Below are 54,221 nucleotides of genomic sequence, written 5' to 3' on the forward strand. Positions count from 1 at the left end.
CTTCAACTGCCAGAATTATTACCAGAGGCACTGGCTGCTGCTAGGGAGATTCAGGATGAGTCTTATCGCGCCTATGTCCTAAGTATTTTGGCTCTTCAACTGCCAGAATTGTTACCAGAGGCACTGGCTGCTGCTAGGGAAATTCAGGCTGAGTCTTATCGCGACGATGCCCTAAGTCGTTTGGCTGATAAACTTTCACAAATACAAAAAAATCAACTTTTTTCTTACTGGAAAGATACTCTTCACATCTTATCTGTTAACACTCGCCGTAACTTACTCGATGATATAAATGCATTAACTCCTGTGATATCTGCTTTAGGTGGTGAGCAAGCAGTAAAAGATATAGCTTATGCCATCCAAGATGTGTCACGGTGGTGGGGCTAATGAGAAAATGTTTTGGATGACTTAAATAATTATTCCGTTATATAGCGATTAAATTGATATACCCAAAACTCCTACACAAAACTTAATTAATATAGGTAAAGTAAGAAATGGTTAAGAATACGTTTCTTACTGGTGCAGTAGAAAGTCCAGCGCGTGGGGCTTCTAATCACCATCACCGATTTCCCCGGTTGCGCGGCATCACTTCAATCCGGCACCTTGTAGAGCTACGATTTTAGCAGCGATCGCTTGCTTTATTCTTGATTTGTATGTCTGAGCCTAATCCCTATTTCAGCGATCGCATCAATCCATATTACAATCCTAAAAGCCCATAACCTTGCTCAAAGATGACCTTTACCCATTCGCTTTATCCCCCGGATTGGACGGACATCGCCACATCGATTAAAAGTTCCGCAAGATGGCGGTGTCAGAAGTGCGGTTTGCAATGCATACGCCCCGGTGAAGACACATCCAAACTTACCCGCTCAGAACGGATGAAACGTACTCTCCAAACTCATCACTGGGATAGAAACCCATCAAATAATTCCAAAAGTAACCTTGCAGCGCTTTGTAGTGGCTGTCACCTTTTATACCATAGAGGTAGTAAATCTAACGTTTCGCCCGGTCAGTTGTCTTTGTGGTAAACCAGCTTCTAAAACCGATAATTATAACGATTGGTACTACCTTGTGTTTGAATAAGGGTATAGGTATTAGTTAAAGTCAGTTTGGCATAAATTTCATCGGTTTCGCTGATGATATAAGAACCTTCTCTAGTACCACGGTCTTCGTTTAACACATCAAAACCAACATTCCTTTCAAAACGAAACGGTACTGGATTACCCGACACCATGCTACGGTTGATTCGCATAGAACCCACACGGATTAAAAAATCATCATGGCTTGGTGCTTGACGTAAAATTGGGTCGGGATATAGCCCAGGCTGCTCAATTAAAATTTGGTCGGCTCCCCATAATTCGCAGACCAAAGTAAATTCTAATCCTTCACCAATTTCGTTTAATTCGTAATCGGTAAAAATGATATCTCCTTCAATTACGCAACGCGCCACGCGGGTTGTTGTGTCCGGATTTATTTGCAAACTGCGACGATTGATATAAGCCATAATTTAATGTATAGTATTAATTAATACTTAATCCTCACTACATTTCCAAGCTTGGTGATTTCGGAATAAAAAATTATTATCTCTTCACAACCCATTCCCTACCCGCAGCCTCCGCCGCATCTGCCGTGTAATAAATTTTTCTCTCCCCATATACCGAACCATTGCAGCTTATCACTCGAAACTGCCAACATTGTGATTGGGTGTAGAAAACAAGCAAAGTACAATTATTGATTCCGAGTACTGTGTGGATAACTGTTTTGGTCATCAGAAAAGATAGAGTATTACTTTTTACCCGAAATTATACAGCTACTTTTATATGCCAAAAGCCCAGTCGCAATTAGAGAGCGATCGCATTATCCCGACATCTCAGTGTTAGGTGTGCGATACTACGTTGCGCCAAGGGTGCGATTGGGAAGCCCACGCCCTTTCGGGCGATCGCCCCATCTATTACCAACTGCGAAGCGATACGCCCACATTTTTACACCTTGCGGTATCGCGCCCAACGTGAAATATTGAAACATTCATCAAACTTAGCACAGAGTTTGCTGGGGCTGGAAAATCCCACTTTAAGTGACCATTCCTCGCTTCGTGCTAAGAATGCATTCAAATCTTGCTGCACTTTATTTAGTTCTACTTCAAACTTTGATTGCTCAAAGTCTATACTAAATGCCTCATTTCCCTCATCCGACCATACCCGAACCAAACCCTTCACCTTTTCAACCCAAGGATTTGGATCGTGTCCGAGCCAAGGCGATGTACCTTTCTTCATAAATATCAGCCACTCTCGCCACCCTTCTAGTCCGCAGCAGCAACTTGGGCTAATTACTTTATCAGTAGTATTCTTAGCCTGGATACCTCCGGGTAAAACCAAACTTGGAGCTTGAATAACTCGCTGTAACACGTTGTTCGCGTCACCCTCGCTCGAAATATTGTTGTAATCGACTAGTTGAGCAAAAACTAAACCAATTTCTTGGTCTGTCATCTTGCCATGCAGTCGAATGAACGTAAATGGTTTGTAGTCTGCGATCGCCCACGGATATAATGGTTTGTTTTCATAGTATGGGGCTTCTACTACAGCTTGAAGATGGGGATTGGTATTCATATGCACACCCACTTTTTTGCTTGGGATACAACTACTTTTCTATGCCAAAAGCCCGGTCAATTGCGACTGGGCTTTTAAGTTGGGGTAAGTCCCCGTGGCTAATTATAGAAGTTATTTATAATCTGTTGTTCTAGCGATTACTACTACGTCTAATTAAGCGATTTCGGAAATAATAAATATCTAATCAAACTTCACCCCAAAATTAACGCCTAGTACGGATTCTATCCTTTCTAGGGTTTCAATCGGTAAAGCTTTAGTTTCTTCGGCTTCAATTCTGTACCAGTTCATCGTCGTCATCGGTATCTGACGGCAAATCTCTGCTAACGAACGACTATCGGCTTCCCGCGCTTGACGAATACGCGAGCCTAGCTCCGGAACATCTATTTCCAATACTTTTTTAACTTTCATTAACATTTTTACAACTGTTATACCCTCCCTTGTTCTAAATCATCACGTTACACTTGATAAATACTAAAGCGTAACGTTACACTTTATGGGTAAACATTCAGAAATAAATTTTGTAATGAAAAAGCCAGATATTCATACCGAAATCAACGAGTGTGCATCGGCGCGATCGCTGGCAGTAAATCCAAAAAATCTTGTGTATAAAAGGTTTGCACGGTTGTTGTTAATGCAACCAGCTTTTTATACCTTCATTTGGGCTGTTCAAACTGTCACTTCTGCACTCGGTTGCAGAGTTGCCAAAATTCTCTCAAAACCAGAAATATTGATGCTGCGTTGGTTGGGTTGCAGTGCAGGGGTAAAGCGTGCGTATTAACGGCAGTGCAGTTGGTTGTCACTAAAGGTCAAATATGAACAACATCAGCGCAAAAGTTTACTTTGAAATTCACTATGAAAGTACGGTTAGCGACAGGACTTGGTATCGCATCAAGCGCGTGATTCGCGAAAGCGGACTGGAGATAAACCGGGAAAATTTACAACTGATAGCTGATTTAAAAAGGAGGAATGAATATACAAAACTTTCTTTGAGGCAAGTCCTGTACTGTTACCAGCAGGCTCAAGATTTAAGTAAAAAACGAGTAACGATTAAAGGAGATGTAGTTTATCGGGAACTGCAAAAACTTTGTAATTACAAAGCGCATCGCACAACTGTGATCAGATGGTTTCAAACAGTGCCGCGTAACCAAGGAAAATACTTCGATCGCAACAGAAATTACAAAGCAGAGGAATTGGTACAAGTGTTTGCTGCTGCTTGTATATACGCTCAAAAGCAAACAGCTAATAAATTACATACATCAAGGAGTCATTAATCGTGAAACGCAGTCATGTTGAAAATATCCGCAAAGCTGTAAAGAAAGTTGGAGACTATAAACCAACAGCAGAACAAATTAGAACCGCGATTTTAAAAGTATGTCCGGATGGGGAGGTTAATCAAAATAAGCAATCAATTGTGGAAGAAGTAATTAGTTTAATTGAATCATCTTCTCAAATCCAAACTAGTAAAGAATTGGTTGAAGTCGATGATAGACATGAGTTAGAATCCTCCAACAATAGCGATATACCAGAAGAAACAACTCTTACAGTTGCTCAACAGCGCAAACTAGTAGCTTCAGTTGCCTCCCAGCTTGAGGTAACGCTATCCGAATCAGAAATCGTACAAGTATCCCAAAGCTTAAACAATCAAATAGAAACCCGCAGCGAATTTATTGCAGAAATTAGCAGTGCAATTCGCAGCTTTATTGATACCAAAGCCAATTCTCAAAAGCAAGAAATCAACAATTTTGTTGAAGACACAATTGATTATGCTGCTAGTAAATTTAATGATAACGACCGACGATTAAAAGAAGGATTGCAAGAAATTAATAACTTTTTTCGTTCCGACTCAGCAAGGATTAAACAGCTATCAAAATCAATTGCGATCGCATTCAAATAAAGTTATATCTGGTTTATACCTGCTAGTAACCGGATTATTTTTGCTACCTCTAATAATTCAATTGCTAACTAGTTTTAAACCATTAACACCTCGCCAGCAGCGACAAAGATTAATTGAATCGGGAAACATTTGTTACTTGAAATGTAAAGATTGAAAAGGGATATCGCTATGTATAAATCAATAGAAACGCATTGGACTATGGTGGGTAATCTACCCATCCCTAAACCATACCGACAACATATGTTTATGGGGGAATGGTTTGATGCCGAACCTATAGGAATTGACCCTTTAACGCTAGAAAAAATTTATTTTGGTGATGGATTTGAATTAGCTTGCACTTTAAAAGACAAGCCAGACTTAGAGTTTGATATTCCTTTTTAAAACCTTAGTCTTCATCTAATAATTAAAAGTTTGACAGGAATAGTAACGATTACTCTCTTTAAGGAGCTAAAACGATGAAAAACGCTAAGTATGTACGCGACCATGTTTCAACTTACGGTAAATCAATCAAAAAAGTTACAGACAAAAAGTTTGGCATCAACAACCGTTTAATTCTGCGTGCCGTCAATGGGGACGAAAAAGCCCTCAAAGAAATCGGCGATAAGGGAAAGCTCGGCGAACGATTAGCTTTATCAATGCCGCTGATCCGAGAAAACCTCAAAGCCTACATCGAAGGAACTACTGAGTATAACACCGCACTAGCCGACATTTATAAATCTGGTGCCAAAGGCGCGATCGCAATCGACAAAGCCGGAAGCGATATGACTTTAGAAAATACTCGTCATGAGAATTTGATGGAGGAATATAAGAGTAAATTATTTGCTCAACTAGAAGCTGAGAGTCAGCGTCATGATGATGCGCTCGATGTAATTAAACTACAAGCTTGGATTGATGCTCAAATGGCTGAAGTGAACGCCAAAGCTAACCTTGAATCAATTTCTAATAAACCATTTTTAGCTCAAATGAAAGCTGATGCAGATTATGAAAATAAGAAGATAAAACATCTACTAGAAAATGGTTCGGATAGTGACCTTAGTTTAATTCCAAGAAAGCATTTCTCAACTTCACCTGTTGTGCGTTTTTGGAATTATATCAGAGAGATTTTTAGTTAGCTAAATGCCTCCAGTAATTATCTGGGGGCTTCTATTACCATTTTGGAACGCTGTTATGTTACAAGAATTTGAAGTAGAAGAAACTGAGAACCAATCTAATTACCCAACAGTTGAAGACACCGCATTTACCCCCGACGAACAAGAGGCTATTAAAAACTATAAGGACAATCTAAGTAAAAAGTTAGATAAAAATAGGAGCGTATTGAAAGGTTTAGAAACTGCGCTATGGGGTATTAGTTCATATTCGCTATCAAGATGGCTAATTTTAACCAGCGGTACTCAAGGAATTAGTCTTGCGATCGCATCTGCCTTCCTAATCAATAATATTGTCAATCGCGATTGCTTGGATAGTTTTAGGTTCGATAGGAAAGATGGTCAAAATGATATTGAAGGTATGGGTAAATTAATCAAATTCGGATTTTCTACTTTGGTAACGGCTTTTGTAATTTGGTCGGCTGTCGGTGACTTTCTGCACCTTGTTAACAATTCCAAAGATACCTACGACCAACTTGACCGTACTGTAGAAGATTTTAATAGACTACCCTCAGAGCAGCAAAATAAGATTGCGATCGCAGGTGGCTTGATTATTATTGCTGGATTTTACGTTGTCATTGATTCTTCCAGGAGAAGATGAAAATTCCATTGAAGGGGTTAACAGTTTTGTGCGCTGCTATTAGTTTATGTAGCGCCTATTATTTACCATCATCTCAAAGACCGTTTGATTTAATAGGCGTAAAATTTTGTCCCCAAACCGCTAATATGAATGGAACTAATGCTGCTTTATCACAACGAGAACTAGATAAAAAGTATTGCTCTTACGAACACAAATTACTAAAAGAAGTATGGGAGCGCAAGCAGTTTGAAGCGTCGCAACCCCTGCCAGAATCCAGTTTTATTATTAGAAATATACCGAGTGCCAAATCAGATCGTATATGGTATTTGGTAAGTCCTGTTGCTATGGGAATTGCTTATTTAAGCTATGCCAAAAAGTGCGAAGACGCGGAAAATAGCGCTCATTTAGAACTAGAAAGATTTAAAAGTACTATCAAACTTTATGGCATTAATTGTAGAGAAGAGCGTGAATTTAAAGTTCAAGCTGTTAAAACTGGGTGGGATAAGCAGCGGGTAAAGTTTGGTTTTATCTCGGTTGAAGCAATTCAAGATAAGTTACGCCGTCAAACAGAAATACAAGATAAAACTCACGCTTCTACTTTAAAGCAGTTTACCACTGCCGATTCCGAGATGGATAAAAAAATTGCTGAGAATTTAAGAGATAAGCATAAAGCGGATAAGGAATCCCACGAAATACGCGCTCTTGTGAATCGGAACCAAAGCGCGATGGTCGGAGACCGCTCCTTAAGGAGCATCGCACAGGATACCGAGAAGAAAGCCGAATTGTTGCAAACTCTCAAAAACTATGAGGGCGGCTGGCTGCACGATATGGTCATCGGTAGGATGCCAATTGTAATTTATGGTAAACAAGGAGCGTATAAATCATATACTGCGGCTTGCTTGGCTTTACTCAAGGCTTATTTCCAAAATGCAAAATTGGTAAGTATCTGCGACCCCCACGCCCATCAAAACCAGGATGAATCCTGGCGCTATTTAATACCAATGGAACCGGAAGTATACGGCGCTCATGAAGATTGGGAAGAATATGCTCAAGGAATAAACGATGCGTTCGATAGATGGAGCGATCGCACTCTTAAAGATAGTCCAATTATTTCTATTTGGGACGAGTTGACAACGATGGGGGTAAAGCTGCCAGGGCTTGCACCCGAACTGATGCCCAAGATTATCTCGGCTCCCAGGAAAGCTAATGATAATACTATCTGTATTACTCATAGTCTCACCAATGCGGGATTGGGGGGAGTTGCGGGGATGTCGGAAGCCATCAAGGAAGGAACGCTGCGACTCAAATTAAAGGCAAATGCGTTGCAGCAGCCGTTATTTAAAGGCGTGTTGAGTGGGTGGGTGGACGGGGAGGGTTCGGAAATTGATGAACTACCCGTAACGTTACCGGAGTGGTTCAGGGATGCAGAAATTTATCAATTACTGTATTAAGGATTAAATTATGAAAATAAAAAAGTCAGATATCGTTGAAATTTTTACAATGTCCTGCGGCTTTAGTGGGGCGATCGCAGTCATCGTTGGTGCTACTGTCAGTGTATCTGGATTTTTAGGAATGGGTACGATTTATTTGGGTAAAGTCCTCAATGCTCAACGTCCTACTTTACGGCAGATGATACTGTACGGCAGCATTTCAACAGGTGCGGGGTTGTTTACGACGGGATTAGCGATGGGTGTTGCTAAAACGGTTGGGGAAAGTTTGGCAGACGAACCAGTATTTACCGACGATGAAATTGCATATTTTAAGAAAATCAAACCTTGTAAAGAGTGCAAATATTTCCACGGAGTTAACTATAACAGCGTTGATTTAATTTGTGCAATTCATCCATATGGAGTTGACACAGATACTTGCCCCGATTGGGAATCAAGATAAAAGATGCGAGCATCAAATACTACTTTCCAAAATCCACCTTTTTTATGCGGTAGTAATAAAGCATTTTATGAAATTAATCGACTTAGCAAGGTTTAGAGAATTAAGGCTATTCGAGGCATTTGCTAAAACTGGCGTAGTATTAACAGCAATTGGTGCTATCTTGCTTGGTTCATCCTTTGCCGTTGCGCGTAATTATCTAGAACAGCAAGAAGATGTCCCAGTGATTGTTAAAAAGACTATAATCTTGGGCATTGGAACGATAACAGGAAGCTCAATTTTTGCGATCGCCGCTGCAATAGAAGACGACCGCCGCTGCGAACTTAGAGTAATTGCTCCGGAGCGGAAGTTATTACCTGTTACGTGTAGAAATTGCAAATATTTTAATAATGATTACATCTTGCAATGCGCTGTAAATCCGTTAATTGCTGGCACACAAGCAGCGTTGGACTGTAAAGATTTTGATTCTTATAAATAAGGGCAATATGGTTAAACGTTGCTCAAGCTTATTTTTAAAGTGTTACCTGATAATTTAGTTTCTAATATTAATCAGTTAAGTTTGGAGGAATTAGATAAACGTGGCTGGATTATTTGGGCGGATGATTATGACAAGAATTAACTTTTAATAAAATACGGAGAATAACAAAACATGGATACACCCGAAGATTTTCAATTTTTAACTGCATCTGTAGTCCAACAGCATAACCCCTATCAAGAAGGAGAGTACTTAGTAATTAAAACGTATCCCAGAGAAAAACGTCTATGTTGCGTACATAGAAGCTTTGACTACTCTATAGCTCGTAACAAAAGAGACTTAGAGAATCTAGCTCATGATTATTCTTCTTTTGGATTAAGAGTGTTTCACCAAGGAAAGCTTTATCAAGTGATAAATAGCGGGGAGCCTGGAATAATTTCTAAACAGCAAGACTGGAAAATTCACCCTGATTATGAAGACGCGCATTACGACCAAAACGCTGAAGGTGAAATCATTGTCTGTGATTGTAGCTATCCTTATTTCTCAGCTTTGGTGTCATATTCGAGTTTATGTAATGAGCCTATTGCAGAATCTCAACCCTTAACCTGTTTGGTCGATGATGAAGGTAGAGAAATTGATAATTGTCCTAACTGTGGTGGTCGATTAATTATTGATTATGAAGATGAGGAGGATTGGGAAGAAGATTATATACCAACAGCTTGTGAAGGTTGTTCTAACTACCACGGTCAATTTTACAACCGTAATTTACTTGTTTGCGCGATTCATCCGCATGGCTTTGATAGCAAATCTTGTCCGGATTTTACAAGCTAGGTAAACTCATCAAATAAACGCGATCGCTTATATTACTTCCATCGGATAGTGTAGGCGATCGCATATTCTTAACTAGCATAATGCAATAACTGATATAATTTACATTGCCGCGCTTTGAGGTAAAACTCAATTACTACTGCGATCGCTTAGCGGTGCTATCCATTGATTGGGTAGGCGATCGCGAAAAATTATAGCTAAATTAAATACTTCATTTTCTGCTATTTTCCCCCGCTGCTCTCATAAATTAACGGGTATCACTTAAGAGCAAAGTGTAAATATTAACCTTTGACCTCTAACCTTTAACCTCTAATCTCTAACCTTTGACTGTATCGGGTTTTCTTTCAAGCCAATCGATTGTTCCTTCGTCGGGGGTGGGCGATCGCGAGAAATTAAATTTAATTAAATACCCCACCAATACTTTTTTTGAGCCAAAAGTGATATTTCAAAAGCTTCGTAGCATCCAGTAGTCGATAAAGTCTTATCTTCATTCAACGCGACCCTACCATACTTTGCTGCAAGCATGGCGTAGTTACCATCTAAACTAATCAACTTATTGAAGTGCTTTGCATAAAAAGCCTGCTTTTTTGGGCTACCACCTAATAAATGTACAAAATGCGTGTTAAACCATTCAGGATTAATAGTTGTGTTTCCATGAGATGTAGGAACTGAAAACCCTAGCCAGTAATAACTGGGAATTTCAACCTTACACTTTGGAATGATTATTACCTTTCCACAATACTGACTTATTTCTTCTGCTTGACTCAACACCTCATTTAGCTGAGAAATATCTTCTATATCCCGTGCAGTAGCAATTAAAGGTTTATTACGTCTAATCATTTCTAAATGCTTGCTGTGATTGTATTTCTTCCAATCGTTATCAATCATCCAAGCATCGTATATATTTCTCAGTTTATTGCTTTGAATCCCGCAGAGCCATCCAAGCTTTTTTGCGATCGCTCCATACTGATTTACCCCACCATCCCCACAGTAAAAGAGAAGCGGCTTTCTAACGTAATAAATCAAGGTGTCGGTAAAACCGTCTGAGATTTTTACTAAAAAACCCCAGCTTTTAAATAAACCACGCTCAATTAAATCTCTTGGAGTAAAAATTATTTCTACGTAATTTTGCTCGATAGCTAATATCAATAATCTAAAAAACAGTAATCTTTCGGTTCCTATTTGTGCATAAAAATCATTTATCATCAAGCTTTTATCTTTAATTTCATAATTTAAACTTCCCCATTTATGGAAAACTTTTCCTATCTTGCTGCTACAAATCATAAGTACTTAACTAGCGCTGCACGCACTATTTTAAGAAAAGAAATTATTGAATGGGGAGATACCCATTTAGACTATGGTTGTGGTAAGGGTGGTGATGTAGAAAAAATGCGATCGCTCGGTTTTAACTCCTGGGGATACGACCCGCATTATTTTCCTTGTGAACCCAAAGCCGCAGACGTTGTTACTCAAAATTATGTGGTAAATGTAATCGAGACTGTAGAAGGAAGATTAGAAGCTATTCAAAAATCATGGGAATTAAGTAAAAAGAAACTTTTAATTGTTGCCAACACCTCAAGCAGCAAGAATGTTGCAATTGACAAAGGAAGATACAGTGGTAGAGGAGTGTTTTACAAAACCTTTCGGAGTAGCGAATTACGTGCCTATATTGAAGTTGCTACAGGTAAGGAAGTAGTAAGAATCGATAAAGATAAATTTTTAGTAACTCGTGATAATAACAATGTAAAACTTTGGGATTATCAGGAAGTTTTGGAGTTAATTAACTTGTATAAAAACGAATATATCGCCCCGCCTACTACCTATATTCGGGGAGACTGTATGAGTTTTCACCGCATTCCTGGATTCACAGAAAAAGATTTAAGTTATGCAGGAACTAGAAGAGCTTATAGAATGAGTTGCCGCGATCGCATTCTTCCCGGTCGGTCTGGGAAGTTAGTTAAGCAAATGTGGCTGGGTAAGTATGGAAGCGAACTTTTTGAGTGGGGATGTCAAGCAATAAGATTAAGGAATGAAATTTTAAAAGCAAAGTTTCGCTGCAAACAACTTAAATTCCTAGAGGATTTTAGTCATCTAAGAAGATTTGATTTTTTATATAATCCTGACTTTGGAATTATACTAGATGATGGTGACGGTCAAAAGCCAATTTATAAGGCGAATATTGAAGCTCTAAGGCAAGGTAATACTAATTTTTGATTCTAAAAACCTAGACTTATAATTATTCTTATTTTCTCTTCTAAATGCCTTAGATAAGACCTCCAGAAAAATTACTCGTGCGGGTGGCTCGCAGCAGGAACTTCTTTTGGACTAAACTCTCCAAGAAACCGCTTCAACTAGAAGACAACGAAATATCTCTCTAATCGTCCACATTTGGATCTTGCGATCGCAGATTTCAGTTATTAGCAAAGATTTTTTACTGGTCAACTACGTGACGACTTTACTGGTCAACTGCGTTGACAACTGGATATCGAGCCGTGTAAACCGGCTGCCCAAAATAGCGCATATTGCTGTTTTTCAGCTTTCCTAGTTTATCAAAATTTTTTCCAGAGTAAAGGGAGTTTTTCTAAGACTCTAACAAATTCTAAGAAAATAGGCTTCTTCAGATATTTCTAAGTTCGTTCCTCACTAAGAAATATCATGAAGAACCGTATTTCCTAAGAATTTATAACTCGTCAAGAAAAGCTAAACCCTTGACTATGAAAAAAATTTAGAGGTGACGAAAGCGTTGAAAAAAAAATTTGGAGATTTTAAAATGATTAGAAGTGAAATGACAGTAAATTATGGTTTTGTTAAATTGGTAGTTTATGAAATATTGAAATGTGTGGAGTTAGATGGATCTGAAATTTATTGTGGAGCGGGATATATAGAAGAAATTGACGAAGTAGAAAGATATGGAGAAAGTATTGGAGATTGTTTAGATGATTTAAAAAAGATTGTAGATAGTAAGTATCCGGAGTATATAACAACAAATCCGGTAGTTTGGGATAGAATAATTTATGGATGTGGACCTGTAGATATTAGAAATTATGGAGAATTTTAAGTAAGATAAGTGGATCTAGTTTTCTAGATCCATTTATTTTCTTTTTTATATCTTTTACTGGTCGAATAAATTCGACGCTAGAATGCAAAATTGTCGTAGCGATCGCAGTATCAGATTGTTCATTCGTCGGGGGTGGGCGATCGCAGCCTTCAACCTCCATCAAAAAACTCATTGCCCCACCCCACTCCTCACTCACAGCCCTCCCACCAACCCCCGGAATGATAACAAAAAAATAAACAAACACAATAGTTAACAACAATAAGCAAGATATTTTTTTGAGATTATTATTAATATCTTAATTAAAAATTTATAGATTTTTAATTAATAGTTTTGTATAATTATTATAGTAGTAATTGGGATATTAATATGTTGAAAAGATTAGGATTTGTAGATAAAAATAAGATTTGGGATTTTGTTAGAAAATATGAAGATAAATTAGATTTTGAAAAATGGAATGGTAAATATAATGATAGTGGTAGAAAGTGTTTATGGTTGGGTGTTGGTGTAGATTTAGGATTAAGAAGTAAGGTTTATGAGGGGGAAGTTATTGATAAGAATTTAAGATTGAGAATAAATAGTTTATGGGGTAGTAACCACTGGAATAGTATTTTGATTTATAAATATGAAAAAGGAGTAGAGTTGAAATTACATAGAGATCGAGATATTTTTGAAGATAAAGTAATTATAATTAATGTTAGTAATGATGATTTATTTGGTGGTAATGTTGAATTTGTATATGATAATTGTAAAGAAATATTAAGTAATGGAGAAATTATTGAGTTTAATAATAAAAAAATTCATGGTGTGAAAAAGGTAATTAATGAAAGATGGAGTATTAGTATTAGAAAAGTTAAAGTTTAGTTGAAATTTAAATAATATTAAAAATTGGGGAGGCTTCGGCTTCCCTTTTGCTTTGTTAATGCAAAGCTAATACAGCGATCGCACACCTGTTAGAACCCAAGCGCTTGCGTTGGACTCCCGGCTTGCTGCACCTCCGAGGACTCCGGCAGCAGCAAACCTATACACGGGAAAAGGAAAAAAGACAAAACAAGAATGTAACCAATAGCAGTTGTCGTGTTTTCTTGTGGTGTTTTCGTTGTTTCTTATTGCTTTTTCTTTGTTTTTTTGTTATACTAGTTACTAGTAGTAGTTGAGTTGTTGTTATGTTGTCTTCTTTCTTTTCTGGCGTTTCTTCTGTTGGGTTTTCCGGTTCTCGGTCTTGTCCTGCGGCCGTGTCTGCGGTTCGTTCGGTTTTGTCGTTTGTTCCTTCTTCCGGTTGCCGCGTGTCTGTTGGCTGCGCTTCTGGTGTCGATTCGTCCGTTCGTTCCTTCTTCGCTTCTTCTTCTTCGTTGTTGGTTTTTTCCGCGTCTTCCCCTCGTTTCTCTGGTGGGGGGTTTGTCGCCTCTCTCGCCCGTCGGTCGGCCGCTTGCGTTCGTTCCGTCGCCCCTGGTCCTTCTGGTTTGTTGGTTGTTTGTCCTTCGGGTCGGTGTCCGTCGGGTGTTCGTCCTTCCCGGTCGTTTCGTGGTAGTGGTTCGGGTTCGTGGGGTTCTGCTGCGTTGGCTGTGGGGTTGGGTCGTCGTGTTCTGTTGTTTTCTCCAGTCGGTGTTCCGTCGTGGCCCGGTGGTTCCTGGGTTCCTGTTTCTAGTTCCCCTGGTTGGTTTTCTTGGGTTCCGTCCGTTTCTTCCGTTCAGTTGTCGTTGTTTTAGCTGCTAGTTTTTCTGGGGGTTTTCCCCCACTAAGAATTATTAATTATTGAAGATATAGCGATCGCTAACTTGTTTAAATCGAAAATTGTCCTATAGATAGTTCCTTCGTTTCCCCGGAGGGGGAGCTACTACGCTACAAAAGGGCTGTGACGGGGCTTCAAGTAACTCGTAACCCGGAAAAATAAAATGGCCCCTACAGCCTACTTTTGTACACTCCGTAGCTCCTTTGAAAAAAGAAATATGCATATTAATTAATAAAAGACAAAGAGCAGCGCTAACGCGCTGCTTTTGGTATTACCAAGCTTCTCTAAAGTCTTTATTCACATCTTCCCATTTCTCCCCATTCTCCAATCTTTTAGCTATTTTTGGAGCATCCTCTAATAAACAATGATAATCAGAAGATCCTTTAGAATAAACTGGAGATTTTCCTTCCAATAATCCCTCCTCATCCCTAAAGTAAAATTCAGCCCACACCCAAACTTCTGCACCATCATCAACAATAGAATAATCATATTTCCAAGATTCAAATTTCATTTTATTCTCCTTTTATTCATATTACTATTATACCTTATTTTTATGGTATAATGGTAATTATAGAGTAAAGAAATAATATTGAACCATGAAGGTATCCAGCGCTTTACAGTCACAAGTTTTATCAAGATATGTATTGAGAGAAATTTTATTTAAATTAGGAAGAACCAATTGGGAGTATAAATACAATGTTCACGATCTAACCTATGAATTTTGGACTACTGGAGTATGGGTTAAAGAAGCTGGAACAATTATTAGTTATAGAGCGATCGCAGAATATTGGAGGGAAGCGGCAATTAACCAAACCGAACAGTTACCAGTGACTAAAGTACAGGGAGGCTGGTTAGTTTCTTCAATTCAAAACTTTAGTAAGCAGTACTTTGTATACTTCAACAACGGCAAAGGCTGGACTTGCGACTGCATGAAGCACAGGTGTTGGAGAAACCGCATTCCTAAAGAATTACCGCAACTTTATAAGGCTTTAGGTTATAAGATTTTCTGCCACCACGTAGCAGCAGCTTATTACGAGCGGGAACGAAAGTAATGCAGCTATCTAAGAATTTTACTTTGTGGGATTTATGCAGTTGCACCAGCACTTACAGAAGATATGCAGCAACTATAAATCCCTTTCCTGAAAACCCCGAAAGCATCGAAGCGCTAGAAAACATTAGCCAATTAATATTAGATCCAATACAAGAAGCGATCGCACCAATCAGAATTACTTACGGTTTTTCCTCTAAGAATCTGATTAAGTACCTCAACAAAAAAGATCCAGTGACGGGAATCAAAAACGGTCGAATCTGCCCAAAAATAGACCAGCACGCAAGTTACGAACTTAATTGTAGTGGAAATTATATCTGTAAACACCAAGGCGCAGCAGTCGATATTATCGCAAATCTTAGCAGTAGCGCACTTGTACAGTGGATTATGGATAAGCAGTTGCCTTACGACTCGATTTACTATTACGGCGATCGCAGACCTTTACACGTTAGCTGGAGCGTTACACCACGCAAAAAAATCTGGAGATTCAGCGATCGCGGAACTCCCAAGCCTTATTAATAATTAGTCAAAAAAACTTGTTAAAACCCAAAAGTATCCTTCAGATAGTTACCTAGTTTCCCCGGCAGGGGGGCGACTCCAATCCAAAAGAGTTTCTACGGGGCCTCAAAATGATCTATAACCCGGAAAATAAAAGTGGCCCCTGAAACCTACTTTTGTTCATTCCGCTGCCCCTCTGAAAAAGAATTAAGAATTAAGAATTAATTAATTGATAAAAACAAGGATAACCCGGAATTATCCATCACTGCCTCTACTTTGAGGTTGCCTCCTCTATCAGGTATCTGTTAATAAATTATTTAAGAACTCAATCAAGAAATAAATTATTAATTGGTGTAGCGATCGCAGGTCTTACGCTTAGTTTTTATTATTAATTAAAAGAGGTTTGAAATAACAATAGTAAAGCTTACGTGTACCAGTGCGGATGGTTTCAACTTTACTATTGTAGAAATAAATTAGCTCCAACTTACAGTTACCGCACGTCTCTGGTTTGGCTTACGTCCTTTATTTCATATTACTAATATACCAAATAAATAAGGTTAAATCAATAGTTTAGAGGTAACTTTATTGAATCTTTATGTTAGTTTTAGTGGTGTTGCTGAGGAGCGATCGCACCACTTAAGCCTACAATACTCTCTCGTTGAGCCGGAAATTGATCGATTGCTCATTCGTCGGGCAGGCTGGGTACAGCCTACCGCTCCTCACTCGCGGGCAAAAGTTAATCATTGTAATCTGCCAAAGCTTTACTAATCGCCTCACGAATGAAGTTAGACTTCCATCCACGCGGCTTGTCTGCTGCGATCGCATTCAATTTCTCATCATCTTCTATTAATAAGTAAACGGATACAGTCTTATCTGAATAAATCCCCTCAAATTGGTTTTTACCTTCAGGATTTGTTACCGTTCCTTTTGGCGCTCCTCGTTTTTTATATCTTGGTTCCATAAGATTATTAATTATCCTTGTTTATATGGTATGTAAAGATTGTATAAGGTTTACATTTTTCTGTCAAAACCCCATTTACAAAAGCACTCCATTAGGGTAACATAGTTATAGTAGTAATTGAGAAATAACCATGTTGTCTATTCAAGAGTTAAGCCCAGCTTTTATATACATTCCTACTATTGAAAAGTGGGGAAGAATTACCGGGTGTTGCTTAGTTGATGGGAAGTTTCAGTTAATTTATGCGACTGAAAATAACAAAGATTTTGGAACAATGGACGTGGAAACTTGTAAAGATTTAGTTAAAAGTTTCGGTGTAGTTCCTTTCTAAATTAAAAAAAATGGGGGTGAAATTCCCCCAATTATCTCCTCATTTCTGTAAACAAATTATTTAATCATCATGAAATATCAAACAGTTGCTAACCCTCCTCGTGTTTACGTTGCCTGTCTTGCTGCCTACAATAACGGGATATTACACGGTGCATGGATCGACTGCGATCGCTCTGAATATGAAATATCAAGCGATATTGAGAAAATGCTTGATTCATCACCCGTTGAAGATGCCGAGGAATGGGCTATTCATGCTTTTGAAAACTGGAAAGGATTAAAGATTAAAGAAAACGAGGATATTGAAGAATTAGCAGATATAGCGCAGCTAGTAATTAAGTATAGCGCAGCTTACTCAGCTTACTGTTCGCACTGTGGTGAACGAATTACAGCAGATCAATTTATTGAGCGATATCAAGGGGAATTTGATTCTGAAATTAAATTCTTAGAGGATAAATGGGAAGAAACTGGAATACTCGATCAGCTGCAAGAAATTGGCTTTCAATATCAATACATCGACTGGGAAGCGATCGCTCGTGATGAGTTTGTAAATAGTTATTTAAATCTTGACTATGACGGAAAAGTTTACGTATTCAACCGTTAACGAATAAAAAACTTAATTACCGCTGCTGGTATTTCCGGCAGCTTTTTTTATGTTTAAGAATAATAAGAATAATTTAAATCCAGTTTTCACGTCAAGATTCAGGTCATGCCACTGGTTCGTTCGTCGGGGTGGGGGACCGCAAGCTTGCAACCTTCATGAAAACGCACCGAACCCCACCCACTCCTCACTCACATCCCACCCACCCACCCGGCTATAGCAAATGCAAAGCTGTAAACGGTTCGATAATCGTCAAGCATCGAGCATCACTTGAAATCTAGATCCGCGATCGCTTCCTCCAGCGCTTCTCGAACTTTAGATCCCCATCCTTTATGCTGCTTTATTTCCTCTAAGAAATTTTTTGAAACTCTCACACCAAGCTGACTTGTAGCTGGTTCGCTTTGATTAAATTTTGCACCCGCACCTGTTTTCAATCGTGTGGGTTTTCTTAGAAGAAATTTTCCGCTTTTAATGTCATCTTCAAGGATCAATCTTACTACTTCTGCATAGTTTGGAAGCGATCGCAATTTGTCGTTAAGACTTGCTGTTACTTTGATTTTTAACAACTCAGTTAGTGACTCGGTTCTACCAAAGGGATTATAAAGATCGGTTTTACTACTCCCCTTCACAATCCCCTGCTTAAAATCAAGTTTTGTAATATCTTCAATCCTTTCCTCCAAAGTCATTGACTATGTTACCCCAACAGTGTTATATTATTAAGGTAACATAATTACAAAGCATCCGACCAAGATGAACACAACAAAATTATTTGCTGCGATCGCTCACACCCGCGAAGAGTACAGTTATTCAATTTTTCACCAAACTTTATTACACGAGAATCCAGCAGAAAATTACGCTTTAAAACATTTATATTCTGTTGAAAATTGCAGACATCTTTTATATGAATGGGGATGGAAAGCTGAGGAGATTAAAGAGGGAACGAAGCATATAACTATTGATGTGCATAACACCTGTGTATATATTCGCATTCCAGGAACTGTTTTAAAACGCAACAAACCTGTAAAAATTCGTGGAATTAGCAGATACGTTAAGAAGGTTGATTTTTTAGAAACTTTAATCAGCCGCGCATGGGGCAAAGCCGACCCCTATAAACTTGAATTGGGCAACAATTGGGATGAAATTATTGCTCAAGGTAACACCGGAGAGTTTTATCAACTAGAACTTACTTCAATTGGCGTAACCTGTACCTGCTATGCATTTAGCGGACTGGTTAAGGCTTTCGATCAGGACGAGATCGCAGCTAAATTATTAATCGAAAACGAAAAATGTAGAGGTCAAATACCCGATAAACATTGCTTCGCTACCTGGAAGTATTTAAACGTTGAAACTCAGCAGCAGTACGAATATGCATTTACTCAACGTAAAAATAAATATAAGAAGGAAAAACCTCGTAGTTGGGATATTAACTTATTCCCTAAATATTAATCATTAGTCCTGGAGGATGACTTTAAAAGCCTCATTAGCCACTTATTTAAAGCATCCGACCATGAATAATTTTGACTACCAAGAAATACTTGAATTACGCAATGCCTGCGATCGCGTACTTGACCGTGCGGGAAAGCCAGACGAAGCATTACACCAAGCTTTGCTATATAAAAAAGTTTGTTTAAATGCGATTAAATTAGGAATTTTAGAAGAGTTCTTCAAAACCTACCGCAGACTTTTAGCAAAACGGAATAACAACAATTAATTATTTGAGGGGGAAGCATCCGACCAAGAACGTTTACCCCCTCACCCCGTAGGGCATAACAATCTTATCAAACTATTACTAATACAGTCATGAGTGATTTAGTTCGTAACAACCAGCCGGGAGCGATCGCACGCGCACAAGACAGCAACGGCGACTTAAGCCGATTAACTGAAGTAGAGCGAAAGATTGTATACATCGAGATGTGTAAAGCTTATGATCTCAATCCCTTGAGCTTTCCCCTGGATTATATAAAAGGGGACAAAGGAACATTAAAAATTTATCTAAATTCAGTTGGTGCATCACAGTTACGCGATCGCTTTGAAGTTTCTACGCGCATTAAATCCCGTGAATTATTAGAGGATATTTGGGTTGTAGTTGTAGAAGCTCAAAGAGGTAACAGAACCGAAGAAGCCACGGGTGCAGCAAGTATTTTTAATAAGTATGGTGAAACTTCACCAACAGCTAAGGTAAACGCCCTCAAGAAAGCAGAGACCCAAGCTAAACGACGCGCAACTCTTAGTATCTGTGGATTCGGTTGGGACGACGAGGAAAGCGGTAAAGTTCTTAAAGCTGAATTTCATGACCCACCAGAAGATGTAATAGTACGATCTGCTTGCAGCAGCGCTGAGTCCCAAGGGGACACGCTTACGCGATCGCAATTACCACCAGCAATAGATAATTCTGAAATTTGGAGGACTTGGAAAAACCCAGAAGATGCGATCGCTTGGGCAAAAAACGAGCTTCCAGGTAGTAACGAACAATGGTTGATTTCGGAAATGAGGCAGCTTGCACCAATCAACGGGAAGAAAGCGCCCGCATGGGTAAAAAAGATTAACGAGATAAAGGAATTAGGTTAAAGGTTAAAGGTTACAAACTAAAAGCTAAATAATCCCTGTAGTTTTTTACTATGGGGATTTTCCTTACTCTATATGCACTGTACGGTGCATTCATGGCACTATTTAAGTAGTTGTAATTTTCGCGATCGCCTGCCTTATCAAAGATAGACAGCGCTGCAACGATCGCAGTAGTAATTGAGCTTTCACTCATGCAGCATATTTATATTAGCATTTTCAGTTTTGACATACTCACCGTCCTGAAGGAGCGGCGATTCTTGACGCTTCACTGACCGATGCTACCGAAGTAGTCTTACTCAGTCTCTGCGTCCGTTTAGAGTCTCCCAATGCCCTGTGGCGACTATCTGTATTCTAGCAAAAAGCCGTCCTAGAAGGACGGGGCTTGTATCCCAGTTTTTTGGTCAACTATTTTTCTGTGCTTTCCTCTAAGAATAAATCTACCAATCAAAAGGTAAAAGTATGACTCCAATAATAGTATTAATTATAGTTATGCAATGTTATCAAAAAGCTAGTCTGCACCCGTACCCGCTTCCTTTTGAGCTTGCACCAATTCCTCAAAACTGCACTTATAAACTTTCATTAATTTTTCAAAACCCATAGGAGTCATTCTGGGTGCAGTTTTAAGCTGGTCCCAATTCCGAACGGTAGAAACAGCTACGCCAAGCTAATCAGCTATTTCAAGAAGCTTTTTTACCAACACGAATCCTTAAGTCTTTCATATTCATCAAAATTTAGTCCTAAATTAGTAAATTGAATGTTACGTATTTCTTTGCGGTTGGAGTCGCTTGAGATAAATAGCGTTTTTAAAAGTAATGCTTTATACGCCTGAAAAGATAGCGATGGTAAAAAGCAATGGATTTCTCTTGCTAGGTGCAATATTAGTCATACAAAAAATCATTACAAAGCGATCGCACTTCGTTACTTATGAGGAGCGATCGCATTATTGTTTGCTAGTCGCACTATAAATAATATAATAATTAATGTCAAGTGAAACTGGTAAAAAATTAATAATGTTAGACCTAAACGCGATCGCATCTGTGGAGTGGAATCAAGAATTAGGTAAAAAGCTCAAAGCTATACGTGGCAAGGTATCGCGCCGTGCTTTAGCGGCAATGTTACAAGAAAAGTACCAATACAAGGTATCCCAACAGTATATACAGCTTTTGGAGCATCCCGAAGGCAATGAAAAAGCGCCATCAACTGTTTCCTTCAAGCTTTTGCGCTATTTGACTGAAGCTTTGGGAAGCGATATCTACGAGCTATTTAACTCCCCGAAAATTTTTTCTACCGAGACTTGATTTGCGTCAAGTATAGCTAGTAGACTGAAAGACAGACAAATTAAAAAGGCGATACGCCTTTATGCGTAACGCCCTTATTAACCCGCCGGGAAAGGTCGAATTATATCAGATTTAACTTAACCATTGGTCTACCGTGTTAGGACAATAACTATGCTCATAAAAACTAAACTAAATTATGTGTTTCTTGACTTTAAAAATATTGTCGATAAAAGTATTATTCTGTTCTGTCAAGCTACTAGTTTTCCCTCCAATGCTATAACTCGCTCCTCAAGTTTTTCGAGTTTAGTAGCAACGAGGGTAACATCAGTCTCTACTAGCTGCTCTTGAGACAAGTATTCTTTTATCCACTTCAAAATAATTTCTGAAGGATTAGTATTATTAGCCTTCGCTTTGTTACTAAACTCCTCCTTGGTCTTTTTGTCTATCCTGACGGCTATTCTATCGTCTAACTTAATTTCTTCTTCTGGCATAACAAATAAACAAATGTCTACAACCATTATCTTACTTATTGTTATACCATGTTGACACTTGGTATACCACGTTGTACCATTGTGCCAACAGATGAATAATCTGCTGAAGAATTAAAAGGCGATCGCAACTTCTTGGCGGGAGAGCGATCGCCCCTGTTCTTTACCAACAAAAAGGTAAAACTATGAATCCAATAATAATTGATGCTCAAGGTTTAGCGCAACTTGAGTTAGAGCAGTATGTCGAAGAGCAAGCCCAAGAGATAGCTCCGGAGTTTGAAATCGATGCGGTACATGACAGTGACTTTGGTACTTTATACCGAGTTTGGCAAGGAATGAACCTGCTCGGTACTTACTACCGTGCCGATATTGATGGCTTGTGGGTCGCCCAGCCTTGCTGTAGTGAAAAGCGTCCGCGTTGTGAAACTCCAGAACAAGCGCAGCTTCTAATCATCGCTATAAGCGGGTTGCTTGTGGTTGATGTGGCGTAGCCGTAAATATTTTTTTCCTATCAACGAACGGACGCACGTATGAAATGCGTTTTTAGCTAATACAAGGAGATTTTTTTGTCATGAATGAAAATAATGCCCAGATTTTGATATCTAACAAAGATGACCAAAGTTACTGTACCCGCAATGCTGATGGAGTCAGTGGGATGACGGTAACAGCTTTATCTCAATTTTGCGGGACAGAGCAACAAACTATTACTCAGTTATTAAACCGTCTTAGGGATTCTGACCCCATCACGAATGAGCTTGCAGAATGCCTAAGACCTATGGCAGGTAATGACTGGAGACTCATCACGAATGACCCTTCAGGCAAGGTTTTTATTATTGACGAGGTTTGTCATGCAGTGTTGGAATACTACGTATTTGAAGCTCGCAAGTATAAAGGCAAACGAATAGCTGTTCAAAATTATCGGATGGTTGCCAGAGCGGGTTTAAGGGTTTTTATCTGGTCGCAAACTGGGTATTCACCAAACACGATATCTCAAGTGGGAATAAACCCCGAAGAATTATCTACAATCATCACCGTTGCGCTCGAACAAGCGCTAACCCCCATTAACCAACAACTAAACGAAATTCAACAACAGCTTAAATCGCTCCCCGGTACAAAACCCAAACGCCCTTGGATATTGCCTTCAAACACCCCACCATCCGAAATCCCTGAAGGATACCAGCAACTAGAGGACGGCTCTTGGTTGTCACCGGAGGCTTATCAATCAATTCTGCGCCAAGGTAGGCGATCGCTCTGGTGGGAGTTACGACAGTTGGGAGATTTTGAGTAGTTAAAGAAGTCAGAAAAGTACAATGCGACTGCTTTGACAAAACATACTTTGGATTTAACTTTTGCTTTTTTATTAAAACGAACGTATGTCTTGTTGAGCAAATTGTTGGTTAAAAAAACTATTTACAATAAACAAGCAACAAATGATTCATTTATTAGAAAAAATTCCCAAGCATCATGAAGGATGGGTTTATTTACTTTGGGCTATAGGCACTAATAGGTATAAGATAGGACGCTCATTAAACCCAGTTGCTAGGTATCAAACTATTAATAAGCAATCCCCTTATCCTATTAAAATACTAGATTACTTTTGGACTGTTGATGCAATAGCAGATGAAAAGATTTATCATGAACTAAATGCTGATTGCCGTATACACGGCGAATGGTTTGAAATTCAAGATTCTGAACTTAAATTTTTTACTGAGTTTGAAATAAAGTTAGACAGTCTAAGACTTTCAGATTTTTATAATGTTCCTAAAAATTCTGAATATAAAACTATTGCATTTACTTATTCACCTACTATTAATAAGCTATTTTTTCACCATAATACCGTTTTAGACAATTTGATTGATTCCTACATAATGAGTAAGATTTATGATTACTTAATGGATTTGTATGCTGCTATTAACAATAGAGATGATTTGATTTATATAAATTATGTAGTATGCCATGTTATACCTAAAGAAATTCAACTAGAAGATGAAAATATTTACGAATTACTCAAAGGATTACTTATAGGAGCAAAATTTAGGCTTATAGATTTGCGAACTATACACGAAGAGTATTTTTAATCTTTTTACTTTTAACCTAATGTCAATTGTAAAATCGCATATATCACAAAAGTGATGGTGATACCGAAGCCTGTGTGTTACTTCTTAATTAGACTGCGAGAAAGAAATGATGCAAACCGTTATTGTCGGCGCTCAGTGCCAAGAGAATATGCACATGAGCAATCGCCGCACCTGATGGCGATCGCACTTGGGATTTGTTTACCAGCAGCTATCGAAGAGTTGCCCATAAGAATGGGGTTAGTTTGTGCCAGAGTAGTAATTCCGAATCGTCGTCCCTTCGACCCGCCCTTTGAAGTCCTGCCGATTGAAAAACTAATGGTGCAATATGCGATTGATGCGGCGGCTGAGGTGGGGTCATGAATGATAAGCAGCTACCGTCTGTAGATGCAGAAATTGTTGCAGCCCAAGAACTGAGTCTAGATGAGGAGCGTGATCGCTATCACCTCGAACGCAAGGTAGAACGGGCATTCTATGAAGCAGGAAAAGCTTTACAGGAATTAAGAAATAGACGATTGTATCGTTCTACACATGGGACTTTTGAAGAGTATTGTCGCGATAGATTTGGGCATAGTCGGCAAAAATCTAACTATTTGATTGCTGCTGCTGGTGTATATGATAATTTGACAACCAATGGTTGTCAAAATCCACCTATTGATGATTTGACAACCAATAGTTCACAAATCTTACCCACCAACGAACGCCAAGTGCGATCGCTCACCCAACTAGAACCAGAACAGCAGCGCGAAGTTTGGCAACAGGCAGTGGAAACGGCAGGTGGTAAAGTACCGTCGGGTCGGATTGTTAAAAATATTGTACAACAGATTATGGAACGTACCAAAGTGCCGAATCCTTACCGCGTGGGAGAGGTTTGTCAATTTATTCCCAAGGATAATCCAGAATTGAGAGGTAAAGGTAACTGTTGGTGTATTGTTACTGAAGTTAAAGATTTTAGCTGTGTTGTTACTGCTTGGGATAGAAATTATACAGTTGCGGTACAACACTTGAAGTCTAGGAATTATTCGGATTTTGAGTGTGAGGAGATGAAGGGAGTTTGCGATCGCTTAATTCGGTTGTATTCACCGGATATGGAAGCAGCTGCGCTTGTAGTTTTAAAAAGTTTAGGAGAGTTGAAGCGATCGTATTTGACAGAGTTGGAGGAGAAGTTGTTGGGGGTTTTGGAAGAGTATGGTCGATAGGTTTATGAAGGGTGCGATCGCCTTTCTCTGTGTAAGTAAGAAAGCTAAGAAGCAGGAGGTAGAAAGCTTTTTATGGAGCAAATATAACGGGGGTTGTAGTCAACGATGCTATGTACTACATCTGCTAATTTTTTTGGCTACAGCTACGCTTATGCCATCCCATGCATCCCTAAATTAAGATTTTTCATTTATTCGTGCAAAATTCAAGATGGCTTTTTTGAAGAATTGAGTAACTGTTCGGTTATTTACCTACCAAGCTACCCAACCCAGTTTTATTTTTGGATGCCGTTACCAGCATCGCAGGAACAGGCTGGACTCTTCGGTTGCACTCTTGACAGATTCCCACCTGCCAACTCTCACAGTGAAGAGTACTCCCAACGGCGCAAACGACACGAAAACCAATATTGTTGTTGATGTTGTCGCGCGTATTATAGTTGTTACGATACGCGGAACGGCAGTTTTCAGGATTGTTGTTCCAGGAACCGCCCCGCAGTCGGGTTCGCCTATCCCCTCTCTACTCCCTCGACCAATCAAGGGTTGTAAATATCTGCTGGCGTAATTGCCAAGTATCTCCGTGGTCTAAGTGAGCAAACCAACTTTGTATCGATTGATTCACTTTTTCCAAGTCAACTATACCTTGAACATAGTCAGATTGCAAGCGTTTGAGTCTCCGCCTTGCTCGATGTAGGTTGTTATTTCTGACGCGAATTCTATCTGGAAATATTCTAAACCCTAAGAAACTCGCACCAATTTTGGTGGCAAATAATTGACTTTTAATTGGATGAATTTGCAGCCTCAATTGTGCTAAATATTCTTCAATAGCTAATCGCGCTTCTGCTAATAATTGCCAGTCATCTGAGAATAATGCAAAATCATCGACATAACGCACATATTTGCTAATTTTTAGCTGTTCTTTCACAAAATGGTCAAAACTATTTAAGTAGATATTAGCAAAAAATTGGCTGGTTAAGTTTCCAATCGGTAAACCTCTTCTGCGATTCACCGGAGTTAGTAAATCATCACCGGGAAAATAATCAATTACCGTTTCTTGTTCGTTACTATTATCTATAATCGCATCAATTAACCACAGCGTATCGGAGCATTTGATTTTGCGACGAATTAATTGTTTTAATATTGTATGGTCAATACAGGGAAAATATTTTTTGATATCGCACTGAAGCACGTAGCGACTATTACGGGCAAAATGAGTAAATTTCTTTAAAGCGCGATGGGTTCCAAAACCAACTCGGTTAGCGTAAGAGTCATAGATGAATGTTTTCTCAAAAATAGGCACAATGATGTTACAAAGTGCGTGATGAACTACTCTATCTCGATATGGTGCGGCTGAGATCAGACGACTTTTAGGATTTGTCAGCCGAAAAGTACGGTAATTTCCTGGTTGATAGGTTTTATTCGTTAACTCTTGCTGTAATCTAATTAATTCGGTTTCTAGATGATAGTTAAAATCTAAAACGTTGTCCCGAAATCGTTTACCTTTTTGTGCTTTTCGAGTTGCTAAAAGTAGGTTTTCAAATTCAATAATTTGCGGGTAGAGATTACCATAACGCTTCATTTGTCTCTATCTCTTTGTTTTTTTATCCAGCCACCCAATTCCGTACCAATTTCATCTATTAGTTTAATCGCATATTCGTATCTTTGTGGGGAGATAAATTCAAAGTCAAGTAACATCCGCGTCTGATAGCGTAAAATGTCTAGCTGAGTATTCAAAGGTTCTAATTGATAAAGTTTATTTTTGGCAAATTTAGCTTTAATTAATCCCTCTAATAAATCGTACAGACCATTGATGATTCTGTCTCCTAAAGTAAATTTATGAATCTTGGGCAAGCGCTCAATAATTGGCACATACCATCTAATACAATCATAAGTCTTTTGAATAACAGATAATTCTTTCATTATTTAATTATATTTTTATAAATCTTCATATTTTGGAAAAAAAAATCGAGTCGCCAACAGGCGACAAAAAAAGTAAAAAAGAAAAAGAATAAAGCACAAAAGAACTAAAGTATAAAGGGCTACTTAAAAGTCCTCCCAACGGCGCAAACGACACGAAAACCAACAGGGAAGTTGATGACGTCGCGCGAAGTAGAGTCGTTACGAAACGCGGAACGGCAGAAAGCAGGATCGACGTACCAGGAACCGCCCCGCAGTACTTGGTAATGATTATCATTATCGCCTTGATTTTCAGTTTCTGACCATGCACTACCATCTATTGGCGCACCTTCATAGTTCTCATGATAATCATCAAGACACCATTCCCAAACGTTTCCGTGTATATCGTACAAACCAAAAGCATTGGGCGGAAATTGCCCTACGGTCGTGGTTTTATTTTGGTATTTTCCTTTAGATTCATCAGCATAGGTTTCATTAGCATTATAATTTGCTAACTCACCAGTAATAGTTTCACCAAAATGAAATGGTGTAGTAGTACCAGCACGGCAAGCATATTCCCATTCAGCTTCGCTGGGGAGACGGTACTGTTTACCTGTATATTGAGAAAGGCGATCGCAAAATTCAACGGCATCGTACCAAGATACTTGCTCTATTGGTAAATGATTTCCTTTAAATTTAGAAGGTTCTAGTTTCAAGTCGCGATTAATTTTAGGTAGTGCGGCTACGGCTTTCCATTGTGCCTGCGTCACTGGATATTTACCCATTAAAAAAGATTGGACAGTTACTTGATGTTGAGGGCTTTCATTATCCATCCTATTTTTTTCATCTTTTGGAGTACCCATCATAAAGCTACCACCAGGAATAACAACCATATCCAAAGTTGTATTATTCTTTAAGTCTTCGCTTCTGTATTCGGCTTGGCAACGCTGCCATTGAATTTGTTGCCCTTGACGGTTAACAGTAACAACGTCAAATGAAATGGTAGAAGTGCGCTCTATTCCACAAGTAATATGCTTTGCAACAAGAGCATCAAAAGTTTCTTTAACATTTTTAGAAGCACTCAACCACCAAAAAGGTAAATTACCAGAATTTGGAAAATTTTTAATATTTTGACGCACACCCCAACTATAGTTTCCTATAGAGTATTGCGTCCAAAGGTTATCAATCCTACTAATACACGAGCAAGGAATTTTATTAATTGAAGAGATATTTAATTCACCTTCACTTTCTTGGTTCACAGCCTTGAACATAATCTTTGCTGTTTCCTTGCTTGCTTTTTCCCATTCACCAGCAGCGAGATAGTTGACAAGCTTCTCATATTCAGAAAGGATTTTGGCTTTTATTACTCGAATACCATTTTCTTCGTTGCTTCCTTTAATAGTCCAGCAGGTAAGCTGCTTATGTTCTCTAGCTGAAATACTTCTAACTTCATTTTCTATAGGTAATCTGTAATAATAGTTATTAATTAGAAATGTGGAATTGAGATTAAGCCAAGCACAAAACTTAAGCGCATCTTGATAAGTAACATCAATAATTGGTTTTTGAGCATCATTAGAGGAGAAATTTGTTCGTAAATTTAATTGCTCGTTAATAAATAATTGGTATTCAGCATAGGTAATATAGGTACAATCAATGGCAACGTTGTCATTAATGTCATATAAATTATTCAATCTACGAGATAACTTTACTTGTGCTGCCATTTTGGCTATATCAGGTTCGCTAGATTTTAAACCTGATTCCAACATATTTTCTAATTTTGTCTGAGTTTCTAGTTCTATAGACTTCCCTTCTTTCCAACAATCATAAGCTAGACTTAGTGATGCAATGTTGCGATTTTGAAGTGCAAACTCAATCAGTTGTGTTGTATCGCTTAAGGCAGCATAAAGACGAATAGTTTCTGCCCAGGTACTGTTTTGAAAATTATCAATTAAAATACGTTCTTGGTTTGAAGCATTTACTTGAACTGCGGCTAAATACTCTTGAAAGCTCAAATGAGCAAATTCATAACTTCCTGTTTCTTTTTCTACAATTAATCCCACATCATTTTTGATTACTTCTAACCATTCTTCCACAGTCAGTTTATTGCTGGGTGCTTTTTCTAATATTTCTTGAATTAACGATTTACTTTCTTGTGCAGTAAATTTTTGAGTTCCTCGTTTCATTAAATCAAGGGCTAATACCTGCAACAACGATTGATTTTGTTCTCCGGTTAATGATAGGTCAATTTTCTTAGCAGAGACTCGCCTACCTAAGAGTACATCGCAGATTTCTTTGTAAAGTCCTATTCTTTTACCTGGTAGAGAATTACTCGAATGATGGACGGTAGCAATCATTGTCACTAACAAGGGGTTGCTTGCCATTCTGCGGATTGCTGGATTCTGAAGTAGTGCTTCAATCAAATCTTCTGCTTGTTCTTGGGCTGTGAGTCGCACTGCTGGTGTGTAACGTTTGTCCTTAGTAATTTCTGTTTGCAAATACCAGCCTTGAATAAATTGCTTCATCTGTGCAAAGGTAAAGGGCTGGACTTCTAGTACAATATCTACCTGTTCGCTTAAAATATTGTTTTCGTAGCCGTGAGGACGAGAGGTAAGAATAAAAGCAGTTCTGGGGTGAGCTTCCATTTGTTTTGCAACCCACCGACTGACAATAGTGCGATCGCTTTTCTTCGCAACTTCGTCTAATCCATCTAACATTACCAAGCACTTACCATTTTTTAAGCGTTTCTCAAGCCAGTTAGGTGGTGGGTTAAGACTTTCAGTGGAAGGTAGACGTTTAATTTCTTCTTGGATTAACTCACTGAGGCTAGGAGGTTCTGTCTTTAACAGTTGTTCCCGTACATCCCGCAAACGCAACAATACGGGAATAAAATCGGGAGCTTTGTATTTATGGCTTTGTTTTCGGGCATAAGTAAGAGTGATATATTGCAGGAGGGTAGTTTTTCCAGAACCGGGTGGTGCTAAGATAGCAATGCGTCGGAACTGAGCAATTTGATTATTATTGGTTAGAAAATTCCAAATTTCCCTTCCTGTATCAGATTGTTCTATTGGTGTACTTTGAGAAAGTTTAATTTCTGAAGGGATTCCTCCACCTACATTACGGGGAATAGAACTTGCAACTTGAAGTGGAACGAATACATCTTCTAATTTAAGTAATGGTAAACCAATGTTGAATCCCTCCGTTTTCAACTTGATAAACTTATCTACCAAACTCCGGTAATACTTATCTTGAAACCCAGACAACTTCCACCGTAATTTATTTGGTAACGTATCGGTTTGCTTGAGAATGAATTCTGCTGATTTTTTACCACGTTCATTAACACCTTCTTCTAGCTTTTCCATAAAGCCAGTACTGAACTTTGCCCATAAAGACAAGCCAGTCGTAACTATTGATGAGAATATTGCTTCTTTCCATTGTTGATGAATAGCAAAATGACCTGTTGCAAATCCCCCAATACCTGTAGGGAACCATTTGATAAAATTCTTCCACTTTGGTGTTTGCTGCATTGCTCATCTAAGGTATTAACCAAACCTATAATAAAAGTCTCTACAACAATTTAAAAGCTTAATAACAAAAAATACAACTAACGATAGATATAAATATTATATTTTGTGTAATAAAACTATATGCTCTCCAATATGAGAGTAAATTTGCCCATAAACCATTAATAGTTTTCATTTGCCTTTCTTCCGATAATCCCAAGGCTTCTGATAATTCCCACTCCAAACACCGACTTTTTGCTGACGCGCGATCGCCTCTGCATTTTCAATCGCTATCTTATTCGGACAGCTATTTGAATACCTAGCATAATGGTACGCAAATCCAGACCTTACCATTTCTTCATTGAGAAACTTCTCGCTGCCATCGGGGAGTAAGGTAAAAACTTCCGCAACAGTTCGACCATAGCGATCGCGTTCAACTTGAGAAACCATTACTTGATTCCCAGCTTCTTGAATTAACTTTTGAAGATAAACGGTAGCATTATTTCCTAAAGGCATTGCCTTCTCAGGTGAATCGATGCCACAGAATCTAATTTTCATTTGCTTATTTGTCTGGCGGACGGTTATCGTATCCCCATCCGACACTTTAACTACTGTCCACCGTTCACTTATCGGTGCTACTTTACTACTATTTGCTGTCTGCCCTTGCTGCTTTCCTGACAAAAGTAATATAAGAAATACACCGCCTACCCCAACAAAAAGTCCCGCATTTATAAAGTTTTTGGTAAGTTTTTTCATCTTTATTCACCCCAGTTTTTATAAATAATCAATTTATCTACAGTAAAATAATAAAATGCTACTAATTCTATAATCCACAAGAAGTAATACTACTAATTGTCCGCGAGTTTATAGCTAATTCACCTCAGTGTAAGCCTGTATTTTTACTAATCGACAAAATCAAAAATTATTTTTTAAATAGCTGCATAAGCAATTATTTTTTGGTTTTAAACAATGATTTTCAAATTTGGGAAAGTCGGCATTTTATTGAGTTCCGTAGTTGGTATTGCAGTTTCTCCTCTGAGTGCTTTTGCTATTCCGTACCAGTCCAACACTGTGTACAAAGCAATGGATGGAGCAAATCAGGTGGTAGTGTTTAGCGCTAGTCCTGGCTCTAGAATTAGCGTAAATTTAGGTACTTCACCTCGTCCTGCTGCACGTTTGGCTGGTGCCTGTGGTGAGGTACGGATTAGTCCCCCCTCTTCAGGGGATTTTACCGGATTGGAAGTTGATGGAACTGCTGTAAACGCTGCAACTCTTTCAGTACAATCTCTACCTAGTTGTGTAAACGGTTCTTTTAGCGAGGCTCGCACCACCAACTTTAAGACCCCTACCGGACAAGTGATTATAGTTAACAAAACTCCTCAATCTGCTGTAACCATTTCCCTCCCGGCTGCGGTAACTCGCAACGTAACTGTAGGTGCTTGTGGTTTTGGTGTATTGCGCCCCACAAATTCCAGCGGTCCACTGCCTGCAACTTTTAGCGTAGATTCAACAAATTACACCCTTGCTTCTTTACCCGATTCGGGTAGCGCTCCATACTGCCGCACCATAAACGGCACCCCCTACGGATACGTACCTGCTACTTGGTAATCAAATTAAATCTCCTTTTAGCATCCTATGCGATCGCTTTCCTCAAAAAACTGCGATCGCAAAGCTACTCCCCCTTGAGAGTATCGCTTCTTTTTTCCTAATATTAAAATGTTTAAATACTTCATTTTTTTACTAATAATATTTTATCAATCTCCCGTATTTGCACAACAATCTACAGCTTTTAAAGATGAGAATAATACATTATTTTTATATGGTTTAAATCCCAATCAGCCTGTAGAAATTGAATTTAAAAAGCCGATACATAAAGCTTTTATTGCTGATGAATGCGGGTTAGTTACAATCAACTCTGATGATGTTATCCAGTTTGAAAGTCAGGTCATCACGCCCAACTTTAATTTTGAGATTAAAGAATTACCAAAAACCTGCACTGAATTAGCAACATATCCTCAGATATTTAAGATTCCATCAGGAGCGATCGCAGCACGGGGGATTCCTAATAAAGCTTATAAAATCACTTATCCCAATCATGAAATAAAAAGGCAAATAGTTGCTAATGAATGTGGATTTATTCAAATTCGCAATTTTTCTGCACCATTTTTAAATTTACCTACCGTTACAAAAGAACGAGCCGATTTTGCGTTTGCGGATTTACCAGTTAATAAACCCTTAGCTTGTTTAAAAAATAAACTTTATTTTCCAGTGGGATTCGATCCGAGAACTGCGGTTGCTTCTGCCGTGGGAGCGTCAAATCTTCCAGATACAGCACCACCGAGCAATACGGTTAATTCGCAAAATGCCCAACCTGTAGCGACGAAGAGCGGAAACTTCTTGATAATAACTGGAATTCCACCGGGAGATTACACGGTTGCCAATGCTAGTAATCCAGCACAAAAGAAGAATTATACCGTTACGAGTAAAGCTTGTTTGGTGAGCGATCGCACTACTATCGGTTCTCCTAATGACTTTTTAGTTAGTCGCCAGGGGTTAACCTTTCCTATTAGTTGGAATAATTTGCAAACTGTTTCTACTGTTCCGGTATGTAAATAATTATGTTTAAAAAATCGCTTTTATTCTTATTATTAATTTCTTTATTTCCTCAAGCTGCATTTGCTCAAGTAAAAGGGTATTTAGGAAAAGATGGATATTTTAATATTCGGGGATTAAATGCCAATCAAGCTTACCAAATAAATTTAGAGGGAATGCCTTTAATTAGAGCGGGGCGTTCCAATAGCTGTGGGGTATTACGAGTTGCCATTTCAGGGGCGGTAAAAACATCGGATAAAATTGAAATTCATGATGTAAGAGCAAATAAATTCTACGGATTTGCCAATACCCAAAGTATTCCTGTAGAAGAATTTACCTGTAAGCCAGGAGAAGTAAAACCAGGTAGAGATATTTGGAAAGATGAAAAAGGAACTTTATGGATATCAGGATTAACACCAAGCAGCGCTCAAACTATTAGGTTACTTTCAGAGAATTCTACTCGTAAAATCCGCGCTAACTCCTGCGGGTTTATATCTTTACGTTTAGCTAATCCTCAACCACCAGGGCTAGTTGTAGATGATAATCAAGCTTTTCAAATAGATGGGGCGAATAGCGGCGGGGGAATTGTTTGTAGGCGTGGCAAGCTTTATGTCGCCTATCCTCCAGAGCCAGAAATAGCTCCAGTATCAGCTGCAACTTGGAAGCAAAACCCACTATCACAAATTAGCTTTGCATCGTATACCGCGATCGCAACAATTACAGGTGTAAGTAACGGGGGAGGAGGGGGAACTAATTGGAGCGAACCGCCTTCTCAACCACCACCACCACCAGTATTTAATCCACCCGAAGAAGAACCACCACCACCGCCACCAGAGGAACCACCACCACCGCCACCGGAGGAACCACCACCACCGCCACCGGAGGAACCACCACCGCCACCGCCACCGCCAACAAAGCCACAACCACCGCAGGGTCAAAGAATGTGTAAAGTTGGCAGTCAATTTATAGTTTTACAGCTAACTCCGGGTGTAGAATATGAAGCCGATGAAGATGATACTCGTACACCTCCAAGACAAGCGATCGCAGACTCTACTGGTAGAGCAGAATTTGAAAATATTAACTTTGAAAAGGAGTATGAAGGCGTACCGGCAGGTCTTTATGTTTGGGAGCGAAATTCTGAAAGAACAGTTATCTCAACTCGTGTAAGTATCGTTCAGCCCTGTCAAAATCAATAATAAACAATTAAATTTCGGCATCTTTTACCGACAAAACTAACAATTTAATTTCAAATAAACTACGTCGCATTTTTGCCCAAGCTCTATAGGTTTGGGCTTTTTGATTATCTAATTGATTTTGTCTTTGTAGATAAGTTTCCGTATCAGAATTGCCTCTGGTATAACGAATTTCAAATACTTTGAACTGGTCGATCGCTCTTGTTGCTACTACTTGAGAAGTTTGGAAATCAGTTCTAGCTTCATCAAATCTAATCAACGATTCTGCTACTTTATCGCGAATAGTATCGGCAAGCTGCGCCCTGCTTCTTTGCAGTTCCGCTACCTTCACCTGGATGTCGGAGATTGCGATCGCGTTACGTTGAGCATCGGCGTTACCACCTTGAGTTCCTAAAAAGAAAGGGATACCGATAACATTAATTAAACCGTTAATTAAGCTAGTTCTTCCTCTCAAAATTCCGGCGATATTGTCAATTAAACCAGTACCCGGTGCTTGCGGTTGTCCGGCTGCGGGTGTGGGACCAAGTAAGTACTGCAATGCTGGAGTAAGAACTGCAAGCCGAATAGATTTTTTATTTCTTACCTTTGCTTCATTAATTCGTTCGTTGGCTTCCGCAATCCGAGCATCAATTTCTTTTAAAAGTGGAGATTGCGCTACTGCTCGATCTTGTAGCTGCTGCAAACAAACTGAGGAAGTTTCTAGACACGGTAAACCACCCCGTAATAACCGCCACATATCATCATTCATTTCCCTTTGTAAGATTGCATCAATACTTGGTTTATTAAAGGGATTTTGTTCGGGTTTAGGTAATTGGGAATCAGATTCTTCGTCTACTTGTTGGGCTTCCTCTGGAGTTATTTCTTGAGGTTCTGGTTCCGATTCGCTTGGGGTTTCAACTGGTGTTTGTTCTATTTCTGGTGGTGGTGGTATTTTATCTGAAGAATTTTTAACAGGTGGTGAAGACGGAACTGGTACTGTTGCGGGTACGGGTTTAGTTTGTGCCGTTACTCTGGGAGTTAATAATAGATTTAGGAATAGAGCTAATAGTAACGATTGTTTGATATTTGCCATTGTTACCCGTCCAGTTTTTAATTCTCCTGATATATCCATTCCGAGGCGATCGCACTGCTGGAATTAATGCGAGTTTGTCATCAATACCGCTTAGTGAAAGATTGACTTGAGCTAGCTGGTAGTCGCGATCGCGCAAACTTTGGGCATATTGGGTTTGTTGTTGCGAGTAGGATTGGACTGATTGATTTTGCTGCTCGACACGTTGGGCTGCTTCAATCGAGGCTTTGTATTCTACTAGTTTGCGGTTATTACGAGCAGTTTCTAGGCGAGATTGTGCCATGCTTAATTGCGATCGCGCTAGCTGCACCCCAATTTCTAGGTTTTGTAATTCTTGTTGCTGGATTACCGCGCTGGCGTTGAGTTTGGCGCGTTCCCGCTCTAGTGCCGATTGTGCCTGGTCGAGTTCTGATTGCAATTGGGCAAGTTTTGCTTCTTCATGGCGAATTACTGGTGCTTCTAATTTCATGTCGCGCATACTTTTGAGTAATTCTTCTTGCTCTTTAACTTTCTCTTGTGCTTGACGCAATGCTGCTTCTGACTTTTCAGCTTCAGCCCTTTTTTCTGGGTTATCGGTTTGTAATACAGGCGATCGCGATTCTAGGATTGACTGTGCCTGTTGCAGTTTGAGTTGTGCAGAAGCAATACTCGTTTCTTCTTCCATAAACTGGGCTGGTGGTAGTTGGACTATCGGCGGTGGTGGGGAAGGTTTAATCGGTGCGGGGATGGGTTTGGATTTAAGGTTATTGATTTGCAATAGTATCGATTGGCGCTGTTTGCTTAGGCGATCGCGTTCAATAGAATTATCAGCAATAATTTGTCCAATTTTAATTTCTTCACCTTCTTTTACTTTCAAGTGTGTTGGGTCATCAACTGTAATAGTTAACTTTAATAACGGTTGGGGCTTAATGCCCGGTTGTAACTTAACTATATTTTGGGGAGTCGTCACGGGTTTGGTTTGAGCAACTGCATTTGTACTATTATTAATACCGCTCAATTTGGGTACAGTTAACCCCAGTACTGCCACTCCCACACAGACACATAATGCTTGCTTAAACTCGTTCATAGTAAATCCAATTACCTATTACCAATTACCTATTACCTATTACCTATTACCAATTACCAACTTAAACTCGTTCATAGTAGGGTTTAATCTTACATTTCGTTCCTATAGTTCCCATCCTTACCAATGCTTCTAAAGGTTGCAGCGCTGCTACAATATTTTCTGCAAACCTAAATCTGCGAGCTACCCTTTTAACTTCCGACTGATCCACCATCAATACAATTTTCGTCGAACTGTTTGCGATCGCCTCATCAGATATTTCCGCATCTCGTTGAGAAGCCAATACCGCACATAAACCGTATTTTCTCCCATCACCCAGGATAATTTTTATACTTCTAGAATTTTTAACTTCCTTAGCCTCATCAATGAAAACAAAGCTGCGCGGGGTTTTATCTTCAATTTCTCCCATAATTCGGTGCGAATCCATTAGTTGTTTGGTCAACGCCTCAGATGCAATGGCTGACAATCCCGGTACTTTTCCTAGTGCTGATAAATCAAAACGAATGATGGGATGATTTAAGGACGGTTGGGGTTTATCGAAGATGCCGTATTGAAAAGTCGCGGCCAGCTTGAGTTGGAGTTTAACTGATTCCTTACAACCATCCTCAACCCTGGCTTCAATTTCCGAGCGCACGTCAGCAAAGGTTGGTGGTGTGCGAGTCCAGGTGTTGAAGTCATCTTGCACAATTCCCTTGATTCGGTAACAGCTATTAAGGATAGAAATTACCAAACCCTCTTGATTAGCTCCCAATACCAATGCTTTTTTAAATGTCGCAGCCACCGATATTGCTTGCAGATTCGGTCCACCTCCTTTGGTATCCAAGTCAACCACTAATGGGTTAATGCCGTAGGATGATTCCATATCCAGCGGGTAGTAGGTTTCACCGGGTAGCTCTAAGTCTCCATGAAAGTCAACAATAATTATTCTGACTTCGGGAAATACTTGGGGTAGTTCGTGGGCGATCGCCTTTAATGTCTGGGTTTTACCGCTACCGGAAGCACCAATCAAAACAACGTGTCCGTTGGGTAGGGTGACGGGATTCCAGGTAATGTTATCTCCTAGTATTATTCCCTTCGTTGTGACAGTATTATCCTTTTTCGCCGAATTGGGTTTTAAAATTGCTGTTGGTAATGGTTTGGGAGGCATTGATAATCCTTATTTGTAAATTTCCTGTGGCAAATTGTTCGCCGAGTTTTTCGATAACTTGATTAAATGGTGCAGCTTCTAAGTTAACCGAGTCACCCGACAATCTCATATAGGGGAATTGATAGGGGTCTTGATTTAGTTTGATACTTTCCGAGTCATCAACGTTAATTTGACCGCTAACAAATACCATTGCCCCAACTCGGTTAAATGGGGTTAGAGCTTCTAATATTTGTTCTTCTTCTAAAGTTATTGATTCAATATTGGTAATTGCAGCTTTACCCAGGTCAGATGTAATCCGTTCGATAATTATCTGCGAACCCGCTTCTGTCCCAGCTTTATAAATTTCACCGCTCGCCGACTGGACAATAAACCCCGTACCGTGAGTTTGAATTATTAAAAAATCTCCCTCAACTCTAGAGCGATCGCCCGATCTTACTCCTTTAATCTGCGCTTTAATTAAGTTAGTTGAGGCAGATTTGTTATACAAATTCTCCACACCCGACGGATTAGCAATCAATCTGTTAAACTGCGTTAACATTCCTCCTGAATTATTAATATTAAAAACCGCGAGAGAAATTGCAATCAAAACCACTAATACAAAATACTCAGCATTACTACCCGTTTTTAACCTCAGATTTTTGTTACCCGGACAAACACAACGCATTGACGATGGCCAAAACATTTCCACACCACTTATTGTAAATACATCCGCAAACCAACCAAAGAAATAACCAATCGATAAAGCATAACCAAGGTTCGTAAAACTAGGATTGAATATTACTATTACATACGCGAAAACTGCGATCGCGCCAGATGCAAGTAAACTATGAGTACAACTACGGTGTGGCATTCTACTCTCAAAAAAACTACTCGCCCAAGGTAAAACCCGACCAGCTATTGAAGTGGAAATATCAATATCGGGAAGAAGACCTGCGATCGCACCTACTGCGATCTGAGTTGGGCTTGCTGTTCCTAGTAATAAACTAGTAGCAGTTCCACTAACCAATAAATGTGAGATTCCAAGCATAATAAATTACAGTCTTTGACTTTCACGTGGTAGTTTATATAACAAACGAGACAGCCCAAGAAAAATAGAAGCAAGAATACTTGAAAATATATATAGTGATTGGTCGTTCATTCCGACTCCTATGAATTTCATCACCATAAATATAATTCCAGCAAATAGTATAAAGGGCGTAATATCAAAATAACGATTATGATCGGCTCCTTCAAATTCAAGCCCTAAATATTCCTCTTCTACAGCTCGTATGGCTAACATTGGATTTCCACCGACACGTTCTTGAAGTTTTGCCAATTCCGATGGCTTTAGCACAATTTCTCTATCAATAGTCGCTTGGATCATGATTTCACGAATTGCATATTCTGGTAAAGGTTTAAGTTCAATTCTAGGGATATTAATAAAAATATCGTTGCGTCTTGGATTGTTTGCCAACACCAATAGCGGGGTTTTGCGCCGCAACTGCTTTAACCACATCCGAAATTTATTATCACAGATATGAGCATCATCAATGATTAAAAAGGTAGTGTTGTTTTCCAAATAATTCGTAATTGAGTATTTAAGTTCTTCAATACTAAGAGATTTACCTTCTAAGCTTTCTGTAGGTATATTCAACGAATTACAAATGTCTAACAGCATCTGTTTAGGTCGAGATGGTTCAACAAAAACAACTGTAAAACCGTCTTTTTCTAAATCAGATACTACCGCCATCGCCAAGGTAGATTTACCAGATCCCTCTTTCCCCACCACTAATAGCGAACTATTTGCTAACAATGACGCTTTAATTCGGCTGAGTTCAGCTTGCCTATATAATTTTATTTCCGCAGTTACATTAGCTTTTGGTGTCTTTTCTATCATATCGTTATCAGTTTCAGTCAATGGTCGTTCTGGTGATGCGGTTTGATTGGGCTGTAATACATCATCATCACCATTGGATGACTTTTCAACATGGTTTTTATTTGACGGAATAAATTGCCATAAGCTACCGCACAATACCGCCACCAATGTTGTAATTGTCATTCCATTCGCTGCGGCGATCGCACTTACTAGAGCTAATACCAGAAAGTTAAGCAGTTTATCTTTAGCCGATAATTTCCCAGTTAGTACAGTTGTTATAGGGTGTCGATTACCAACTGGGCGAGAACGTTTGGGTCGTAATAGGGTCTATGGGATAGCGACGTGGAGATGGCTGCCATTTCTGCTTCCTCGATTTCAAGCTGGATTTCAGGTGGGAGCTTTCCGGGGTTTTCTTCATAAGCTTGAGCAACTTGAATTACTGCCATGCGCTTTGCTTTTACCCGATGCTGTGCTTCTAATTTAATTTGCTGAATGTCAGCACTACTAAATGTTGTTTCTATCTCCTGCGGTTGTAGTGTACTATTTTGTGCTTGAGTTTTTAGAGAACTGTTTTGTATTACAAGTGAGGAACAATTTTCTGCGTCATCTTCTGATGTCGATTCTGGGGTTGCTGACAATTTTTGTTCTTCTGTCACGGGTCCCGATGGTTCCGGTATCGGGTAGCCATCCATCCGTCCGGTAGCCTTGATATGTTCGTGTAATGCGTCCATGTGTGCTGCTTGTCCGGCATCCAGATAAGCCTTGTTCTTAACCTTGTAGGTTGTTATCCGCAAGTACCGCATCCGACCATACAGTGGGTCGCGACCTATGCCATATTTTTTTAAAAATTCTGATATAGGAATTTTTGAAAAATTTTCCACATTTTGACTGTCGCCTACCCTATTGTCTGGCGTAATTAAATTATTGTCTGCCATACTGTCGGGTATAAATTGGTCATTGTCGGATAAACTATTAGGTGTAATTGTATTAGTAGATTGTGGATTGTCCGGTGAATCATTTGTATTTGTTGCCGTACTGTCTGCCGATAATGACTCGTTATTTTCTATTGTGTCTGCCATAGAATTAAGATTGTCTTATGTTTATAAATTTATTGTCTGGCATACACTACACAAGTTAGTACCGTACAATCACTGATTGTCTGCCAGATAGTATTATTAATATTTATTTGTCCGGTAAGAACAATATTTACAGTTAGTTGAAAATATAAATATAGCTAATCAATATTACATTTTTTATGAGTTTTTATTATTAGTAAATAATGAGTATAAAGTATTAGTTGATTGTGGGTTAATTGTTTATCTCAAATTAGAAATACAAGTATCGAACCGTATTGGATCGCGAAGTGAAGAGACTATTCCAAGTTTGCACGTTCGCATAGTTATGAAATCTACTCAAACTAGCTTGTGAAAATAACCGCAGTCACGATTGGTGTCAAATCAACACTAATAGTTAAAGCCTGAAAAATAGGGCTAATAAAATAACCCAGCAATGATTCGTAGTCATTACTGGGTCAATTGTTCACCTGCCAGAACGAGCTTCGTAGGAACGTAATGGCAGAAAATATAAAATTTTTGATCTTATCTTATGTTATCAAACAATTCTCAAGAAATCTTGGCTGAAACCTACATTGGCGTTCCAGCTACAACTGATATTCCAACTCCCCCGGTAATTCAACCAACGCCATATCATTACCTGGCATTACTACCAGCAATTTTGACGGCTTTAACCCCGTTGGTTTTAGGACTGAAGAAAAAAGATAAAGATGATGACGACAAAGAATAGATAACACTAAGCGATCGCTATCCTAAATAAGTAGGCGATCGCACCCTACTACCTTACTTTTTCTCACAACCTATTCCGTTACCATCGCCGTCAAAACGGTGGGGGTCTGGTGGTAGGACTTTGAAGTTACGTTGTTTAACGTTCGAGCATTGTAAATCGGGTGAATCTTTAGGTATGCATAAATCTGGGTAAGCAGGGTCACAGTTTTGTCTAAGTGAGATAGTTGAATTATTATTTAGATAAGTAGCAACTGCGATAATTGTCCCGATTACTGTTCCAACTACTGTTACGATTGTTGCTGTTTTTTCTAAAGATTTCTTTGATTTCTTAGCTGGGGTAAGATGAATTTCTTCAATCTTATTACCCACAGAAGATAGCATAATATTTCTATTATACTTTTGGTATTCTTCTGCCTCTACACGCATACGCGCTGGAACAGGATCTCCATTTAAATCGGCATTAAATTGATAAAATCCTTCGCTATCAGAGTGAACGATATATGATTTACCATCAAGTTCGAGAGTTACCTTTGCACTGTCAACAGTTTTATTTTCATTGTCTAACACACGTCCTGTATAAGTATTGCTAGTCATTTATTTGCCTCGATATAACAAGATAAAATGCTTGAATTGTAGTTTTTTTTAGCCTGAAGATTTACAATCAGACTTAGATAAAAGTAGAACTCAACGCAAATGATTTTAAAAATAAATGCGCTCAGGTGAAGTGATATCAGTATTTAGATATGACAAGTAATTTAATACTTATGCTAAAACGCTGAACTCCAAGAGTTATGCAACGAATTGTCTCGTATTAAAAAACATTTCCTTTAACTAGAAGCCAAGCAAATAGGGGGTAATAATGACTTAAGTATCAAACCACTAACTTTTACATTATCTACAGGTGTCATCAGTACAATTCCTGAATTTATAGAAATTTTATAAAACTTAATAGATAACACTTCTAGATACTGTTAAACTCTTGATTTTAAAGCATTCTGGTTTTTTTCTGTGCAAAAAATATTACTTGCAAAACGGAAATAGCCTCAGTAATTATTCTACCTTATTGCCAAGAACGTTATTCCCATTATTACAACTGCATTGGTTAAAATTTTGCTCTTGACAAAGAATATAAAAGATATGCGATGCCTATGGCGGAGCGATCGCTCATCGCTTCTTTGGGTGCTGGCGCTGCGATCGCGCTTGGTCTTGGGATGAGTATTACAGTCGTTTCTCTGAAGGGGCGAGGTAAAATTCATATCGTTTTAGGGTAGGGAGCAGGAGGAAGATGCACCTTATAAAGAAAGCAATACGCTGTATTTCCAATGCAACCAAAAACCCCAACATCGAGTCGGGGTTTACTTTCAATAAAATATGATTAATATGCGTTTATATATAGTTTTAGCGATCGCTAATAATTACACACATACCCAAAGCTTGCCAAGTCTGGGGTCCAACAATTCCATCGACAAGAACTGTTGGATCATGGTCATTACCTCTTGCTTGAAATTCTTTAACTGCATCTTCTGTTTTTTTACCAAAAAAACCATCAGCTTTTAAAGAGCCAAAATTATATTGACGTAAACGTGTTTGTAAAAGTTTTACAGACTCAGAAGCTGTTTTTTGACGGTCATCACGACGTAAAACGGGCATTCTGTGACAGGGGGTTAGTTGGGCTTGCATTGTATTGTTCTCCTAGTTTTTATAGTTGAATTTACTGATAAGCTTAAATTCATTCTGTCATTGTTAAATTCCAGAATTTCAGCAAAAATATCTAAAAAAGCTTTTAATTAAATGTTCCCGTCATCTTAGAAGCCGATAAAATATCTTGATATATGGATTGTGGAAGCAAGGCGATCGCTATTCCGGGGCGAGTGTTGATAAGCTTTTCCTTTCTTGTAGATATTGCACAAAAGTTTATTTAAGTAATGCAGTAATGCAGTAATGCAGTAATGCAGCAATTAATTAATGATTGTAGTATAAGCAGTTATCTGGTATATAAAGCATTAATCAAACTATCAGCTTAGTTACTCAATGCAGTAATTAATGCAGTAATGCAGTATGTCAGTAATATCGTTAATTAACCAAAAAGGCGGCTGCTCCAAGTCTACAACCGCCGTACATCTAAGCTATTGGCTATCAAAGAAAGGTTATTCCGTCCAGCTTATAGATGCTGATGCCCAAGGTAGTAGTTCCGTGTGGTTGAAATCGATGGAAGATAATTTAATACCAGTTACGGTATTGCGATCGCCTGACGAGCTATTAGAACAAATCCCCGAACTTACACAAAAGTGTGACTATTTAGTTGTAGATGGTCCGGCGGGTTTGGCTGAATCTAGTAGAGCCATTTTATTTCGTACCGATTTAGCACTAGTTCCATGTCAGCCTACTGGGTTAGATTTGCAATCGGCTAGCGATGCGGTGCGGTTAATTAAGCAAGCTCAATCCGTAAGAGGTGGTGCGCCCAAAGCAGCAATATTTATTAGCCGTGCGGTGAAAGGGACTAAGTTAAAAGACGAAGCGATCGCATTGTTATCGAAAACTAAAGAAGTGACGGTGTTAAAAACCGTGATTCATCAAAAACAGGCGATCGCGGATACTTTTGGTCAAGCGGCAACAATTTGGGGATTATCGGGGCGATCGGCTGCTGATTCGGCGCGGGAGTATGAAAAATTATTTGCAGAAATTGTGGGGATGATTAAGTGAATAAGAAAAGAAAATCCCTCGATGATACTTTGGCAAGTGAATTTGTTTACGGTGAAAAGGCTGTTGAACCGGAACCAGTAACTAGTGAGGTTGAGGAAGAAATAATCGAAGAACCAGAACCACCACCTAAAAAAACTACAGCTAAAACAGATAAGACCAAAAAAGCATCAATTATTTCTAAGCTTCAACAAGGTAGTGAAAAAGAACCAACAGTACGATTAACTGTTGATTTACCGCAGTCGATGCATCGTAAATTGTCTATACTAGCGGCTTCTACTGGTAAGAAAAAGGCTGAGATTGTAAGGCTTCTGCTGGATGAAGCACTTGAAGAAGTAGATAATTAATTAAGTAATGCAGTAATGCAGTAATCAATGCAGCATTTAGAAGAAGGAAGGAAAGGGTTTTATATGCTGCCTTTTCCTTCTTAATGTAATAAACAATTATTGTCAGTTTACTTACGGCGCGCGGAAGTATCATGTATGTCACTATGCTCGCTGCCAGTATAAGCATGACCGCCAGGGGCATCAACTGGTGCAGTATCCACAGTGTTGGTAGCACGGAGTACTCCTGCTAGACGACCGGACTCGCCACCTCTAGTAACCTCAATTATGCCAACTCCCGGACAACTACCCTGGGCTGCGTGTGTAACGGATACAGGAACCGGACCGCGCAAGGCAACTACTAAGTATTTCCCATCGGGTGTGGTATCCATCAAGTCTGGGGCAGGGTCGTTGAGCGGTAGATTTACATCATCTTTCACCGAAGCTGCATCACACGGACCCACGCCATTACCCTTACCCGAAGCTGAGGTCAAATCGTAAGTAGTTCTCTCCAATGTTTTAGTATTAAAAACTTCAACATTACCCTGGATGCGGTCAACGTTATGAATATGTGAACCAGATAATGTTCGCGCAATACCGTGGGCATCCCTGCGGGTAGTCGTTCCTGGCAACTGTCCGCTGTTGTTGGGATTGGGATTACCTTCAATGTTGCCGATTGTATTCGTATTGGTATCATCCTTGTAAACCAGTACGGGTTCTGGAATATTAGGCGCATTCGGGGCGGAGCCGAATTTTGTATCATCAATAGTGTACATGGTAAAAGTAGACTGAGCGGCACCCGCACCAGAAGCGGAAACGCCAGCATTCAGCCACATATTATTGTCTACTTGTACGCCACCACAACCAGCACCATTAAAGACTTGGTTGTCATACTCGCCAACAATCGTCATTGGAGTAGTTCTGGTGTTAGCGACCAACAACCCACCTCCACCAAGGGTAATATAGTCATAATCACGTTTAGAGGGTATCGGGCAAATGATGACGTTGTTGGCACGACCACCTTCTGGAACGGGATTTTCATTGCAACCGTTTTCCTTACAATTACCATTCGGTGTCAAATCGCTAAAATCTGCTTCATCGTAGCTGCCTACGATACTACCAATCATATTTTTACCTTGACCATTGCTGCCTAAATAAACCTTGGCATCATCTTCGATGGTCATACCTTTACCCACGCCCAGGGAAGCCGATTTATTGAAGTTCGCCGCGATAATCTTGCCACGGCGATCTCTCTTGATGTCAATGCGTTCTAGCACCTTACCATCCAGGTTCGCTACCAGCAAGGCGCTGCCGTCACTATTCCAGAACGACATATGCACCGAACGACCAACGTTGGTGCCAGTGACGCGGAATAAAGCTACGGCTCCCTTGGTTCTACCATCTATGATGCCCACATAACCACCATTCGGAGCAAATATATTTGCATTCATATATTTATTTTGCGGGTCTGGCAACATACCATGCAGGCGACCGAAGGCTGGCAAATCATCCAAAGTGTTACCAGTCGGCTGTTCGCTGCTGTTGTACTCCACTAAGCTAGCGGGGAATACATCACGGATATCACATGGACCTTCACCAGGACGGTTATTGCCGTCGCAACCAAGCGGTTTTGCTTCCCTTTTACCATTTTTGAGTTGTTTTTCGACATCCTTGCTGTCCCAAACCCAGATCCAGCCACCATTTACTCCACGAGATTCAACACCGGCTACTGAGTTAGATTGATCTGACCCCCAGATTTCATATCCACGGTTGTAGTTATTCTTGGCTAATACCGGAGTGACTGTAAGTATAATTGCAACGACTACAATCAAAATTAATTTTATTATTGAGTTGAAATTATTCATTATCTTGAAGCAATTAGTCCTTCGTTTAGTACAAAAATTTGTGCGGCTTTAAGAACATCTGAACTTAGAAGTCACGCAAGTTGCTATTTCTTGTGTTTTTATGTATAAATTTTCATAACATAGGTAACTTAAAAATGTAGCAAGCTACAATTTTTAAAAATACTTAGTTACGCTGCCGACACTCTGAAATAATATGGGTTCGCTCTTCTTCTTCAGATATAACTGTGTTGGTAGATTTTATTGAACGACTCTCTTGTACAGGGTACTACCAATAGTGTGTAAATGCCAATGTCCCCCTATTGGTAAGAATTTTTTCGTTATCAAACCAATTACACGCTCTGTTTTCTGCTACAAGTTTTTGGTACAGTGATGAAGCGATCGCGCCTGCTCTCCCGAACGCTTCCATAATTACTGGCAACAGCTTGTATTCCTTTCTACTCGGAATGGTCGATCTTAGCAAGATGCGATCGCTCTCCCGAACACTTCCATAATTACTTGCAACAGCTTGTATTTCTTTCTACTCGGAATGGTCGATAAATTTCAGTTAGCAAGCGGCTTTCATACCTTCTAACTCGGCTCCGATACAAAAATCACCTGAAAATGAATTTCACCTAAATGTGAATACCAAGAAATTTTAGTAACTTGATTCGCGATCGCACTATGCATCTCATAGCGACCCGCATCTTGAGGTTTACCGTCAATCGTGGCGCTCGCTACTATTTGCCGAAATAACGGAGTATCATCGCAAGTCCCGACAATTCGGTTATGCTGCACACTCCATTTGATGCTGCTGTGGAACTGTGACTGTAGCGAATCAGTTTGACCGTCGTAGAATGTCATCGTGCTTTTCACTCATATAACGTGCATTATTCCAAGCAACTTAACAAAAGTTTGCAGCGTGTCCTATTTTACACGAACCCCGGTGGACATTGATGTTAGTAAAAAACTTGTTAGCTGGCTTATTTGGAGAGAAATAAAATTTGAGATAGAGTTGCCACTTGATAAAACCTGAATTCAAAGTTTGAAGTTAAAACGGTTAAGAAGCGACAAGCCTAAATTAACTTTTAAGAAGAATATCGGAAAATTTACGAACTAATTACAGTTAGGATATCCGCATATTCCTGCTAACAGATAGAAAAGTTTAATTTTGCTTTTGACTGTTTTTGTTTTTCATATCCAGAGCGATCGCCCTTAGTAGTTCTTCAATAACTTCCGGCGATAAATTACTCAACTGCTTGCTAATATCTTCAGCGTTGCCGTTAAGTTGCAAAACGTTGGAATTAGAAATCATATTGTTGCCACCGATGATGACAATTCCCGGATTATTGCCCATCGCTTTTTGTGCTAACTCAGTGCGCTGTTCTAGCGGCAGTTCATCAATATGTCGCTTAAATTCATCAAATTCCACTAATTGCACCAACTTACCCTGACTAATCTCTTTCATAACCCAGATTATCTCAATTTACTACCTAGTAATAGTTAAGTTTTATTTAAACCCATACTAAGACATTAGTAAGGTCTTTTTAATACTATCTTGGTTAGTGTTATTACCGTTACTTTCTTCACGATTAGTTTTGAGATTATTTGCGATCGCCATCATGATGTCGGACATTTGGTCGCGATCCATTTTGGCGATTAAGTGTTCTAAAAGAATTTTCTCACCTAAGAACAAGTTAAAAAAATGTACCTTCGCCTCAACTGGCAAAAACTCCAGCAGTTTCTCTAAACTGTCAGTTTGGATTGATTTCTTTTCTCGACGAAACTCGCTGATTGACTGGGGCGTAACTCCGGATTGCTCGGCTAAGCGTTTAGCACTAACTCCAAAATCTTTCAGGGTGCTATCAAAAGCTTGATTAAAATTCATTAAATTGTATTAAATTCGCTAATTAGAGAATTATTTTAGTTTGCATTTAGCTAGAATTCGATTATAAAGGAATTGTCTTAATTTTATCTTTACTTTTACAAATCAAGGAAGATTATATATGATTAGCGATGCATAGCATGACTTACTCATAAATTCGAGAGCGAGATTAAACAATCCAGTGTTACAAGCGCGTTAAAAATTTCGGTTTTTTCCTGGAAGAAGTTTTTAGAAACTGCAATTTTTGGCTAAGAACGAGTTTCTTACCCAATCATACTGCTTCAGCAAGTTCCACAGGATCTTTTTCTTTACGGGTATTGCCTGCGAATATATTGGCGAGCAAGCATAAGGCATCTGCCTGCTCCTCTGGTGGTGCTTTAACAATTTGCGATCGCAAAGTGTGTTACTCAAATTCGGTAACAACGGAATTGACTTATTTTTATCTTTACTTTTACAAAATAAGGAGAATTATTATATATGATTACCGACGCATAGCATGATTTAGTTATAAATTCTTAACTTACTACCTCGTTGTAGCGTGTAAAGGTAGATTTAGTATTAATTCGTCACCATTCTTCGCCCGAATGATACTTTACCTTTTCAAACTATACTGCTTGTGGTAAGCAGCTAGAATCCTTATTTTCAGGGGATTGAACAAACCAACTTGCAAGCGCATTAAGAACCTCTGCCTTCTCTTGGGGAGATGCTTCCATCACAAGCGATCGCAAATTGGTTTTTGGTTTAGAGCCAACTAATCGCGAAACATACCATTCCCTTGCATCTTCAGGAAGAACCAATAATAAAGACAAAAATTTTGTGGTTAGCAAGTCTGCTTTACCGCGCCGGAATCGAGACAAAGTAACTTCAGAAACACCTATCAGTTGAGAGATTTCTTTAGCTGATATGTCAAAACGTTCGAGCATTTCATCGAACAGCTTTTGATGCATCTCCATATTTTGTGTAACGATTTCTTGCATTTTTTGCGCCAAATAAATTAAAGAGTTCTTTAAATGATTAAATAGTTTTTTGATGAGATAGGCAAGTGAATTAAACGAAGCTTTAACTATCTTAATCCTAGCAATATCTTAGACCATTGGAGTTGGATCTAGTTCCACGTTCTTCTACTCCAATAAAAAATTAGCCCCGGTCTTGACGGGACGGGGCGTATCTGAAAATTCAACTTAGGTGCATTATGACGCATAACACTGCCAAAATTCAAGGTAAATTTTACCCACTTCAACATGAAGAATGGTTAAGGGATTGTCGAGAGCTAACATCAGCACAACTACAGGTACTTTATTACATTCGCATTCTAGACCCTCTTAACAACGGAATCGAAATTAATGCGGATCAAATAGCAAGGCAGCTATCATCACCACAGCGTCAGGTTCGCAGACAAATCGTAAGCCGCGCATTAAAAGAACTTGTAGCCAAGAAATATTTACCAGGCAAGTATAGTTTTATATCCGCACCTGCTGATGAAACTTCCGAGGAGGTGGAATCCTAATGTCCAAATCAAGAGAGAAAATAGGCGTGCAGTTCTACCCCCTAACCGCCGAAGAAATTAAGCAATGGTATCGAGACAAATTACTTACGACTGCTGGTTACTTGTTAGCCATCAAAAAAATTACCAAGCTACCAGGCTCTAACTTAGTAATTCCCAACGTTCTCAAGTTCTGTAGAGAATGGGAAATCAGTAAATCTGCTTTTTACCGTGCGGTGAACGAACTAAGACAAAAAGGATACACTGATTGGGAAGCAACTCACGGAATAATTCTTAAAGAGACTCAGAAAGTTGTTGCTTTCCCTTCAGAAGAAAAGGAAGAAAAGTGTCCCACGGATGGGACAGTATCCCACGAGCGGGATGATATGTCCCATGAGCGGGACGGTGAATCCCACGAACGGGACGACGTGTCCCATGAGCGGGACAGTGTGTCCCATGAGCGGGAAAATCGTAGCCCGAAACTCGCTCCAGACAAGAATTCCAGCACTCCTCAGATATATACAGAACTAATACAGACTCTCTCAGAAGGCGAGAGAGAGAATTTTTTGAAATTTGCCAAGAAGAAAGCAAGCCAGCTACCAAAACCACCAGAATTACCGTTTAGGTGGATAGAAGCTCATTTTGAAGAATTACACGAACAGTGGCTCGAAACGCAAAACAAAAAAGAAAATCAAAATACTATTTACAGTTTCGATAAATACACCGAAGCCCAGCATCAAATGTGGTACGGACAACTACAAATTGTCGTAGAAGCTGTAAACCAATGCGGAAGCGATACGAGTTTGCGACGATTTTTCGTAGACGATTTTTACAAATGCTGGTTCAATTGGGCGAAATCTGCCCGTGAGGACGTGCGCTCCTTGATAGCAAATAATCCAATACTTGAGAAGAACTATGGTTGAAAATCTTAGTTTTGCGAATAGTGACAAGCTACCTCCTCAAAGCATCGAAGCAGAGCAAGCAATTTTAGGCGGTATCTTGCTTGACCCAGGTGCGATCGCCAGAGTACGTGACGTACTTGTGGCTAAAGCGTTTTATATTGATGCCCACCGCAATATTTATCAAGCTGCTGTAGAACTTGATAACTCCGGTAAGCCCACGGATTTACTGGCAGTTATCGGCTGGCTCTCCGACCGTAATTTGCTTTCCAAAATCGGTGGTAGAAATCAATTAGCAACACTCGTAGACCGGACGGTATCGGCAGTTAACATCGATGCTTTGGCGCAATTGGTGATGGATAAATACCATCGGCGGCAATTGATTAAAGCTAGCGGCGAAATTTACGACCTGGCACACGACCAAAGTGAGGAAATAGGTAAACAATTAGAAAGAGCATCTTCAAAGGTTTTAGAGGTAAATAACAGCGCGATCGCGTCGTTATCCGAACCGACCCCGATGTCAGATATTTTGATAGATGCCTTTGAGCGCATTGAAGAAAAAAATATGGGTACAGCACCAAGCGGGGTGAAGACTGGATTTTATGACTTAGATGCGGTAATCGGAGGATTTAAGCCAGGAAAACTGATAACCATTGCTGGTCGTCCGGCGATGGGTAAATCATCGTTTTTAGGTAATCTGGCTTTAAATATTTCGTCCCTTGAGCAGCTGCCAACTGTAATTTTTAGCCTTGAGATGGGTAAGGAGGAATGGGGAGATAGATTTTTATCGACTGATATGCCTATTGAATCAAGTCTTTTACAGAACGGTAATATTAACAAATCGCAATGGGAACTTTTAGCGCAATCGATTAGTAAGTTAAGCGAATTGCCTATCTACATCGACGATTCACCCCTTCTAACTCTCAATTCAATTCGTTCAAAAGTCAAGCAACTCGTTGCCAAACACGATGGCATTGGCATGGTGGGGATTGACTATTTGCAATTAATGGAAGGAACGGATGGCGATAGTTTTAATCTGGCTTTTCAAATCGGAAAAATCACCAGGGGGTTAAAACAATTAGCGCGGGAATGTAACACAACTGTTGTCATGTTGTCGCAGCTAAATCGTGGCGTGGAAAGCCGCAATATCAAGCGTCCCATGATGTCAGACCTTCGAGAATCGGGGCGAATTGAAGAAGATTCGGATTTAGTACTACTGCTTTACCGGGATGAATATTACCACCCAGATACGGTCGATAGAGGCATTGCCGAAGTAATTATTGCTAAAAATAGGGGCGGACCAACGGGAATAGTAAAACTGCTGTTTGATGCACAGTTTACTTGTTTCAAAAATTTGGCGCGGTAGCTAGTTTGAGGTCGCCGATGCCCTCTTGCCGAAAGAGCGATCGCTAACTAAAACTTGATAGTCAAATGCAGCACTTGGGAAAATTTGTAGGGAATTTATTTAGCAATTAGAGTGTAAAAAAAATGACACTTTTTAATATTGAACAATATCAAAAATCTTATCAACGCGATTGGGATGGTGCTATCTACGACCCTGCTTGGGATGAACTAGATGATATTACTGAAACTCCACAGACCAAAGTTTCCGCAGTTGTGGAAGTTAAAAGTGACGAAGCTTCCGACTGTTGGAACCCGTCCCATTTTGGTGAAGTCCCGCGTAAAGTTGATGCAAACGGAAACCCTACGATTTTTTGGGATGAAAGCATAGAACCACCCCTACCCGATGATTTTGAATCTAACCTTGAATATGAGGAAGCATGGCAGCAATGGCAAAACTCCGACAGCTTGACTTGTGCAGCGGAGTGGGGGCAGGATTTGCTCTCGCCGGATTACAGCTTGGAGAATTTGAACTTATCGGATTCTCAGAAATCGATGAATACTGCTGCGATCGCCTACAGTCACTCTACCCAGGAGTCCACAATTACGGAGATATCAAGTCCCTTGCCTTTGAGGGAGGATGGGGACTCAAGCAAGGTATCGATATCATCACCGCATCGCCACCCTGTCAGCCCTTCTCAATTCAGGGAAAGCGACTTGCTGCCGCAGACGAGCGAAACTGTTTTCCCGCAATGCTCCGAATCGTTGAAAACTACCAACCAAAATACCTCTGCATCGAAAATGTTAGAGGATTACTCAACTGTCCTTTTAACCCAGGGAGCGATTTGTCATATTTCGGATACGTCCTTAAAGAGCTTTACCGCTGCGGGTACGATGCAGAATGGTTGTGTGTATCTAGCGGAGCCTTTGCCAGCCCCTTCGATAGAGGAAGATTATTGCTGGTTGCCTGCTCCCACAGCATTATCTACAAGAGGGAGCCGACCCCCTGGGCTGAACAAGTTAGAAACTTTTTTGAAGAAGAACGAACTAATCAAAAAAGGCGAGGTATTAAACCCGGTTATCCTCTCCGAGTGGTTCGGAATCCCCAGCACCTGGCTCGACCCCTCGGAATCCCGAACGGCAGCAGAATTATTAGAAAACAACGCAGCGCCGCCGGAAATATCCTTGACCCCAGAATTGCCGCGATCGCCCTCCAGAGAATCCTGTACCTCGAATCTATCCTCTAAGAATAATTCTGAGTATCAAGAGATATCCGAAAATTTCTTAGAGGAAAGTAAGTACCAGTTTAAGGTGGGCGATCGCGTTAAAGTCTTAAACCGTAATTTTGGAGAGTTCGGTGTAGAAACTGAAGTTTTAGAAATTCAATCAAACAACTGGGTAATAGTTAATTCCTCAAAGGGTATATATCATGCCGAATACTTGCAACTAATTACACCCGAAAATTTCTTAGAGGAAACGAGAAAAAGTAAGAAGAGTAAACCAGCCAAAAAGCGCCGCAATAAGCAGGGTTGTCTCTATAAGTATCTTGAGAATAAGAAGTTAAAAGACGGTCGAGTTGCTTCATACCCTCGTATAACATCAGACTTTCGCGACCCAGAAAACCCGCATCATTGGCGGTGGGGTTATAACTGGGACGAGAAGATTGATGGAGAATGGAAAGGTCGCAGTATCGGCAGTATCCCCCCTGGATCTGTAGGGATGATAGAAAATATGCGATCGCGCAATATTCCCATTGAAGAAATAATTAGCTTTATTCGTAAAGTAAAGCGTAAAAAATAGTTAGGAATGGGGCAATTCTTAGGCAGCAAGGGCGATCGCTTAGTTAAGTCGTCAAAATATATTCCTAAACGATTATTGCCCCAAGTGCAACGCTTGGAGGTGGAGAAAGCACCAGTGAGAGAAATATTGAGGGTGTTGGGAATAAACCTATAGTCATTGTTAGAAATGACAGTATTTTATCCTAGTTTAATTAGTATTGTGAGCGTTAATTTATATCAAGAAAAGGTTTAAAATTATTTTGCTATTGACTATTGCTACGAATTGCATTGGGGTGTAATAGATTGATTTTAATAATTCGCGATCGCGCTACAAAAGAACAATTAGATGAAATGTTACAAATGTGGGGAGTTTTTATTAAAATAGCAGTTGATATCGAACGCGAAATCCTTGCTGGTGGTTCCGAACGCCATTATGAATGCGAGCAAGAATTGTTAAAAGATGGTAGCAAGCAAAAAGACTTGTGGGGTGCTGATTGGTGTCCTTACACGCAAGAAATAGTTTTTGAATCAATTATTAATATTCGCCCCAGCCAAAACAATCGTACTATGATAGTTGAATCCCCCATCATTAGAGAAAGAATTACCATTATTACCAAACGATTAC

The 54,221-nt window shown here is 39.5% G+C and carries 70 protein-coding genes and 1 pseudogene (1 of these 71 running past the window's edge); 42 read left to right on the plus strand and 29 right to left on the minus strand.

Annotated elements, in window-relative coordinates:
- A pseudogene (locus tag VB797_RS15025) lies at nucleotides 1–384 on the plus strand (hypothetical protein); the annotation flags it as partial.
- Nucleotides 385–728: 344 nt separating this feature from the next.
- Complete coding sequence (locus VB797_RS15030) at nucleotides 729–1,025, plus strand: HNH endonuclease (RefSeq protein WP_323238502.1); 297 nt, start codon at nucleotides 729–731, stop codon at nucleotides 1,023–1,025.
- Between the two features lie 8 nt (nucleotides 1,026–1,033).
- Here VB797_RS15030 and VB797_RS15035 read toward each other — a convergent pair whose 3' ends face one another.
- From VB797_RS15035 to VB797_RS15050, 3 genes are all read right to left on the minus strand, one after another.
- Nucleotides 1,034–1,501, minus strand: coding sequence for a hypothetical protein (locus VB797_RS15035; RefSeq protein WP_323238503.1), 468 nt, complete (start codon nucleotides 1,499–1,501; stop codon nucleotides 1,034–1,036).
- Between the two features lie 478 nt (nucleotides 1,502–1,979).
- Entirely contained in the window at nucleotides 1,980–2,603 is a 624-nt protein-coding gene (locus VB797_RS15045) for a hypothetical protein (protein ID WP_323238505.1), read from the minus strand.
- Between the two features lie 180 nt (nucleotides 2,604–2,783).
- The gene (locus tag VB797_RS15050) at nucleotides 2,784–3,011 is read right to left on the minus strand and encodes a helix-turn-helix transcriptional regulator (RefSeq protein ID WP_323238506.1); all 228 of its coding nucleotides are present in this window, start codon (nucleotides 3,009–3,011) and stop codon (nucleotides 2,784–2,786) included.
- A gap of 85 nt (nucleotides 3,012–3,096) precedes the next feature.
- Here VB797_RS15050 and VB797_RS15055 point away from each other — a divergent pair, with 85 nt between their 5' ends.
- The 10 genes from VB797_RS15055 to VB797_RS15100 all read left to right on the plus strand — a co-directional run bounded on the left by VB797_RS15055 (nucleotide 3,097) and on the right by VB797_RS15100 (nucleotide 9,415).
- A complete protein-coding gene (locus VB797_RS15055) occupies nucleotides 3,097–3,381 on the plus strand; it encodes a hypothetical protein (protein ID WP_323238507.1) in 285 nt (94 codons plus the stop codon).
- A gap of 34 nt (nucleotides 3,382–3,415) precedes the next feature.
- Nucleotides 3,416–3,874: a hypothetical protein gene (locus VB797_RS15060; RefSeq protein WP_323238508.1), complete on the plus strand. Its 459-nt coding sequence runs from the start codon at nucleotides 3,416–3,418 to the stop codon at nucleotides 3,872–3,874.
- Between the two features lie 2 nt (nucleotides 3,875–3,876).
- On the plus strand, nucleotides 3,877–4,497 hold the full coding sequence (locus VB797_RS15065) for a hypothetical protein (protein WP_323238509.1): 621 nt from the start codon (nucleotides 3,877–3,879) through the stop codon (nucleotides 4,495–4,497).
- 168 nt (nucleotides 4,498–4,665) lie between these two features.
- A complete protein-coding gene (locus tag VB797_RS15070) occupies nucleotides 4,666–4,878 on the plus strand; it encodes a hypothetical protein (protein ID WP_323238510.1) in 213 nt (70 codons plus the stop codon).
- A gap of 74 nt (nucleotides 4,879–4,952) precedes the next feature.
- Nucleotides 4,953–5,609, plus strand: coding sequence for a hypothetical protein (locus VB797_RS15075; RefSeq protein ID WP_323238511.1), 657 nt, complete (start codon nucleotides 4,953–4,955; stop codon nucleotides 5,607–5,609).
- A 4-nt stretch (nucleotides 5,610–5,613) separates the two neighbouring features.
- Nucleotides 5,614–6,243 carry a hypothetical protein gene (locus tag VB797_RS15080; protein WP_323238512.1) on the plus strand — a complete coding sequence of 210 codons (630 nt, stop codon included), beginning with the start codon at nucleotides 5,614–5,616 and terminating at the stop codon, nucleotides 6,241–6,243.
- Entirely contained in the window at nucleotides 6,240–7,673 is a 1,434-nt protein-coding gene (locus VB797_RS15085) for a hypothetical protein (RefSeq protein ID WP_323238513.1), read from the plus strand. The genes VB797_RS15080 and VB797_RS15085 overlap by 4 nt, the downstream gene beginning before the upstream one ends.
- 10 nt (nucleotides 7,674–7,683) lie before the next feature.
- On the plus strand, nucleotides 7,684–8,112 hold the full coding sequence (locus VB797_RS15090; protein WP_323238514.1) for a hypothetical protein: 429 nt from the start codon (nucleotides 7,684–7,686) through the stop codon (nucleotides 8,110–8,112).
- Between the two features lie 67 nt (nucleotides 8,113–8,179).
- Nucleotides 8,180–8,587 carry a hypothetical protein gene (locus VB797_RS15095; RefSeq protein ID WP_323238515.1) on the plus strand — a complete coding sequence of 136 codons (408 nt, stop codon included), beginning with the start codon at nucleotides 8,180–8,182 and terminating at the stop codon, nucleotides 8,585–8,587.
- Nucleotides 8,588–8,758: 171 nt separating this feature from the next.
- On the plus strand, nucleotides 8,759–9,415 hold the full coding sequence (locus tag VB797_RS15100; protein WP_323238630.1) for a hypothetical protein: 657 nt from the start codon (nucleotides 8,759–8,761) through the stop codon (nucleotides 9,413–9,415).
- Nucleotides 9,416–9,814: 399 nt separating this feature from the next.
- On the opposite strand, the gene VB797_RS15105 is transcribed toward VB797_RS15100, so the two are convergent.
- The gene (locus VB797_RS15105) at nucleotides 9,815–10,618 is read right to left on the minus strand and encodes a DUF6610 family protein (protein WP_323238516.1); all 804 of its coding nucleotides are present in this window, start codon (nucleotides 10,616–10,618) and stop codon (nucleotides 9,815–9,817) included.
- 42 nt (nucleotides 10,619–10,660) lie between these two features.
- On the opposite strand from VB797_RS15105, the gene VB797_RS15110 reads away from it, so the two are divergent.
- From VB797_RS15110 to VB797_RS15125, 4 genes are all read left to right on the plus strand, one after another.
- Nucleotides 10,661–11,626: a hypothetical protein gene (locus tag VB797_RS15110; RefSeq protein WP_323238517.1), complete on the plus strand. Its 966-nt coding sequence runs from the start codon at nucleotides 10,661–10,663 to the stop codon at nucleotides 11,624–11,626.
- A 517-nt stretch (nucleotides 11,627–12,143) separates the two neighbouring features.
- The gene (locus VB797_RS15115; protein ID WP_323238518.1) at nucleotides 12,144–12,470 is read left to right on the plus strand and encodes a hypothetical protein; all 327 of its coding nucleotides are present in this window, start codon (nucleotides 12,144–12,146) and stop codon (nucleotides 12,468–12,470) included.
- A 366-nt stretch (nucleotides 12,471–12,836) separates the two neighbouring features.
- Nucleotides 12,837–13,331: a hypothetical protein gene (locus VB797_RS15120; protein WP_323238519.1), complete on the plus strand. Its 495-nt coding sequence runs from the start codon at nucleotides 12,837–12,839 to the stop codon at nucleotides 13,329–13,331.
- Between the two features lie 491 nt (nucleotides 13,332–13,822).
- A complete protein-coding gene (locus VB797_RS15125; RefSeq protein ID WP_323238520.1) occupies nucleotides 13,823–14,176 on the plus strand; it encodes a hypothetical protein in 354 nt (117 codons plus the stop codon).
- A gap of 294 nt (nucleotides 14,177–14,470) precedes the next feature.
- Here the strand turns inward: VB797_RS15125 and VB797_RS15130 are convergent, their stop codons facing one another.
- Nucleotides 14,471–14,710 carry a hypothetical protein gene (locus VB797_RS15130; RefSeq protein WP_323238521.1) on the minus strand — a complete coding sequence of 80 codons (240 nt, stop codon included), beginning with the start codon at nucleotides 14,708–14,710 and terminating at the stop codon, nucleotides 14,471–14,473.
- A gap of 85 nt (nucleotides 14,711–14,795) precedes the next feature.
- Between VB797_RS15130 and VB797_RS15135 the strand changes: the two genes are divergently transcribed.
- Nucleotides 14,796–15,251 carry a hypothetical protein gene (locus VB797_RS15135; protein WP_323238522.1) on the plus strand — a complete coding sequence of 152 codons (456 nt, stop codon included), beginning with the start codon at nucleotides 14,796–14,798 and terminating at the stop codon, nucleotides 15,249–15,251.
- Entirely contained in the window at nucleotides 15,251–15,766 is a 516-nt protein-coding gene (locus VB797_RS15140) for a hypothetical protein (RefSeq protein WP_323238523.1), read from the plus strand. The genes VB797_RS15135 and VB797_RS15140 overlap by 1 nt, the downstream gene beginning before the upstream one ends.
- Before the next feature lie 715 nt (nucleotides 15,767–16,481).
- Here VB797_RS15140 and VB797_RS15145 read toward each other — a convergent pair.
- Nucleotides 16,482–16,706: a hypothetical protein gene (locus VB797_RS15145; RefSeq protein ID WP_323238524.1), complete on the minus strand. Its 225-nt coding sequence runs from the start codon at nucleotides 16,704–16,706 to the stop codon at nucleotides 16,482–16,484.
- 130 nt (nucleotides 16,707–16,836) lie between these two features.
- On the opposite strand from VB797_RS15145, the gene VB797_RS15150 reads away from it, so the two are divergent.
- Together VB797_RS15150 and VB797_RS15155 are read left to right on the plus strand one after the other, a co-directional pair.
- Nucleotides 16,837–17,034: a hypothetical protein gene (locus tag VB797_RS15150; protein WP_323238525.1), complete on the plus strand. Its 198-nt coding sequence runs from the start codon at nucleotides 16,837–16,839 to the stop codon at nucleotides 17,032–17,034.
- Nucleotides 17,035–17,103: 69 nt separating this feature from the next.
- A complete protein-coding gene (locus tag VB797_RS15155; RefSeq protein WP_323238526.1) occupies nucleotides 17,104–17,634 on the plus strand; it encodes an antirestriction protein ArdA in 531 nt (176 codons plus the stop codon).
- Between the two features lie 263 nt (nucleotides 17,635–17,897).
- Here the strand turns inward: VB797_RS15155 and VB797_RS15160 are convergent, their stop codons facing one another.
- A complete protein-coding gene (locus VB797_RS15160; protein ID WP_323238527.1) occupies nucleotides 17,898–18,317 on the minus strand; it encodes a hypothetical protein in 420 nt (139 codons plus the stop codon).
- A gap of 64 nt (nucleotides 18,318–18,381) precedes the next feature.
- On the opposite strand from VB797_RS15160, the gene VB797_RS15165 reads away from it, so the two are divergent.
- From VB797_RS15165 to VB797_RS15175, 3 genes are all read left to right on the plus strand, one after another.
- Nucleotides 18,382–19,077, plus strand: a complete 696-nt coding sequence (locus tag VB797_RS15165; RefSeq protein ID WP_323238528.1) for a hypothetical protein — start codon at nucleotides 18,382–18,384, stop codon at nucleotides 19,075–19,077.
- A gap of 16 nt (nucleotides 19,078–19,093) precedes the next feature.
- Nucleotides 19,094–19,342 carry a hypothetical protein gene (locus tag VB797_RS15170; RefSeq protein ID WP_323238529.1) on the plus strand — a complete coding sequence of 83 codons (249 nt, stop codon included), beginning with the start codon at nucleotides 19,094–19,096 and terminating at the stop codon, nucleotides 19,340–19,342.
- Between the two features lie 89 nt (nucleotides 19,343–19,431).
- Nucleotides 19,432–20,199 (plus strand): hypothetical protein, encoded by a 768-nt coding sequence (locus tag VB797_RS15175; protein WP_323238530.1) that lies wholly within the window; start codon nucleotides 19,432–19,434, stop codon nucleotides 20,197–20,199.
- Nucleotides 20,200–20,209: 10 nt separating this feature from the next.
- Here the strand turns inward: VB797_RS15175 and VB797_RS15180 are convergent, their stop codons facing one another.
- Nucleotides 20,210–20,389 (minus strand): hypothetical protein, encoded by a 180-nt coding sequence (locus tag VB797_RS15180; protein WP_323238531.1) that lies wholly within the window; start codon nucleotides 20,387–20,389, stop codon nucleotides 20,210–20,212.
- An 817-nt stretch (nucleotides 20,390–21,206) separates the two neighbouring features.
- On the opposite strand from VB797_RS15180, the gene VB797_RS15185 reads away from it, so the two are divergent.
- Nucleotides 21,207–21,494 (plus strand): hypothetical protein, encoded by a 288-nt coding sequence (locus VB797_RS15185; protein WP_323238532.1) that lies wholly within the window; start codon nucleotides 21,207–21,209, stop codon nucleotides 21,492–21,494.
- A 227-nt stretch (nucleotides 21,495–21,721) separates the two neighbouring features.
- Here the strand turns inward: VB797_RS15185 and VB797_RS15190 are convergent, their stop codons facing one another.
- Both VB797_RS15190 and VB797_RS15195 read right to left on the minus strand, forming a co-directional pair.
- Entirely contained in the window at nucleotides 21,722–21,964 is a 243-nt protein-coding gene (locus tag VB797_RS15190; protein ID WP_323238533.1) for a hypothetical protein, read from the minus strand.
- Between the two features lie 41 nt (nucleotides 21,965–22,005).
- Nucleotides 22,006–22,131 (minus strand): hypothetical protein, encoded by a 126-nt coding sequence (locus VB797_RS15195; protein WP_323238534.1) that lies wholly within the window; start codon nucleotides 22,129–22,131, stop codon nucleotides 22,006–22,008.
- A 15-nt stretch (nucleotides 22,132–22,146) separates the two neighbouring features.
- Between VB797_RS15195 and VB797_RS15200 the strand changes: the two genes are divergently transcribed.
- The 5 genes from VB797_RS15200 (at nucleotide 22,147) to VB797_RS15220 (ending at nucleotide 25,235) form a co-directional block, all read left to right on the plus strand.
- Nucleotides 22,147–22,452 carry a hypothetical protein gene (locus tag VB797_RS15200; protein ID WP_323238535.1) on the plus strand — a complete coding sequence of 102 codons (306 nt, stop codon included), beginning with the start codon at nucleotides 22,147–22,149 and terminating at the stop codon, nucleotides 22,450–22,452.
- An 80-nt stretch (nucleotides 22,453–22,532) separates the two neighbouring features.
- Nucleotides 22,533–23,249: a hypothetical protein gene (locus VB797_RS15205; RefSeq protein WP_323238536.1), complete on the plus strand. Its 717-nt coding sequence runs from the start codon at nucleotides 22,533–22,535 to the stop codon at nucleotides 23,247–23,249.
- Nucleotides 23,250–23,391: 142 nt separating this feature from the next.
- Nucleotides 23,392–24,039, plus strand: coding sequence for a GIY-YIG nuclease family protein (locus VB797_RS15210; protein WP_323238537.1), 648 nt, complete (start codon nucleotides 23,392–23,394; stop codon nucleotides 24,037–24,039).
- A 54-nt stretch (nucleotides 24,040–24,093) separates the two neighbouring features.
- Nucleotides 24,094–24,399: a hypothetical protein gene (locus tag VB797_RS15215; RefSeq protein WP_323238538.1), complete on the plus strand. Its 306-nt coding sequence runs from the start codon at nucleotides 24,094–24,096 to the stop codon at nucleotides 24,397–24,399.
- On the plus strand, nucleotides 24,396–25,235 hold the full coding sequence (locus VB797_RS15220; protein WP_323238539.1) for a hypothetical protein: 840 nt from the start codon (nucleotides 24,396–24,398) through the stop codon (nucleotides 25,233–25,235). The genes VB797_RS15215 and VB797_RS15220 overlap by 4 nt, the downstream gene beginning before the upstream one ends.
- Nucleotides 25,236–25,749: 514 nt before the next feature.
- Here VB797_RS15220 and VB797_RS15225 read toward each other — a convergent pair.
- From VB797_RS15225 to VB797_RS15240, 4 genes are all read right to left on the minus strand, one after another.
- Nucleotides 25,750–26,808 (minus strand): RNA-directed DNA polymerase, encoded by a 1,059-nt coding sequence (locus tag VB797_RS15225; protein ID WP_323238540.1) that lies wholly within the window; start codon nucleotides 26,806–26,808, stop codon nucleotides 25,750–25,752.
- On the minus strand, nucleotides 26,805–27,149 hold the full coding sequence (gene avd, locus VB797_RS15230) for a diversity-generating retroelement protein Avd (protein WP_323238541.1): 345 nt from the start codon (nucleotides 27,147–27,149) through the stop codon (nucleotides 26,805–26,807). Before avd ends, VB797_RS15225 begins: the two co-directional genes overlap by 4 nt.
- A 119-nt stretch (nucleotides 27,150–27,268) precedes the next feature.
- Nucleotides 27,269–30,649 carry an SUMF1/EgtB/PvdO family nonheme iron enzyme gene (locus tag VB797_RS15235; protein WP_323238542.1) on the minus strand — a complete coding sequence of 1,127 codons (3,381 nt, stop codon included), beginning with the start codon at nucleotides 30,647–30,649 and terminating at the stop codon, nucleotides 27,269–27,271.
- 168 nt (nucleotides 30,650–30,817) lie between these two features.
- Complete coding sequence (locus VB797_RS15240) at nucleotides 30,818–31,381, minus strand: thermonuclease family protein (protein ID WP_323238543.1); 564 nt, start codon at nucleotides 31,379–31,381, stop codon at nucleotides 30,818–30,820.
- A gap of 213 nt (nucleotides 31,382–31,594) precedes the next feature.
- Here VB797_RS15240 and VB797_RS15245 point away from each other — a divergent pair, with 213 nt between their 5' ends.
- From VB797_RS15245 to VB797_RS15255, 3 genes are all read left to right on the plus strand, one after another.
- The gene (locus VB797_RS15245; RefSeq protein WP_323238544.1) at nucleotides 31,595–32,233 is read left to right on the plus strand and encodes a hypothetical protein; all 639 of its coding nucleotides are present in this window, start codon (nucleotides 31,595–31,597) and stop codon (nucleotides 32,231–32,233) included.
- A gap of 108 nt (nucleotides 32,234–32,341) precedes the next feature.
- Entirely contained in the window at nucleotides 32,342–33,241 is a 900-nt protein-coding gene (locus VB797_RS15250; RefSeq protein ID WP_323238545.1) for a hypothetical protein, read from the plus strand.
- Between the two features lie 2 nt (nucleotides 33,242–33,243).
- The gene (locus VB797_RS15255; protein WP_323238546.1) at nucleotides 33,244–34,413 is read left to right on the plus strand and encodes a hypothetical protein; all 1,170 of its coding nucleotides are present in this window, start codon (nucleotides 33,244–33,246) and stop codon (nucleotides 34,411–34,413) included.
- A 7-nt stretch (nucleotides 34,414–34,420) separates the two neighbouring features.
- On the opposite strand, the gene VB797_RS15260 is transcribed toward VB797_RS15255, so the two are convergent.
- From VB797_RS15260 to VB797_RS15285, 6 genes are all read right to left on the minus strand, one after another.
- Nucleotides 34,421–35,482: a hypothetical protein gene (locus VB797_RS15260; protein ID WP_323238547.1), complete on the minus strand. Its 1,062-nt coding sequence runs from the start codon at nucleotides 35,480–35,482 to the stop codon at nucleotides 34,421–34,423.
- The gene (locus VB797_RS15265; protein ID WP_323238548.1) at nucleotides 35,403–36,545 is read right to left on the minus strand and encodes a hypothetical protein; all 1,143 of its coding nucleotides are present in this window, start codon (nucleotides 36,543–36,545) and stop codon (nucleotides 35,403–35,405) included. The genes VB797_RS15260 and VB797_RS15265 overlap by 80 nt, the downstream gene beginning before the upstream one ends.
- Nucleotides 36,546–36,606: 61 nt before the next feature.
- Nucleotides 36,607–37,689: an ATP-binding protein gene (locus tag VB797_RS15270; protein ID WP_323238549.1), complete on the minus strand. Its 1,083-nt coding sequence runs from the start codon at nucleotides 37,687–37,689 to the stop codon at nucleotides 36,607–36,609.
- On the minus strand, nucleotides 37,631–38,716 hold the full coding sequence (locus VB797_RS15275) for a metal-dependent hydrolase (RefSeq protein ID WP_323238550.1): 1,086 nt from the start codon (nucleotides 38,714–38,716) through the stop codon (nucleotides 37,631–37,633). Before VB797_RS15275 ends, VB797_RS15270 begins: the two co-directional genes overlap by 59 nt.
- 6 nt (nucleotides 38,717–38,722) lie before the next feature.
- Nucleotides 38,723–39,727: an AAA family ATPase gene (locus tag VB797_RS15280; protein WP_323238551.1), complete on the minus strand. Its 1,005-nt coding sequence runs from the start codon at nucleotides 39,725–39,727 to the stop codon at nucleotides 38,723–38,725.
- Between the two features lie 92 nt (nucleotides 39,728–39,819).
- Nucleotides 39,820–40,623 carry a hypothetical protein gene (locus VB797_RS15285; RefSeq protein ID WP_323238552.1) on the minus strand — a complete coding sequence of 268 codons (804 nt, stop codon included), beginning with the start codon at nucleotides 40,621–40,623 and terminating at the stop codon, nucleotides 39,820–39,822.
- Between the two features lie 526 nt (nucleotides 40,624–41,149).
- Between VB797_RS15285 and VB797_RS15290 the strand changes: the two genes are divergently transcribed.
- Complete coding sequence (locus VB797_RS15290; RefSeq protein ID WP_323238553.1) at nucleotides 41,150–41,347, plus strand: hypothetical protein; 198 nt, start codon at nucleotides 41,150–41,152, stop codon at nucleotides 41,345–41,347.
- Nucleotides 41,348–41,400: 53 nt separating this feature from the next.
- Here the strand turns inward: VB797_RS15290 and VB797_RS15295 are convergent, their stop codons facing one another.
- Nucleotides 41,401–41,940, minus strand: coding sequence for a hypothetical protein (locus tag VB797_RS15295; protein ID WP_323238554.1), 540 nt, complete (start codon nucleotides 41,938–41,940; stop codon nucleotides 41,401–41,403).
- Between the two features lie 548 nt (nucleotides 41,941–42,488).
- Between VB797_RS15295 and VB797_RS15300 the strand changes: the two genes are divergently transcribed.
- Nucleotides 42,489–42,617, plus strand: coding sequence for a hypothetical protein (locus VB797_RS15300; RefSeq protein ID WP_323238555.1), 129 nt, complete (start codon nucleotides 42,489–42,491; stop codon nucleotides 42,615–42,617).
- Nucleotides 42,618–42,744: 127 nt separating this feature from the next.
- Here VB797_RS15300 and VB797_RS15305 read toward each other — a convergent pair whose 3' ends face one another.
- Complete coding sequence (locus VB797_RS15305) at nucleotides 42,745–43,026, minus strand: peptidoglycan-binding domain-containing protein (RefSeq protein ID WP_323238556.1); 282 nt, start codon at nucleotides 43,024–43,026, stop codon at nucleotides 42,745–42,747.
- A gap of 378 nt (nucleotides 43,027–43,404) precedes the next feature.
- On the opposite strand from VB797_RS15305, the gene VB797_RS15310 reads away from it, so the two are divergent.
- Both VB797_RS15310 and VB797_RS15315 read left to right on the plus strand, forming a co-directional pair.
- Entirely contained in the window at nucleotides 43,405–44,049 is a 645-nt protein-coding gene (locus VB797_RS15310; RefSeq protein WP_323238557.1) for an AAA family ATPase, read from the plus strand.
- A complete protein-coding gene (locus VB797_RS15315; protein WP_323238558.1) occupies nucleotides 44,046–44,393 on the plus strand; it encodes a CopG family transcriptional regulator in 348 nt (115 codons plus the stop codon). Before VB797_RS15310 ends, VB797_RS15315 begins: the two co-directional genes overlap by 4 nt.
- 107 nt (nucleotides 44,394–44,500) lie before the next feature.
- Here the strand turns inward: VB797_RS15315 and VB797_RS15320 are convergent, their stop codons facing one another.
- The 6 genes from VB797_RS15320 to VB797_RS15345 form a co-directional block, all read right to left on the minus strand.
- The gene (locus VB797_RS15320) at nucleotides 44,501–46,201 is read right to left on the minus strand and encodes a hypothetical protein (RefSeq protein ID WP_323238559.1); all 1,701 of its coding nucleotides are present in this window, start codon (nucleotides 46,199–46,201) and stop codon (nucleotides 44,501–44,503) included.
- 600 nt (nucleotides 46,202–46,801) lie between these two features.
- A complete protein-coding gene (locus VB797_RS15325; protein ID WP_323238560.1) occupies nucleotides 46,802–47,074 on the minus strand; it encodes a hypothetical protein in 273 nt (90 codons plus the stop codon).
- 301 nt (nucleotides 47,075–47,375) lie between these two features.
- Nucleotides 47,376–47,678 carry a hypothetical protein gene (locus VB797_RS15330; RefSeq protein ID WP_323238561.1) on the minus strand — a complete coding sequence of 101 codons (303 nt, stop codon included), beginning with the start codon at nucleotides 47,676–47,678 and terminating at the stop codon, nucleotides 47,376–47,378.
- A gap of 57 nt (nucleotides 47,679–47,735) precedes the next feature.
- Nucleotides 47,736–48,098, minus strand: coding sequence for a helix-turn-helix transcriptional regulator (locus VB797_RS15335; protein ID WP_323238562.1), 363 nt, complete (start codon nucleotides 48,096–48,098; stop codon nucleotides 47,736–47,738).
- A gap of 268 nt (nucleotides 48,099–48,366) precedes the next feature.
- The gene (locus VB797_RS15340; RefSeq protein ID WP_323238563.1) at nucleotides 48,367–48,492 is read right to left on the minus strand and encodes a hypothetical protein; all 126 of its coding nucleotides are present in this window, start codon (nucleotides 48,490–48,492) and stop codon (nucleotides 48,367–48,369) included.
- A 208-nt stretch (nucleotides 48,493–48,700) separates the two neighbouring features.
- A complete protein-coding gene (locus VB797_RS15345; RefSeq protein WP_323238564.1) occupies nucleotides 48,701–49,072 on the minus strand; it encodes a helix-turn-helix domain-containing protein in 372 nt (123 codons plus the stop codon).
- Nucleotides 49,073–49,287: 215 nt separating this feature from the next.
- On the opposite strand from VB797_RS15345, the gene VB797_RS15350 reads away from it, so the two are divergent.
- The 3 genes from VB797_RS15350 to dnaB are packed head-to-tail and all read left to right on the plus strand — an operon-like array spanning nucleotide 49,288 to nucleotide 51,843.
- Nucleotides 49,288–49,602 carry a helix-turn-helix domain-containing protein gene (locus tag VB797_RS15350; RefSeq protein WP_323238565.1) on the plus strand — a complete coding sequence of 105 codons (315 nt, stop codon included), beginning with the start codon at nucleotides 49,288–49,290 and terminating at the stop codon, nucleotides 49,600–49,602.
- Nucleotides 49,602–50,501, plus strand: coding sequence for a hypothetical protein (locus tag VB797_RS15355; protein WP_323238566.1), 900 nt, complete (start codon nucleotides 49,602–49,604; stop codon nucleotides 50,499–50,501). The genes VB797_RS15350 and VB797_RS15355 overlap by 1 nt, the downstream gene beginning before the upstream one ends.
- A complete protein-coding gene (dnaB, locus tag VB797_RS15360) occupies nucleotides 50,494–51,843 on the plus strand; it encodes a replicative DNA helicase (RefSeq protein ID WP_323238567.1) in 1,350 nt (449 codons plus the stop codon). Before VB797_RS15355 ends, dnaB begins: the two co-directional genes overlap by 8 nt.
- Nucleotides 51,844–52,027: 184 nt before the next feature.
- Here the strand turns inward: dnaB and VB797_RS34990 are convergent, their stop codons facing one another.
- The gene (locus VB797_RS34990; protein WP_416350873.1) at nucleotides 52,028–52,207 is read right to left on the minus strand and encodes a hypothetical protein; all 180 of its coding nucleotides are present in this window, start codon (nucleotides 52,205–52,207) and stop codon (nucleotides 52,028–52,030) included.
- A gap of 60 nt (nucleotides 52,208–52,267) precedes the next feature.
- Between VB797_RS34990 and dcm the strand changes: the two genes are divergently transcribed.
- The 3 genes from dcm to VB797_RS15370 all read left to right on the plus strand — a co-directional run.
- A complete protein-coding gene (gene dcm, locus VB797_RS34995) occupies nucleotides 52,268–53,065 on the plus strand; it encodes a DNA (cytosine-5-)-methyltransferase (RefSeq protein WP_416350875.1) in 798 nt (265 codons plus the stop codon).
- The gene (locus VB797_RS35000; protein ID WP_416350874.1) at nucleotides 53,004–53,618 is read left to right on the plus strand and encodes a hypothetical protein; all 615 of its coding nucleotides are present in this window, start codon (nucleotides 53,004–53,006) and stop codon (nucleotides 53,616–53,618) included. Before dcm ends, VB797_RS35000 begins: the two co-directional genes overlap by 62 nt.
- Before the next feature lie 281 nt (nucleotides 53,619–53,899).
- On the plus strand, nucleotides 53,900–54,221 hold the 5' portion of the coding sequence (locus VB797_RS15370; RefSeq protein ID WP_323238569.1) for a DUF5674 family protein. 14 nt of this gene lie beyond the right edge of the window; the window shows 322 of its 336 coding nt (coding positions 1–322); its start codon is at nucleotides 53,900–53,902; its stop codon lies beyond the right edge, outside the window.

Origin of the sequence: Rivularia sp. UHCC 0363, assembly GCF_034931125.1 — a bacterium.
Lineage (GTDB): Bacteria > Cyanobacteriota > Cyanobacteriia > Cyanobacteriales > Nostocaceae > Rivularia.

Bases quoted from the DNA above. Each gene is read 5' to 3' on its own strand.
- VB797_RS15190 (WP_323238533.1), bottom strand. From the start codon at position 21,964: ATGCCAGAAGAAGAAATTAAGTTAGACGATAGAATAGCCGTCAGGATA.
- VB797_RS15280 (WP_323238551.1), bottom strand. From the start codon at position 39,727: ATGACAATTACAACATTGGTGGCGGTATTGTGCGGTAGCTTATGGCAA.
- VB797_RS15030 (WP_323238502.1), top strand. From the start codon at position 729: ATGACCTTTACCCATTCGCTTTATCCCCCGGATTGGACGGACATCGCC.
- VB797_RS15355 (WP_323238566.1), top strand. From the start codon at position 49,602: ATGTCCAAATCAAGAGAGAAAATAGGCGTGCAGTTCTACCCCCTAACC.
- VB797_RS15130 (WP_323238521.1), bottom strand. From the start codon at position 14,710: ATGAAATTTGAATCTTGGAAATATGATTATTCTATTGTTGATGATGGT.
- VB797_RS15045 (WP_323238505.1), bottom strand. From the start codon at position 2,603: ATGAATACCAATCCCCATCTTCAAGCTGTAGTAGAAGCCCCATACTAT.
- VB797_RS15240 (WP_323238543.1), bottom strand. From the start codon at position 31,381: ATGAAAAAACTTACCAAAAACTTTATAAATGCGGGACTTTTTGTTGGG.
- VB797_RS15080 (WP_323238512.1), top strand. From the start codon at position 5,614: ATGCCTCCAGTAATTATCTGGGGGCTTCTATTACCATTTTGGAACGCT.
- VB797_RS15155 (WP_323238526.1), top strand. From the start codon at position 17,104: ATGAAATATCAAACAGTTGCTAACCCTCCTCGTGTTTACGTTGCCTGT.
- VB797_RS15330 (WP_323238561.1), bottom strand. From the start codon at position 47,678: ATGAAAGAGATTAGTCAGGGTAAGTTGGTGCAATTAGTGGAATTTGAT.
- VB797_RS15255 (WP_323238546.1), top strand. From the start codon at position 33,244: ATGTTTAAAAAATCGCTTTTATTCTTATTATTAATTTCTTTATTTCCT.
- VB797_RS15070 (WP_323238510.1), top strand. From the start codon at position 4,666: ATGTATAAATCAATAGAAACGCATTGGACTATGGTGGGTAATCTACCC.
- VB797_RS15275 (WP_323238550.1), bottom strand. From the start codon at position 38,716: ATGCTTGGAATCTCACATTTATTGGTTAGTGGAACTGCTACTAGTTTA.
- VB797_RS15075 (WP_323238511.1), top strand. From the start codon at position 4,953: ATGAAAAACGCTAAGTATGTACGCGACCATGTTTCAACTTACGGTAAA.
- VB797_RS15325 (WP_323238560.1), bottom strand. From the start codon at position 47,074: ATGACATTCTACGACGGTCAAACTGATTCGCTACAGTCACAGTTCCAC.
- VB797_RS15260 (WP_323238547.1), bottom strand. From the start codon at position 35,482: ATGGCAAATATCAAACAATCGTTACTATTAGCTCTATTCCTAAATCTA.
- VB797_RS15220 (WP_323238539.1), top strand. From the start codon at position 24,396: ATGAATGATAAGCAGCTACCGTCTGTAGATGCAGAAATTGTTGCAGCC.
- VB797_RS15285 (WP_323238552.1), bottom strand. From the start codon at position 40,623: ATGGCAGACACAATAGAAAATAACGAGTCATTATCGGCAGACAGTACG.
- VB797_RS15150 (WP_323238525.1), top strand. From the start codon at position 16,837: ATGTTGTCTATTCAAGAGTTAAGCCCAGCTTTTATATACATTCCTACT.
- VB797_RS15055 (WP_323238507.1), top strand. From the start codon at position 3,097: ATGGGTAAACATTCAGAAATAAATTTTGTAATGAAAAAGCCAGATATT.
- VB797_RS15270 (WP_323238549.1), bottom strand. From the start codon at position 37,689: ATGCCTCCCAAACCATTACCAACAGCAATTTTAAAACCCAATTCGGCG.
- VB797_RS15145 (WP_323238524.1), bottom strand. From the start codon at position 16,706: ATGGAACCAAGATATAAAAAACGAGGAGCGCCAAAAGGAACGGTAACA.
- VB797_RS15090 (WP_323238514.1), top strand. From the start codon at position 7,684: ATGAAAATAAAAAAGTCAGATATCGTTGAAATTTTTACAATGTCCTGC.
- VB797_RS15105 (WP_323238516.1), bottom strand. From the start codon at position 10,618: ATGATAAATGATTTTTATGCACAAATAGGAACCGAAAGATTACTGTTT.
- VB797_RS15250 (WP_323238545.1), top strand. From the start codon at position 32,342: ATGTTTAAATACTTCATTTTTTTACTAATAATATTTTATCAATCTCCC.
- VB797_RS15060 (WP_323238508.1), top strand. From the start codon at position 3,416: ATGAACAACATCAGCGCAAAAGTTTACTTTGAAATTCACTATGAAAGT.
- VB797_RS15035 (WP_323238503.1), bottom strand. From the start codon at position 1,501: ATGGCTTATATCAATCGTCGCAGTTTGCAAATAAATCCGGACACAACA.
- VB797_RS15215 (WP_323238538.1), top strand. From the start codon at position 24,094: ATGGTGATACCGAAGCCTGTGTGTTACTTCTTAATTAGACTGCGAGAA.
- dnaB (WP_323238567.1), top strand. From the start codon at position 50,494: ATGGTTGAAAATCTTAGTTTTGCGAATAGTGACAAGCTACCTCCTCAA.
- VB797_RS15120 (WP_323238519.1), top strand. From the start codon at position 12,837: ATGTTGAAAAGATTAGGATTTGTAGATAAAAATAAGATTTGGGATTTT.
- VB797_RS15175 (WP_323238530.1), top strand. From the start codon at position 19,432: ATGAGTGATTTAGTTCGTAACAACCAGCCGGGAGCGATCGCACGCGCA.
- VB797_RS15185 (WP_323238532.1), top strand. From the start codon at position 21,207: ATGTTAGACCTAAACGCGATCGCATCTGTGGAGTGGAATCAAGAATTA.
- VB797_RS15290 (WP_323238553.1), top strand. From the start codon at position 41,150: ATGTTATCAAACAATTCTCAAGAAATCTTGGCTGAAACCTACATTGGC.
- VB797_RS15180 (WP_323238531.1), bottom strand. From the start codon at position 20,389: ATGAGTGAAAGCTCAATTACTACTGCGATCGTTGCAGCGCTGTCTATC.
- VB797_RS15310 (WP_323238557.1), top strand. From the start codon at position 43,405: ATGTCAGTAATATCGTTAATTAACCAAAAAGGCGGCTGCTCCAAGTCT.
- VB797_RS15305 (WP_323238556.1), bottom strand. From the start codon at position 43,026: ATGCAAGCCCAACTAACCCCCTGTCACAGAATGCCCGTTTTACGTCGT.
- VB797_RS15165 (WP_323238528.1), top strand. From the start codon at position 18,382: ATGAACACAACAAAATTATTTGCTGCGATCGCTCACACCCGCGAAGAG.
- VB797_RS15135 (WP_323238522.1), top strand. From the start codon at position 14,796: ATGAAGGTATCCAGCGCTTTACAGTCACAAGTTTTATCAAGATATGTA.
- VB797_RS15295 (WP_323238554.1), bottom strand. From the start codon at position 41,940: ATGACTAGCAATACTTATACAGGACGTGTGTTAGACAATGAAAATAAA.
- VB797_RS15300 (WP_323238555.1), top strand. From the start codon at position 42,489: ATGCCTATGGCGGAGCGATCGCTCATCGCTTCTTTGGGTGCTGGCGCT.
- VB797_RS15170 (WP_323238529.1), top strand. From the start codon at position 19,094: ATGACTTTAAAAGCCTCATTAGCCACTTATTTAAAGCATCCGACCATG.
- VB797_RS15245 (WP_323238544.1), top strand. From the start codon at position 31,595: ATGATTTTCAAATTTGGGAAAGTCGGCATTTTATTGAGTTCCGTAGTT.
- VB797_RS15205 (WP_323238536.1), top strand. From the start codon at position 22,533: ATGAATGAAAATAATGCCCAGATTTTGATATCTAACAAAGATGACCAA.
- VB797_RS15265 (WP_323238548.1), bottom strand. From the start codon at position 36,545: ATGAACGAGTTTAAGCAAGCATTATGTGTCTGTGTGGGAGTGGCAGTA.
- VB797_RS15335 (WP_323238562.1), bottom strand. From the start codon at position 48,098: ATGAATTTTAATCAAGCTTTTGATAGCACCCTGAAAGATTTTGGAGTT.
- VB797_RS15110 (WP_323238517.1), top strand. From the start codon at position 10,661: ATGGAAAACTTTTCCTATCTTGCTGCTACAAATCATAAGTACTTAACT.
- VB797_RS15140 (WP_323238523.1), top strand. From the start codon at position 15,251: ATGCAGCTATCTAAGAATTTTACTTTGTGGGATTTATGCAGTTGCACC.
- VB797_RS15160 (WP_323238527.1), bottom strand. From the start codon at position 18,317: ATGACTTTGGAGGAAAGGATTGAAGATATTACAAAACTTGATTTTAAG.
- VB797_RS15085 (WP_323238513.1), top strand. From the start codon at position 6,240: ATGAAAATTCCATTGAAGGGGTTAACAGTTTTGTGCGCTGCTATTAGT.
- avd (WP_323238541.1), bottom strand. From the start codon at position 27,149: ATGAAAGAATTATCTGTTATTCAAAAGACTTATGATTGTATTAGATGG.
- VB797_RS34990 (WP_416350873.1), bottom strand. From the start codon at position 52,207: ATGCTTTCATCCCAAAAAATCGTAGGGTTTCCGTTTGCATCAACTTTA.
- VB797_RS15095 (WP_323238515.1), top strand. From the start codon at position 8,180: ATGAAATTAATCGACTTAGCAAGGTTTAGAGAATTAAGGCTATTCGAG.
- VB797_RS15225 (WP_323238540.1), bottom strand. From the start codon at position 26,808: ATGAAGCGTTATGGTAATCTCTACCCGCAAATTATTGAATTTGAAAAC.
- VB797_RS15345 (WP_323238564.1), bottom strand. From the start codon at position 49,072: ATGCAAGAAATCGTTACACAAAATATGGAGATGCATCAAAAGCTGTTC.
- VB797_RS15100 (WP_323238630.1), top strand. From the start codon at position 8,759: ATGGATACACCCGAAGATTTTCAATTTTTAACTGCATCTGTAGTCCAA.
- VB797_RS15050 (WP_323238506.1), bottom strand. From the start codon at position 3,011: ATGAAAGTTAAAAAAGTATTGGAAATAGATGTTCCGGAGCTAGGCTCG.
- VB797_RS15200 (WP_323238535.1), top strand. From the start codon at position 22,147: ATGAATCCAATAATAATTGATGCTCAAGGTTTAGCGCAACTTGAGTTA.
- VB797_RS15235 (WP_323238542.1), bottom strand. From the start codon at position 30,649: ATGCAGCAAACACCAAAGTGGAAGAATTTTATCAAATGGTTCCCTACA.
- VB797_RS15210 (WP_323238537.1), top strand. From the start codon at position 23,392: ATGATTCATTTATTAGAAAAAATTCCCAAGCATCATGAAGGATGGGTT.
- VB797_RS15350 (WP_323238565.1), top strand. From the start codon at position 49,288: ATGACGCATAACACTGCCAAAATTCAAGGTAAATTTTACCCACTTCAA.
- dcm (WP_416350875.1), top strand. From the start codon at position 52,268: ATGGCAAAACTCCGACAGCTTGACTTGTGCAGCGGAGTGGGGGCAGGA.